Source organism: Dorea sp. 210702-DFI.3.17 (assembly GCF_020560825.1).
Taxonomy (GTDB): Bacteria; Bacillota; Clostridia; order Lachnospirales; family Lachnospiraceae; genus Dorea; species Dorea formicigenerans.
In genome coordinates this window covers 1-57,671 of sequence record NZ_JAJCNB010000004.1, presented here as the reverse complement: position 1 = coordinate 57,671, position 57,671 = coordinate 1, and the positions used below count along the sequence as shown (strand labels likewise).

General features: G+C 39.0%; 59 protein-coding genes, 1 tRNA gene and 3 pseudogenes (1 of these 63 running past the window's edge). 7 read left to right on the top strand and 56 right to left on the bottom strand.

What is annotated here, in order from left to right:
* The 3 genes from LI149_RS15545 to LI149_RS15445 form a co-directional block, all read right to left on the bottom strand.
* On the bottom strand, positions 1-1,066 hold the 5' portion of the coding sequence (locus LI149_RS15545) for a hypothetical protein (protein ID WP_331464031.1). It extends 314 nt beyond the left edge of the window; the window shows 1,066 of its 1,380 coding nt (coding positions 1-1,066); it begins with the start codon at positions 1,064-1,066; its stop codon lies beyond the left edge, outside the window.
* Between the two features lie 192 nt (positions 1,067-1,258).
* Entirely contained in the window at positions 1,259-2,071 is an 813-nt protein-coding gene (locus tag LI149_RS04810) for an Abi family protein (protein ID WP_243099749.1), read from the bottom strand.
* Positions 2,072-2,361: 290 nt separating this feature from the next.
* Entirely contained in the window at positions 2,362-2,487 is a 126-nt protein-coding gene (locus LI149_RS15445; protein WP_015540934.1) for a hypothetical protein, read from the bottom strand.
* A gap of 249 nt (positions 2,488-2,736) precedes the next feature.
* Here LI149_RS15445 and LI149_RS04805 point away from each other — a divergent pair.
* Positions 2,737-3,255, top strand: a pseudogene (locus LI149_RS04805) (Archaeal ATPase); the annotation flags it as partial.
* A 59-nt stretch (positions 3,256-3,314) separates the two neighbouring features.
* Positions 3,315-3,500 (top strand): annotated as a pseudogene (locus tag LI149_RS04800) (tyrosine-type recombinase/integrase); the annotation flags it as partial.
* A 134-nt stretch (positions 3,501-3,634) separates the two neighbouring features.
* On the opposite strand, the gene rlmD reads toward LI149_RS04800, so the two are convergent.
* The 8 genes from rlmD to LI149_RS04760 form a co-directional block, all read right to left on the bottom strand.
* Positions 3,635-5,014, bottom strand: coding sequence for a 23S rRNA (uracil(1939)-C(5))-methyltransferase RlmD (gene rlmD / locus LI149_RS04795; RefSeq protein ID WP_227143023.1), 1,380 nt, complete (start codon positions 5,012-5,014; stop codon positions 3,635-3,637).
* Positions 5,015-5,042: 28 nt separating this feature from the next.
* Positions 5,043-5,969 (bottom strand): NYN domain-containing protein, encoded by a 927-nt coding sequence (locus tag LI149_RS04790; RefSeq protein ID WP_117494601.1) that lies wholly within the window; start codon positions 5,967-5,969, stop codon positions 5,043-5,045.
* 71 nt (positions 5,970-6,040) lie between these two features.
* A complete protein-coding gene (locus LI149_RS04785) occupies positions 6,041-6,283 on the bottom strand; it encodes a hypothetical protein (RefSeq protein WP_005335510.1) in 243 nt (80 codons plus the stop codon).
* Positions 6,284-6,470: 187 nt separating this feature from the next.
* Positions 6,471-8,729, bottom strand: coding sequence for a DNA helicase PcrA (pcrA, locus tag LI149_RS04780; protein WP_227078527.1), 2,259 nt, complete (start codon positions 8,727-8,729; stop codon positions 6,471-6,473).
* Positions 8,730-8,751: 22 nt separating this feature from the next.
* Positions 8,752-9,147 (bottom strand): DUF3783 domain-containing protein, encoded by a 396-nt coding sequence (locus tag LI149_RS04775; protein WP_181975763.1) that lies wholly within the window; start codon positions 9,145-9,147, stop codon positions 8,752-8,754.
* A gap of 136 nt (positions 9,148-9,283) precedes the next feature.
* A complete protein-coding gene (locus tag LI149_RS04770) occupies positions 9,284-9,994 on the bottom strand; it encodes a response regulator (RefSeq protein WP_005335503.1) in 711 nt (236 codons plus the stop codon).
* Complete coding sequence (locus LI149_RS04765; RefSeq protein ID WP_227078504.1) at positions 9,984-11,039, bottom strand: DUF4118 domain-containing protein; 1,056 nt, start codon at positions 11,037-11,039, stop codon at positions 9,984-9,986. The genes LI149_RS04770 and LI149_RS04765 overlap by 11 nt, the downstream gene beginning before the upstream one ends.
* A gap of 152 nt (positions 11,040-11,191) precedes the next feature.
* Positions 11,192-11,359 (bottom strand): hypothetical protein, encoded by a 168-nt coding sequence (locus tag LI149_RS04760; RefSeq protein WP_005335500.1) that lies wholly within the window; start codon positions 11,357-11,359, stop codon positions 11,192-11,194.
* A gap of 159 nt (positions 11,360-11,518) precedes the next feature.
* Here LI149_RS04760 and LI149_RS04755 point away from each other — a divergent pair, with 159 nt between their 5' ends.
* On the top strand, positions 11,519-12,133 hold the full coding sequence (locus tag LI149_RS04755) for a DUF1836 domain-containing protein (RefSeq protein ID WP_227078502.1): 615 nt from the start codon (positions 11,519-11,521) through the stop codon (positions 12,131-12,133).
* A gap of 10 nt (positions 12,134-12,143) precedes the next feature.
* Here the strand turns inward: LI149_RS04755 and LI149_RS04750 are convergent, their stop codons facing one another.
* Positions 12,144-13,463, bottom strand: a complete 1,320-nt coding sequence (locus tag LI149_RS04750; RefSeq protein ID WP_227143022.1) for a hypothetical protein — start codon at positions 13,461-13,463, stop codon at positions 12,144-12,146.
* A gap of 249 nt (positions 13,464-13,712) precedes the next feature.
* Positions 13,713-14,021 (bottom strand): YerC/YecD family TrpR-related protein, encoded by a 309-nt coding sequence (locus LI149_RS04745; protein WP_005335489.1) that lies wholly within the window; start codon positions 14,019-14,021, stop codon positions 13,713-13,715.
* Between the two features lie 200 nt (positions 14,022-14,221).
* Here LI149_RS04745 and LI149_RS04740 point away from each other — a divergent pair, with 200 nt between their 5' ends.
* Complete coding sequence (locus LI149_RS04740; RefSeq protein ID WP_173785630.1) at positions 14,222-14,866, top strand: YkgJ family cysteine cluster protein; 645 nt, start codon at positions 14,222-14,224, stop codon at positions 14,864-14,866.
* Positions 14,867-14,957: 91 nt separating this feature from the next.
* On the opposite strand, the gene LI149_RS04735 is transcribed toward LI149_RS04740, so the two are convergent.
* The 20 genes and pseudogenes from LI149_RS04735 to LI149_RS04640 all read right to left on the bottom strand — a co-directional run bounded on the left by LI149_RS04735 (position 14,958) and on the right by LI149_RS04640 (position 37,892).
* The gene (locus LI149_RS04735; protein WP_227143021.1) at positions 14,958-15,572 is read right to left on the bottom strand and encodes an HD domain-containing protein; all 615 of its coding nucleotides are present in this window, start codon (positions 15,570-15,572) and stop codon (positions 14,958-14,960) included.
* 28 nt (positions 15,573-15,600) lie between these two features.
* The gene (locus tag LI149_RS04730) at positions 15,601-17,055 is read right to left on the bottom strand and encodes a citrate/2-methylcitrate synthase (RefSeq protein ID WP_117494592.1); all 1,455 of its coding nucleotides are present in this window, start codon (positions 17,053-17,055) and stop codon (positions 15,601-15,603) included.
* 159 nt (positions 17,056-17,214) lie between these two features.
* Positions 17,215-18,177 (bottom strand): C39 family peptidase, encoded by a 963-nt coding sequence (locus LI149_RS04725; RefSeq protein ID WP_227078497.1) that lies wholly within the window; start codon positions 18,175-18,177, stop codon positions 17,215-17,217.
* A gap of 156 nt (positions 18,178-18,333) precedes the next feature.
* A complete protein-coding gene (locus LI149_RS04720) occupies positions 18,334-20,151 on the bottom strand; it encodes an ABC transporter ATP-binding protein (RefSeq protein ID WP_005335481.1) in 1,818 nt (605 codons plus the stop codon).
* Position 20,152: 1 nt separating this feature from the next.
* Positions 20,153-22,384 (bottom strand): ABC transporter ATP-binding protein, encoded by a 2,232-nt coding sequence (locus tag LI149_RS04715; RefSeq protein WP_227143020.1) that lies wholly within the window; start codon positions 22,382-22,384, stop codon positions 20,153-20,155.
* A gap of 55 nt (positions 22,385-22,439) precedes the next feature.
* Positions 22,440-22,946, bottom strand: a complete 507-nt coding sequence (locus LI149_RS04710; protein WP_005340748.1) for a MarR family winged helix-turn-helix transcriptional regulator — start codon at positions 22,944-22,946, stop codon at positions 22,440-22,442.
* 459 nt (positions 22,947-23,405) lie between these two features.
* Entirely contained in the window at positions 23,406-23,852 is a 447-nt protein-coding gene (gene dtd / locus LI149_RS04705) for a D-aminoacyl-tRNA deacylase (RefSeq protein WP_005340750.1), read from the bottom strand.
* Positions 23,853-23,890: 38 nt separating this feature from the next.
* On the bottom strand, positions 23,891-24,784 hold the full coding sequence (locus tag LI149_RS04700) for a DMT family transporter (RefSeq protein WP_029732125.1): 894 nt from the start codon (positions 24,782-24,784) through the stop codon (positions 23,891-23,893).
* Between the two features lie 501 nt (positions 24,785-25,285).
* Positions 25,286-25,930: a lysoplasmalogenase gene (locus LI149_RS04695; RefSeq protein WP_173785635.1), complete on the bottom strand. Its 645-nt coding sequence runs from the start codon at positions 25,928-25,930 to the stop codon at positions 25,286-25,288.
* Complete coding sequence (locus LI149_RS04690; protein ID WP_005335465.1) at positions 25,927-26,463, bottom strand: hypothetical protein; 537 nt, start codon at positions 26,461-26,463, stop codon at positions 25,927-25,929. Before LI149_RS04690 ends, LI149_RS04695 begins: the two co-directional genes overlap by 4 nt.
* 196 nt (positions 26,464-26,659) lie before the next feature.
* Positions 26,660-28,552 (bottom strand): fructose-1,6-bisphosphatase, encoded by a 1,893-nt coding sequence (locus LI149_RS04685; protein ID WP_227078493.1) that lies wholly within the window; start codon positions 28,550-28,552, stop codon positions 26,660-26,662.
* Between the two features lie 295 nt (positions 28,553-28,847).
* A complete protein-coding gene (locus LI149_RS04680; protein WP_227078492.1) occupies positions 28,848-29,420 on the bottom strand; it encodes a CDP-alcohol phosphatidyltransferase family protein in 573 nt (190 codons plus the stop codon).
* A complete protein-coding gene (locus LI149_RS04675) occupies positions 29,410-30,474 on the bottom strand; it encodes an FUSC family protein (RefSeq protein ID WP_005335448.1) in 1,065 nt (354 codons plus the stop codon). The genes LI149_RS04680 and LI149_RS04675 overlap by 11 nt, the downstream gene beginning before the upstream one ends.
* A 33-nt stretch (positions 30,475-30,507) precedes the next feature.
* Positions 30,508-31,551: a HAMP domain-containing sensor histidine kinase gene (locus tag LI149_RS04670; protein ID WP_055195606.1), complete on the bottom strand. Its 1,044-nt coding sequence runs from the start codon at positions 31,549-31,551 to the stop codon at positions 30,508-30,510.
* Positions 31,551-32,261 (bottom strand): response regulator transcription factor, encoded by a 711-nt coding sequence (locus tag LI149_RS04665; protein WP_003693048.1) that lies wholly within the window; start codon positions 32,259-32,261, stop codon positions 31,551-31,553. Before LI149_RS04665 ends, LI149_RS04670 begins: the two co-directional genes overlap by 1 nt.
* Positions 32,240-33,673: a phospholipase D family protein gene (locus LI149_RS04660; protein WP_227143019.1), complete on the bottom strand. Its 1,434-nt coding sequence runs from the start codon at positions 33,671-33,673 to the stop codon at positions 32,240-32,242. The genes LI149_RS04665 and LI149_RS04660 overlap by 22 nt, the downstream gene beginning before the upstream one ends.
* 198 nt (positions 33,674-33,871) lie before the next feature.
* Complete coding sequence (gene cls, locus LI149_RS04655) at positions 33,872-35,431, bottom strand: cardiolipin synthase (protein WP_215683865.1); 1,560 nt, start codon at positions 35,429-35,431, stop codon at positions 33,872-33,874.
* Positions 35,432-35,466: 35 nt separating this feature from the next.
* A pseudogene (locus LI149_RS04650) lies at positions 35,467-35,903 on the bottom strand (GTP pyrophosphokinase family protein); the annotation flags it as partial.
* Between the two features lie 594 nt (positions 35,904-36,497).
* Positions 36,498-36,568: transfer RNA gene (locus LI149_RS04645), tRNA-Trp, on the bottom strand.
* A 205-nt stretch (positions 36,569-36,773) separates the two neighbouring features.
* Positions 36,774-37,892, bottom strand: coding sequence for a 5-methyltetrahydropteroyltriglutamate--homocysteine S-methyltransferase (locus tag LI149_RS04640; protein ID WP_227143018.1), 1,119 nt, complete (start codon positions 37,890-37,892; stop codon positions 36,774-36,776).
* A 199-nt stretch (positions 37,893-38,091) separates the two neighbouring features.
* Here LI149_RS04640 and LI149_RS04635 point away from each other — a divergent pair, with 199 nt between their 5' ends.
* Both LI149_RS04635 and LI149_RS04630 read left to right on the top strand, forming a co-directional pair.
* On the top strand, positions 38,092-38,292 hold the full coding sequence (locus LI149_RS04635) for a hypothetical protein (protein ID WP_227078489.1): 201 nt from the start codon (positions 38,092-38,094) through the stop codon (positions 38,290-38,292).
* A 67-nt stretch (positions 38,293-38,359) separates the two neighbouring features.
* Positions 38,360-38,683, top strand: coding sequence for a branched-chain amino acid transporter permease (locus LI149_RS04630; protein ID WP_173785643.1), 324 nt, complete (start codon positions 38,360-38,362; stop codon positions 38,681-38,683).
* A gap of 5 nt (positions 38,684-38,688) precedes the next feature.
* Here the strand turns inward: LI149_RS04630 and LI149_RS04625 are convergent, their stop codons facing one another.
* From LI149_RS04625 to LI149_RS04615, 3 genes are all read right to left on the bottom strand, one after another.
* Positions 38,689-38,946 (bottom strand): hypothetical protein, encoded by a 258-nt coding sequence (locus LI149_RS04625; protein WP_005340787.1) that lies wholly within the window; start codon positions 38,944-38,946, stop codon positions 38,689-38,691.
* 80 nt (positions 38,947-39,026) lie between these two features.
* Complete coding sequence (locus tag LI149_RS04620) at positions 39,027-39,647, bottom strand: DUF4317 family protein (protein WP_227143017.1); 621 nt, start codon at positions 39,645-39,647, stop codon at positions 39,027-39,029.
* A 155-nt stretch (positions 39,648-39,802) separates the two neighbouring features.
* Positions 39,803-40,690 (bottom strand): LysR substrate-binding domain-containing protein, encoded by an 888-nt coding sequence (locus LI149_RS04615; RefSeq protein WP_227143016.1) that lies wholly within the window; start codon positions 40,688-40,690, stop codon positions 39,803-39,805.
* 147 nt (positions 40,691-40,837) lie between these two features.
* Here LI149_RS04615 and LI149_RS04610 point away from each other — a divergent pair, with 147 nt between their 5' ends.
* Complete coding sequence (locus tag LI149_RS04610) at positions 40,838-41,875, top strand: YeiH family protein (RefSeq protein WP_227143015.1); 1,038 nt, start codon at positions 40,838-40,840, stop codon at positions 41,873-41,875.
* Positions 41,876-42,076: 201 nt separating this feature from the next.
* Here the strand turns inward: LI149_RS04610 and LI149_RS04605 are convergent, their stop codons facing one another.
* From LI149_RS04605 to LI149_RS04515, 20 genes are all read right to left on the bottom strand, one after another.
* On the bottom strand, positions 42,077-43,078 hold the full coding sequence (locus LI149_RS04605) for an aldo/keto reductase (protein WP_304515579.1): 1,002 nt from the start codon (positions 43,076-43,078) through the stop codon (positions 42,077-42,079).
* A gap of 135 nt (positions 43,079-43,213) precedes the next feature.
* On the bottom strand, positions 43,214-44,329 hold the full coding sequence (locus LI149_RS04600) for a 5-methyltetrahydropteroyltriglutamate--homocysteine S-methyltransferase (RefSeq protein WP_005335383.1): 1,116 nt from the start codon (positions 44,327-44,329) through the stop codon (positions 43,214-43,216).
* Between the two features lie 118 nt (positions 44,330-44,447).
* Positions 44,448-45,488 carry a helix-turn-helix domain-containing protein gene (locus tag LI149_RS04595; RefSeq protein WP_227143013.1) on the bottom strand — a complete coding sequence of 347 codons (1,041 nt, stop codon included), beginning with the start codon at positions 45,486-45,488 and terminating at the stop codon, positions 44,448-44,450.
* 437 nt (positions 45,489-45,925) lie between these two features.
* Entirely contained in the window at positions 45,926-46,069 is a 144-nt protein-coding gene (locus LI149_RS15690; RefSeq protein ID WP_227143012.1) for an AAA family ATPase, read from the bottom strand.
* A gap of 147 nt (positions 46,070-46,216) precedes the next feature.
* A complete protein-coding gene (locus LI149_RS15540) occupies positions 46,217-46,360 on the bottom strand; it encodes a hypothetical protein (protein WP_331464030.1) in 144 nt (47 codons plus the stop codon).
* Between the two features lie 6 nt (positions 46,361-46,366).
* Positions 46,367-46,726 carry a nitroreductase family protein gene (locus LI149_RS04585; RefSeq protein ID WP_331464029.1) on the bottom strand — a complete coding sequence of 120 codons (360 nt, stop codon included), beginning with the start codon at positions 46,724-46,726 and terminating at the stop codon, positions 46,367-46,369.
* Between the two features lie 41 nt (positions 46,727-46,767).
* On the bottom strand, positions 46,768-48,360 hold the full coding sequence (locus LI149_RS04580; protein ID WP_227143011.1) for a hypothetical protein: 1,593 nt from the start codon (positions 48,358-48,360) through the stop codon (positions 46,768-46,770).
* A 229-nt stretch (positions 48,361-48,589) separates the two neighbouring features.
* Positions 48,590-49,564 (bottom strand): calcium/sodium antiporter, encoded by a 975-nt coding sequence (locus LI149_RS04575; protein ID WP_173785651.1) that lies wholly within the window; start codon positions 49,562-49,564, stop codon positions 48,590-48,592.
* Between the two features lie 71 nt (positions 49,565-49,635).
* Entirely contained in the window at positions 49,636-51,129 is a 1,494-nt protein-coding gene (cobA, locus tag LI149_RS04570) for a uroporphyrinogen-III C-methyltransferase (protein WP_173785652.1), read from the bottom strand.
* Positions 51,119-52,051: a hydroxymethylbilane synthase gene (gene hemC / locus LI149_RS04565; RefSeq protein WP_173785653.1), complete on the bottom strand. Its 933-nt coding sequence runs from the start codon at positions 52,049-52,051 to the stop codon at positions 51,119-51,121. The genes cobA and hemC overlap by 11 nt, the downstream gene beginning before the upstream one ends.
* Before the next feature lie 2 nt (positions 52,052-52,053).
* Positions 52,054-52,677 carry a bifunctional precorrin-2 dehydrogenase/sirohydrochlorin ferrochelatase gene (locus tag LI149_RS04560; protein ID WP_227143010.1) on the bottom strand — a complete coding sequence of 208 codons (624 nt, stop codon included), beginning with the start codon at positions 52,675-52,677 and terminating at the stop codon, positions 52,054-52,056.
* Complete coding sequence (locus LI149_RS04555; protein WP_173822462.1) at positions 52,646-53,236, bottom strand: biotin transporter BioY; 591 nt, start codon at positions 53,234-53,236, stop codon at positions 52,646-52,648. The genes LI149_RS04560 and LI149_RS04555 overlap by 32 nt, the downstream gene beginning before the upstream one ends.
* Positions 53,237-53,258: 22 nt before the next feature.
* Positions 53,259-53,690: a M67 family metallopeptidase gene (locus LI149_RS04550; RefSeq protein WP_005335368.1), complete on the bottom strand. Its 432-nt coding sequence runs from the start codon at positions 53,688-53,690 to the stop codon at positions 53,259-53,261.
* A 26-nt stretch (positions 53,691-53,716) separates the two neighbouring features.
* Positions 53,717-54,556 carry a molybdopterin-synthase adenylyltransferase MoeB gene (locus LI149_RS04545; protein ID WP_227143009.1) on the bottom strand — a complete coding sequence of 280 codons (840 nt, stop codon included), beginning with the start codon at positions 54,554-54,556 and terminating at the stop codon, positions 53,717-53,719.
* Entirely contained in the window at positions 54,556-54,762 is a 207-nt protein-coding gene (gene thiS, locus LI149_RS04540) for a sulfur carrier protein ThiS (protein ID WP_117614230.1), read from the bottom strand. The genes LI149_RS04545 and thiS overlap by 1 nt, the downstream gene beginning before the upstream one ends.
* A 25-nt stretch (positions 54,763-54,787) precedes the next feature.
* On the bottom strand, positions 54,788-55,105 hold the full coding sequence (locus LI149_RS04535; protein WP_227078480.1) for a co-chaperone YbbN: 318 nt from the start codon (positions 55,103-55,105) through the stop codon (positions 54,788-54,790).
* Position 55,106: 1 nt separating this feature from the next.
* Entirely contained in the window at positions 55,107-55,352 is a 246-nt protein-coding gene (locus tag LI149_RS04530; protein ID WP_117614228.1) for a sulfurtransferase TusA family protein, read from the bottom strand.
* Positions 55,353-55,402: 50 nt separating this feature from the next.
* The gene (locus LI149_RS04525) at positions 55,403-56,272 is read right to left on the bottom strand and encodes a 4Fe-4S binding protein (RefSeq protein WP_227078479.1); all 870 of its coding nucleotides are present in this window, start codon (positions 56,270-56,272) and stop codon (positions 55,403-55,405) included.
* Positions 56,256-56,675 carry a PLP-dependent transferase gene (locus tag LI149_RS04520; RefSeq protein WP_173785656.1) on the bottom strand — a complete coding sequence of 140 codons (420 nt, stop codon included), beginning with the start codon at positions 56,673-56,675 and terminating at the stop codon, positions 56,256-56,258. Before LI149_RS04520 ends, LI149_RS04525 begins: the two co-directional genes overlap by 17 nt.
* Before the next feature lie 180 nt (positions 56,676-56,855).
* Positions 56,856-57,512 carry an ECF transporter S component gene (locus LI149_RS04515; protein WP_005335357.1) on the bottom strand — a complete coding sequence of 219 codons (657 nt, stop codon included), beginning with the start codon at positions 57,510-57,512 and terminating at the stop codon, positions 56,856-56,858.
* Between the last annotated feature and the right edge of the window lie 159 nt (positions 57,513-57,671).

Sequence of the window (57,671 nt, the reverse complement as noted above, 5' to 3'; positions counted from 1 at the left end):
TGCCCACAACATCTGACTTACAAAACTCACATTTCTTCTTCCATGGTTTCGGTCTGACATTCTTCTCAATATTAGTAAGCGTTCCTCTGACTTCTGCTAATTCACCCTGCCATTTTGCCATGCATTGTTCAACATCTTCTATTCCCAGCTTTCTTGTTTTATTGAAAAGAGCATCCCATTGATCAGGATATGCATTCCAATTTTCATCTACAAAAGCACTATTTCCATTTTTAAGTGCCTGCCCCTGTAATGGCAATGCAATCAAATTACCTATGCTGCTTGCCACATCCTGCGAAGGATACATTCTATCATAATAATGAAACGATTTCAGATTGATGGAAGTTGAACCCTTGTCTAACAGGAGAAATCCAAAATTCCTTGCTGTTGCCGCAGGTATTGCTTTTTTAAAGAAAATCCATACATGGGCACCTTTTCCAGATCGAGATCTCTCAACTAAAGGTCTGATACCATTAAGCTCACACATTTTTCTAAGCGCATCCACTTCTTTATGCCACTCATTATCCGTATTTGCAAAGTCCGTAACCTCTGCTCCTTTTTCGTGATTGTCAAAATCAAATACAATAAATCTGCATGTACCATTTGGCAGTAAAGGATATACACCTATTACATCTGATCCATCTTCTTTTGTGCCTAACAAATGATCAATTATTTTTTTAACATCCAAACTAATCCATTTGGTATTTTCACATTCATCACACAATACCTTCTCTTTACGTTGTTTAGGGCAAAGCCGGTCATTCCAACGATTCGCACATTGTGGAAAATAGCCCCCGTTCTTTCCTCTTCTGGCATATACATCTTCTCTTCCCCAAAACATCGAAAAGAAACGTATTGCCATTTTCTCTGTAATATACGGTGGATTTACAATACGATTCCCTTGATCTAGGTCATATTCTTCTGCACTTTCTATTTTTTCTTCAAAAGGATTCACCTCTTCATAGTAAATGCCTGCTTTCTTCAATTTATCTTTTAATATCTTGTTCTCATATTCAAGCAACCTAACCATCTTTCTCAATGAATCCGCATCATATGCTTCTATGTTCAAACCTTCCACCTACAATTCTTATCATTTCGTAATATAACCTTTATTTTGTGTCCCAACTTTATTTTAGTACTCGTTCCAACTATTTCCAATACTTATTTTTCCTATTGACGCATTTCTCTGTCAATCGTATAATTAATACACAAAAACCCTCTAAGACAATAGGTGTTTCACTATCTCTTAGAGGATATTTCTTTAATTTAAATGGTATCTGGTAATATTTTTCCAATTTTTCGGGAAACCCATTTTATTCAATAATTCAACTTCACTTATATGCTCTACTTCTCTGTTTACCCGGTCAATCTCTTTTATGAGCTTTCTTTTAAATTCCAGAAAATCTTTTCCAGGTAATAGATATCTAAAAGCAATCACCACAGCAAACAAATCTTGTTTTCCTTTTTCGTACTGATTACCGCTCTGTGGTAATGAAAGTTTTTTATGAAGCGGTGTATCCGCAATAGCATCTACTGTTCTGTATGTAAACAGTCGTTCCCCATGGGCACATACATTCCTATACTTAGTGAGAACAGATAGAAACTGTTCCATCTGATGCTGATTCAAAGGTTCAAAGTTTTTTGATACTTTTGATTTTAAGGACTGCGGAAACACTCGGAACATTTTTGATAAGTTTCCAAACGTAAGTACATTTGCCAAAACCCATAATGGAATTTCACCATATGTCTTGCGGTAATAATTGATATATGTATAATCTGTGGTCGTTGTTGCTCGTTTCAAGGTCGCTATCAACTTTACGATTGTTGCATGATTTCTTTTTGTATTATTATAATTATTAGCATCCAGGTACTGCTTCTGCTCTGCTCCATACATTTCAGTAAAATAGTATGACATCAAAGAACGCATCTGTCGCTCAATCTGCAGTAAATATTTAAAGAACAACTCTCTAAGCTCTGCATCAAACTTATACAAACTGACTATTTCTTCAAAACTTGTTCCTGCTTTATATTTTTTTGTGTTTGATATTCTAAAAAGATGTTTATATCCTCCCATAAGAGGAAAATATCCTATTTGGCGTAACATCTCTTCCGCATATTCTCTGTCTTTTATTTTTATTCCCTTTTCATCACTGATCCAGGAAACCTGGTCACTAAAAGAAGAGAATTTTTTCGGTGTCTGCATCTCATTTCTCCTTAAAACAAAAGAGGGAGAGACCCGCAGGCTCTCCCCCGCCTGTAGGCTTCTCAAGTTTCTACAGAACGATCACTGAGCTTAGTATACGTCATTTTAAATGTCCTGTCAATACGCCAAAACATTCTCTGTCATATCAGCTCAAAATTATTCTATGCTGTTTTTTCTTCCTTATTCTGTTTTTCTTCCTCCAACTCCCGGAGGACTTCTTCGCCGTACTTATCAATCATCCGTACCAGAAAATCAATGCACCGCTCAAATTCAATATTCTGTTGCATAAGCTCCTCCCGTTATTGTTTGATCTGAGCTTATTTTACAGAACCTGCCTGAAAACCACATTGAATAGAAATTGATTGTAAATTGACACAATCAATTTAAAAAAATCCGCATTTCCTTGAATCGAATATATGTTCGTGTTATGATGGATATACTTAATCTTAACTACGAAAGGGGAATTTCTATTGAATCGATGCGATTTTTCTTCTATTAGCACTTGCTTAAAAAATCATATCAGCGAAAGTAATCAAATGAGTCAGCCTGATTTTTTATACGAATTATTTGAAGATTTTATGGATGATCCGGCAAATCAGGATTTTTCAATGGATAATGGTCTGATTTGCCGCTGGATGACTGGTCAGGCTAAAATCAGTCCTAAAATATCCGCTTACTATTCCAAGCCATCCAATCAGGAAAAATTAGCCCATACCATCCACCAGAATCTTCTTCCACTGATGTCTGACTGTAATATGGCTATACAAGATATTTACACTTTATTCATTCAGGATGACAGCATCTCAGATGCGAAAAAGAAAAATCTGACTCCCTTATATAAACCAGCCAGTTCAAGACTGCTGTTTCTTGCAAAACTGATTTCTTTTGGCATGGAACGTCAATTCATCAAACGTAATACCAAAAATCAGAAGCTACTCGCCGGAGGAGCTTTATCCCCCATTGTGCTGGATTATATTATGGACAGTGAGGTTCCGAAACCATGCCGTCATTTTATCGGAAGAGATAAAGAACTGGAAGAATTATATACCATGCTGATTCATTTAAGTATTGCAGCCGGATTATTCACCATGAAATGCATCTTGCATTTGACTATCACAGCTTGAGACATACTCACGCGACACTGCTGATCGAATCTGGCGCAAACGTAAAAGATGTTCAATCCAGACTTGGACACACCAATATTGAAACCACATTGCAGACTTACGTACATGATACCAAAGCAATGGCTGAACAATCTGTTGATATTTTCGAAAGAATTACACATTCTAAAACTTCATAACATATTATAAGGGCGAACGTGCTGATTGTTCAACATGTTCACCCTTTCTTCTTTCATGACATCTTTTTTATTTTTGCGGGTGGCAAATGGGTGGCAAACAGACTGAACTTCACCAAACAATGCCGTAAAACCGCCTATTTCCGCGATAAAAGTGCCACTGTTTCTATATGCACTGTGTTCGGGAATAAATCCACACATGCAATCTTCTCTACCTTATATCCTCTTCCCTGGATCATCTCCAGGTCCCTTGCCAGGCTGGTCGGTTTACATGCGATATAGACAAGTCTGTCGACCCCGAAATTTAGTATCTTCATCAAGGCTTTTGGATTCACTCCGTCACGCGGCGGATCCAGCATGATAAGATCTGGTACTTCTCCAAGTTCATCGATGACTTTTAAGACATCTCCTGCCCAGAAAGTACAGTTGTCCAGTCCATTTAATTTTGCATTGACCTTAGCTGCCTCAACTGCTTCTTCAACAATTTCAACACCGACTACTTTCTTCGCTACCGGCGCCAGAATCTGTGCAATTGTTCCGGTTCCACTGTAAAGGTCAAAAACTACTTTTTCATTCGTATCCCCGATATATTCTCTCGCTTTTTCATAAAGCACTTCTGCTCCAAGTGAATTTGTCTGGAAGAAAGAAAATGGTGTGATTTTGAACTTCAGTCCAAGTAATTCCTCATAGAAATAATCCTGACCCAAAAGTACTTCTGTTCCTTCGTCTTTTACAATATCTGCGAGACTGTCATTCTTCGTATGAAGAATTCCGACAATCTTTCCGGTAAGCTCAAGTGCCTGAAGTGCTGCTGCCCATTTATCCAGAAATTCCTTTGGTTTACTGTCAAAGCCTTCTTCTGATGCTGTTACAATATCAATGAGGATTTCTTCCGTCTTCACTGCTTTTCTCACGAGTAAATGCCTGAAATACCCATCATGTCTCATGCGGTGATAATATGGCAGGCCTGATTTTCTCGCACATTCCAGTGTACAGGCCAATATCTTTCTGTAATCACCGTCTACAATCTGACAATCACATACATTGACTATATCGTGGAAACTGCCTCGTTTGTGCATACCAAGCGCCAGCGGTCCGTCTTTGTATTCGTCACCAAAAGAGAACTCCATTTTATTACGGTACTCACTTTTTACCGGACTTTCCAGTACACCTTCCCAGATATAGTCTCCGTCAACTGCCTCATCCATCATTGACTTGACTTGTGACTCCTTTAATTTTACCTGTTCTTCATACGGCAGATTCTGATAAGTGCAACCGCCGCACTGTCCGAAATGCGGACAGGCAGGTTCTATCTCCTGAGGCGCTTTCTCGATTACCTCCAGGAGCCTTCCTTCTGCTTTTCCTTTTTTCACTTTATTTACTGAAAAACGTACCTTCTGACCAGGCACACCATTTTTTACAATGACGCATCTGTCCTCCTGTGATACATTTACAATTCCTTTATTCGGGAACTCTACGGATTCGATGACTCCTTCGTATACCTGTCCTTTCTTCATAGCGTTCTCGTCCTCCTTTACAGACTATCTATTTTTTATAATGAGCTTTCCAGCGTTTACCATCCTGTTCCAGCTTCATATGAGAAATGCTCTTAACATATTTTTTGAACTGGGAATATCCATAATCATTTAGTTTGAAATCTTTGTATTTATCATACACACGATTTCCGATGGCACCAAGATCCATACCTGCTTCTCCGGCACCTTTCACCAAATTACGTACAAACTGGTCTACGTCTTCTTTTCTCGCACGGTTCTCTTTTAATGTAACCCAAGCTACATGACCATGTTTCACAAGCTGTATTCTGTCAAATTCCTCAAAAAACTTGGAAAGGCTGCTATATCCGTAACTTCGCACGTCAAAATCCGGATAAAGGCTGACCAGTCGGCTTCCTACTTCGCCAAGTCCGGTCTGCTTATTATTATCCTGATTCTCCATGATCATCTTAATAACTGCATCTTCGACCTTCTCACGCCCCAGCACTTCATGAGATTCTTCCCCTCCATCTTCCAAGCCTTTCTCTGACAGAAGATTTTCCAGAATTGTGAATTTGTCGCATGCTTTTCGAAATGGCTCCGGCGTCTTATTTTCGCCCATTCCAATAACCATCTTACCGCTCTCTCTTAATCGGCTCACCAGTCTTGTAAAATCACTGTCACTGGATACAATGCAGAATCCATCCACATCCTTTGCATAAAGAATATCCATCGCATCTATAATCATCGCAGAATCTGTGGAATTCTTTCCCTGCGTATAAGAGAACTGCTGGATCGGTGTGATCGAGTTCTTAAGCAGCTCATCCTTCCAGCTTGAATGCTGCGTATTCGTCCAGTCTCCATAAATTCTTTTGTACGTGATATTTCCATATTTTGAAAGCTCTGTTAAAATCGGCTTTATATACCTTGCAGATACATTATCTGCATCAATCAACAGAGCAAAGCACTGTCCATCCATCATCCACCTCGTCCTGTAAAAAAGCAGGCATCTCAGCCTGCTTTTTACTTACTTGTTTTGTTGTTCTGAACCTATATCTGATCCTCGTCATTGAAGAAGTCATCATCGAAATCATCGTCAAAATCATCCTCAAAGTCTTCCAGATAATCCGGGGTAAAGAAGCAATATACTGCATATGCGATTGCTGCAACTGCTGCCACAGCACCGATCACTGCCAGTATCCAAAGAACTGTCTTGGAAGCTTTCTCTTCTTCCTTTTTGTTAATCAGATCGTTCAGCTTTGTTGTTGCAATAAGCTCATCAATTTTACTCATATCCCTCGTCCTTTCCCTTGCCCTTTGCAAGTCACATTATTGTATATTATTATAACACTGGTCTTACAATATTACTACACATTTATTTTATAAAATTTGCAAGTATAATTTGAAGGTATAATTTGAAAGCTGCAAAGTTTGTCAGTGTAAAATTACCTTTACAAAATTCTCTGCTTCTGCATATTTCTTATATCTTCTGTAATTTTGCGAATGCCGCAAACATCTTCTTCGTTCCAGGCCCGTCAAAATTTACCGTCACTTCGTAGTCACGTCCGCCTTCGACTATCGACAAAACTGTACCTTCACCAAATTTTATATGGCGTACACGGTCACCGACTCCATACTCCAGCTTTCCCCCTGCAGGCTTTCCAAAGGATTTTCCCTGCTGTACTGCTGCAAATGCTTTCGTCTTAAATGCCTGTCTCGCCATCTGGTAGTCCGTTTTTCTTTCCGGTTCTTCATGATCCGCGTGGTCTGTGAGACTTTTTCCATTTCCGGAAAATTTATTTCCCGTAGATATCAGTTCCAGCGGAACTTCCTTTAAGAAACGTGACATTTTATTATACTGCGTCTCACCGCGGACCATACGTCTTCTTGCACAAGTCATAGTCAGTTCGCTCTGGGCTCTTGTAATACCTACATAACAAAGTCTTCGCTCTTCCTCCAGTTCGTCCGGATCATCAGCTGTCACTGTCATATAGCTTGGAAACAATCCGTCTTCCATTCCGGCAAGATAAACGCGTGGAAATTCCAGTCCTTTCGCACTGTGTAACGTCATGAGCACCACATAATCACTGTTCTCATCCAGATTGTCAATATCTGCCACCAGAGCGACTTCCTCAAGAAATCCACTCAGTGTTACCGGTTCATCATGCTCTTCGCATACTTCTTCATAAGCAACGACTTTATTTAAAAGCTCATCGATATTTTCAATTCTCGCCTGAGCCTCTATCTCACTCTCTGCCTGAATGCTCTCGATATATCCGGTTTCGTCAATAATTTCCTGCATCAGTTCATGAAGTGTCAACTCCTTTGCATCTACTTTAAAGTGCTCGATCAATGCTACAAATGACTCAAGCTTTGACACGCCTCTTCCGATATCCGGGATAAGGTCAGCTCCCTTAAGACATTCATAAAATCCTTTTTCATGCATCGCAGCATACTCCTGCACACGATTAATGCTGGTAAGACCGATTCCTCTTTTTGGTACATTGATAATTCTTCGCACCGCCAGGTCATCCTGACCATTATCTACGGTTTTTAAATATGCAAGAATATCTTTAATTTCCCGTCTTGCATAGAAATTAATGCCGCCAATAATCTTATATGGAATATTTGCTGTTACAAATTTTTCCTCGAACATACGGGACTGTGCATTCGTACGATATAAAATGGCGTTGTCCTGATAGTCGCACTCGCCTTTTTCCACGTGTTCTTTTATATCGGATACTATGTATTCCGCCTCATCGAATGCAGTATCAAACTGACGAAATGCAATCTTATCACCATCTTCATTGTCTGTCCACAGCGTCTTGTCCTTTCTTCCGTGATTGTGGCTGATCACAGCATTTGCTGCATTCAGGATATTTGCTGTGGAGCGATAATTCTGCTCCAATTTAATGACTGCTGCCTTTGTAAATACTTTCTCAAAATCCAGAATATTACGGATATCTGCCCCACGGAATTTATAAATAGACTGATCATCATCTCCGACTACACACAGATTCTGATACCTGGAAGCAAGCAGACGTACCAACTCAAACTGCACCCCGTTCGTATCCTGATACTCATCTACCATAATATAGCGGAATCTCTCCTGATAATATTCCAACACATCGCGCTGTGTCTGGAATAGCTGAACTGTCTTTAAAAGCAGATCATCAAAATCCAGTGCATTGTTAGCTCGAAGCTGCTTTTCATACTCTTCATACACATCTGCAATCTTTTTCTGATGAAAATCTCCGCCCGACTGAAGCCGAAATTCTTCCGGAGTCAACATCTCATTTTTTGCATGAGAAATGGTTCCGATCAGCATACGCTCTTTGTAGATTTTTGTGTCAATCTGTAACAACTTGCACACATCCCTCATCAGTGTCTTCTGATCATCTGTATCATAAATTGTAAAATTCGTGTCATATCCAAGCAATGCAATATGGCGTCTTAGTATCCGCACACACATAGAATGGAATGTACTCACCCAAATACTTTCTGAGCCGAACCCAACCAGATTATCCACACGTTCCCGCATCTCTGCTGCCGCTTTGTTCGTGAATGTAATTGCCAAAATATTCCATGGATTGACGCCTTTTTCTTCAATCAGGTACGCAATCCTGTGGGTCAGGACTCTTGTCTTACCTGATCCCGCTCCTGCTAAAATAAGAAGCGGTCCTTCCGTGTGAAAGACTGCTTCCTTCTGTTTATCATTTAACGTATCATATATACTCAAGTTCTTTTCGTTTCCTTTCTTATTATTTTCCACCTGTCATCTTCTCATGCTCTCGCATGATCTCATCATGAAGTGCCACCGATGTCCAGTTCTTATTCATCTCTGTCAAAACGGCTTTTAACGGAACCTGAACTTTTTCTTTTCTCATACGCTGCAATGCCTGATCCAGCATACGCTCATTTTCCGGACACATTAAGAGCATCTCATCTTGAAATACAGCTTCTATTTCTTTCGCTTTAACACCAGCTTCTTCATTTATTGATTCCGTTGTTCTGCCTTCTGCAACTTCACCAACCGGAAGCAAGTATTCTTTTTCCTCCACATGACGGACTCTGTAGCCTAAAAATCCAAAAATCAATCCAATTTTCCGACCTTTTGTCGTCCCTTTTAAATTATAACAAAGTACTGTTGCCCGCACCTTAATCCTCCTGTCTTCCAATAACCAAGAATATTCCAAAGCATATTTTTATATTATAACAAAGATAAAAAAGAAGCGCAATGACCTATGAAGCTGAAAAGCTATTGTTCCTGTGTTGAACAAGCGCTATCACTGATTAAGAATCTGTTTCTATAATACGGTATCCCACTCCGACTTCTGTAAATATAAACTGTGGCTGACCGGGATTTTTTTCGATTTTTCTACGGATATTTGCCATATTCACACGCAGGATACGGTTATCCCCCTTCATGTTTGGTCCCCAGATTTCTTTCATCATGTAATCATATGTCAGAACCTTGCCTGCATATTTTCCAAGGAGACTTAATAACCGGAACTCATTCTGGGTCAGTCCTGCGTCTTGTTCCTCCACATAGACCCGGTGTTTATCATAATCTATCACCAATTTTCCATTTAAAAATGTGACTTTCTGCCTCTCTCCCTGATTCTTGCTTGTTCCACGGAAATGTCGGATCGCAGCCCGAATCCTTGCAAGAAGTTCTGATGTTCCAAATGGTTTTGTTATGTAATCATCAGCTCCCATATCGAGCGCTTCTACCTTATCTTTTTCATGATCTCTGGCAGAAACTACAATAATCGGCATATTGGACCACGCACGGACTTCTTTTAAAATCTTCATGCCGTCCATATCCGGAAGTCCCAGATCCAAGATCACCACATCTGGACATCTGGAAGTGATCAGACTATATGCTTCCTTTCCTGTCTCAGTCGCGATCACATCATAATCATTGGCCTCCAGGATCGTCTGTATAAACTTTCGAATATTTTTATCATCTTCTACTATTAATACACGGTCTTTAATCTCCATTCTGTTCTTCCTCCTCAAGCGGTAATGTAAATAAAATCTTCGCTCCGCCATCTATCTTATTCTCTGCCCAGACTTTTCCCCTGTGCGCATCTATAATACTTTTACATACCGAAAGTCCGATTCCCATACTCCGTTTATTATCGTACATCTCACCTTCCCGGTGACTGATCTGACCTGTAAATAACATTGGCAGAATCTTTCCATCAATTCCTTTTCCATTATCTTCAATAGAAAATATAGCTTCTGTTTCATTCGCAGATATGGTTACCTTCACCTGCGTCGTCGATCCTCCATGTATCACAGCATTTTCCATAATATTCACAATGACTTGCCGGATCAGGATTGGATCCATCGGAACAATAACAACTTCTTCTGGAATATCCACCTCGACTTTTATGTCCGGGAAACGCTTTGAAAACTTTACAACTGCACTGCTGACAATCTCTTCTGCCAGTTCTTCGTGTGTCGTAAGTCTTGTTCCTTCATCATTCATCCGGGTAATGGATAACAGGTTCTCCACCATCCGTACCATCCACTGTGCCTCTTCTTTGATGTTCAAAAGCAGCTCTTCTTTCTGCTCCTCTGTCAAAACATCTTTATTATCTATAATTCCAGCCGCTGCTCCTTCTATAGAAGTAAGAGGCGTCCGGATATCGTGAGACACTGCTCTTAGAAGATTTGCTCTCATTCTCTCTTTTTCTGCCTTTAACCGCACATGCTCCTGCATCTTGATCTGAGTCATCAATGCACTTACTGAAATAGATACTGTCAGCATTACAATAAATGTAAGCGGATAGCCGGTCACAGTAAAATCCACTTGAAAATATGGATAGGTAAATATATAATTGACTCCCACAACTGCCACCATAGATGCCAGCACCCCATAAAAATATCCTTCTGTAAGTCTGGATACACAAAGTACTGCCAACACATAAATAAGCGGCACATGCGTGTCTGTCGGAACAAGCGGCCTCAAAATAAAACATATAGCTGTTGCTGCTGCCAGCATTGCAGCCGTAATAATTATATTTTTCAAAATTTTCATATAGATATTCTCCATTCCACCGCCAAATTGATAGCACAATACATCTCTTTAGGTGCTCCTATTATATCACATACATATGTTAAGATTTTGCTAAAATCAAAAGGGACAGCACCTTTTTCAGATGCTGTCCCTTTTGATTCTTCTATCTTCACTTACTGATATAAGCTATACCCATATCTGACTTTCCGGTAAATCTTCCATACCAACATCACCGGTACACTTAATGTCAAAAGTATCGATGGTACTCCTCCAATCAAAACTAACAAGACTACTAAAATTGCATTGATCATCTTCGTTGCCTCCTCGTAATTTTCTTGCATTCACCTTACCACACACACGTACTCTTCTCCACTAATCTAACCTATTTTTAACTGCTCATTAGCTCGTTATGTTATTTTCTTAACAATATGTGAACATTTTATTTTTTGCTTGTCATATAGTTTTTATTACTATATAATATCTATATTGAGGTGACAATTATGAAGATTAATATGGATGAACTACTGGACAGCATGTTAGAAGGTATTTCCAATATGGATTATGTACGCTCTGAGGATATACCGAATATTGAATTATATATGGACCAGGTGACCAGCTTTATGGACGAACAGTTAAGCTCCAGTAAGCGGTACGATGATGATAAGATTCTGACAAAGACAATGATCAATAATTATGCAAAGAACAACCTTCTCCCACCACCGGTTAAGAAGAAGTATTCCAAAGAACATGTGGTTGTCATGATTTTTATCTATTATTTTAAAACGATCCTGTCCATCAAGGATATTGAGACGATTCTTACTCCAATTACGGAAAAGTATTTTGATACAGACAGTGCTGTCGATATTGCATCTATCTACGAAGAAGTCTGCGACACAGCAAAGAGCCAGATTCAGAATTTAAAAGATGAAGTCCGCGAAGCATACGAGACTTCTCAGAATACTTTCAAAGATATGGAAGGTCTCTCTGACAGTGACCGGGAATATCTGCAGTTATTTTCTCTAATTTCTTCTCTTAGCTTTGATGTATATGCAAAGAAAGCTCTGATTGAAAGGATTATTGATGAATTACCAGAACCAGTACACAAAAAAAAGTAGCCATCATCGGCTACTTTTCTTTTCGCACAAATACACTCTCCGGTCTTCCTCTGGAAGTAGTTCTCTTTTTGTATGCAACTTTCAATATTTCTTCACGCTCTAATGTTGACAGAAAACGGTTCGCACTTCTTTTGGTAACTCCTAACCTGAACGCAAGTTCCTGTGCTGTAATCTCTTTTTCTGCAGATGACTCCAAGGCAGACATAACTTTGCTGACCGTGATCGGTGATAGTTTTGACTGAATATCCCGGTAAGACTGATTATCAACCATAAATGTCTCAGTTGCCTCCACTCCAAGAGGGCCGATCAGTTCTTCCTTTTCTGTTACTACATAGCTCGTATTCTTTTTTAGTTCTGCCTCATGGCATGCATTCAACGCATTCAATCTTGCCTGGGCGATTCCTGCTCCAAAACCATAGCCAATACAAAAGTTCCAGCCGGTCTTTCGTTTCTTAAGTTCTGCAAACAATCCATCTCTTGACAGATCCTCCGTTATTTTAAGAACATCTTTTTTGGTTGCAAGAATCTCCATTCCATAATGATATCTGTGAAGTGAAAATTCTGTGATACCATTTCCAAACATTTCCATCATCATGCTTTCCAACCGAATGTAATTAGAATCCAGCTCTCGCAAATAACTAACTGAATTCTCCTGTCCTAACAGACGAACTACAATGACACATGGCTGGCGTTCTTCCAGTTCCCGTTTTTCAATATCACTGAGCAGTCTCTCACAGACATTTTGTACATACTGTTGTCCCGGATAAGGAAAATATACATTGACTCCTTGCTCTTTTAATCTCTTTACAATGCTTGAAAAACGTGTAATTGAAAGATCTGTCTTTCCTTCTTTCCACAGATTCAGATGTTTCTCATACTGTTCTTCTTCCAGTTTCTGCATCCTTTCCAATGTAAATGTCTCATTAGAAAGAATGGTAAGATCCGGCATTGTCTCCCGTCCTTCTACAAATGCCGTCAGATTACCACCAAACAATTCCATGATATCTGCATATACTCTTCTAAAATCAAGCTTTCGATTCTGCTGCAAAAGCTTCAGTAGCAGACGATACATGGCTGTGTCATCGGTGTTAAAACATCCAATCGGACGCTTCTCTTCCGGATAGTAAAGATGAATCATATGTGCCGGAAAACTTCCGCTTGCTAAAATCCCATCATATTCCGGTCCGATTTTTTTATAAATATCCTTAATATCTTCGAATTTTTCATATGTAAAGACGTGATACTGAAACCCCATATCCAACTCAGTAATCATATCCTTTATGAATTGTTCCAAAAAATCGGTCGCGATAATTGCTATCTTTTTCCCCACATTCCGACCTCCTTCTGCTTTGTTCCATAATATGATACCACACTTTTTCTGATATGGCTAACTGCCCTTTTCACACTTCTTATATTCGTACATTTCTTATTAATTATTCCTAATTAAAATCACTGTTTTTTGTGCAATACATATATTTTATCCAGAATATATCCTTTATTCTTTTTAAACAAAGGGACTGTTTCTTTTCCGAAACAGTCCCTGATATCATTCTCATTATTCTATCTGAATTTTTTCTTCTTATTTATTTTCTTCTTCACTTCCCATGCCAATTCGTTCAAATACCATATCATATCCATCATTGCCATAGTTTAATGAACGATTCACACGGCTGATCGTTGCTGTGGAAGCTCCTGTCTTATCTGCGATCTCCAGATAAGTCTTGTGCTCTCTTAACATCTTTGCAACTTCAAATCTCTGAGACAACGATAACAGCTCATTGATCGTACAGATATCCTCAAAAAATGTATAACATTCTTCCTTATTCTCCAGACTTAAGATGGCGCTAAAAAGATAGTCAACCGCCTCCGTTCTGATCTTCTTACTCATATATATTTACACTCCTTTGTTTTCATATCTCATCATTGTTACATTTTAACACAGTAAATTTTTAAAGTCCATACATTTCCTTTCGAAAGGTACAAAAACACTGTTTTTCCTTTACATTATCTCAATATTTTTATTATAATAAATCCAGGCAGTTTTAATTTCATGAATGCCTATGATAATAAAATAACGAGGACTTAAATATGTTAAGAGATATTGATTTAAATGAAATTTCAGACGGTAGACTATATACTGCCAACGATATGGTAAAAGCTGATTGTATGGGCTGTCAGGGGTGTGCTTCCTGCTGTCAGGGCATGGGAGATTCTATTGTTCTGGACCCGTATGATATGTACCGGTTATGCACGGGTCTTAAGACCACGCCTGCGGCTCTTCTTGCTTCTTCCCTGGAACTTGGTGTCGTAGACGGACTGATCCTGCCTCACCTTAAAATGAATGTAAATACCGATTCCTGCACGTATTTGAATAAAAATGGCCGTTGCAGCATACACCCTTTCCGTCCGGGATTCTGCCGGCTTTTTCCACTGGGGCGTTACTATGAAAATGATTCTTTTTCATATTTTCTCCAGACTCACGAATGTCCAAAACCCGGCAAGGCAAAGATCAAAGTCCGTAAATGGATTGATGAGCCGGATTTTTCAAGGCACGAAAAATTTGTATCCGATTGGCACTACTATCTCAAACCGTTACAAAACTATGCTATGACATCCGAAGACAGTGAAAAGATAAAGGCACTCAGTATTCAGATACTTCAGACTTTTTATCTTCTCCCCTACATAGAAGATGTGGATTTTTATGAGCAGTTCTATCAGCGGCTTTCAAAATGATAAACAAGAATGCCCTACAGACTATAAATATCCTGATTCCAGATATCTGTCAGTCTGTATGGCATTTATGATTGTTTATATTCTAATCTATCTACTTTGTATCATCTTTAATCTTACCGGTTTTTACATTTGGCTCAATAAAGTTTGTATATGCATAATCCCACAGTTTTTGTGAACCTTCTGCTGTATGTGCATTGCGTTCCAGTATCTGGCTTAACCGCACACCCTTGGCAACCCAGTCTTTTCCTTCTGTATAATCATTCAGCATCGCCGGCTGAACATTATCCATCACGTGGGCGAACTTAGCTTCCGGCGTTTGAGCCTCCTCGAATTCTTCCCAAAGTTCACGAAGCTTTTCCCCCTGATCTTCCGGCAGGATTCCGTAGATCCGGTCTGCTGCCTTTACTTCCCGTACTCTCTGAGTTTGCTTTCCTTCCTCATCATATGCATAAGTATCTCCGGCATCAATCTCTACAAGATCATGGATAAGAAGCATACTGAGAACCCGAAGAACATCAATCTCCTCATTGGCATACTCACTTAAAAGCAACGTCATGATTGCCATATGCCATGCATGCTCCGCATCGTTTTCACGCCGCTTTGCATCTGATAAAAAAGTCTGTCTTGTAATAAACTTTTCCTTATCAATCTCCCGGATAAAATCAAATTGTCTGTCTATTCTGCTCTTTTCCTGCTTCTCTTCCATATTCCATGCTCCTGTATCTATATGTTTTTTATTTTTTCCCTTTTTCTTCTTTCTTACACTTTTCCGGCTCTTCTTTTACATCTTCATCTGTAATCTTCTCTGCGCTGCGCTCTTCCATTGTCTCAAATTCTGTATGATGTCCCACATATTTGTAAGCCGGACGGATAATTTTGTTCGCATTTGTCAACTCTTCCAGTCGGTGTGCGCTCCATCCCGGCATTCTGGCAATTGCAAAGATTGGCGTAAAGAGTTCTTGTGGAATACCAAGCATAGAATACACAAATCCACTGTAAAAGTCTACATTTGCGCAGACATTTTTCTGAAGATTTCTCTGCTCTTTGATCATCTTACCTGCAAGACTCTCTACCAGCTCATAGAGAGCAAACTCTTTCATTCGTCCTTTTTCTTCTGCAAGAGCTTTGGCAAATCTCTTCAAGATTACCTCTCTTGGATCAGACAATGTATAAACCGCATGTCCCATACCATAGATCAGTCCGGAATGGTCAAATGCTTCTTTATTCAAAATCTTGTGTAAATAAGCACCCACTTCTTCTTCATTTCCCCAGTTTTTCACATGAGCTTTAATATCATCAAACATATTCTGAACTTTCAGATTCGCACCACCATGTCTAGGTCCTTTCAGAGAACCGATAGAAGCTGCTACTGAAGAGTAAGTATCTGTTCCTGAAGATGTTACTACATGCGTTGTAAACGTGGAATTGTTACCACCGCCATGCTCTGCGTGAAGTACAAGCGCAATATCCAGTACCTTTGCCTCAAGTTCTGTATATTCTCCCTTTGGTCTGAGCATCAGAAGGATATTCTCTGCCAATGACAATCCCTTCTCCGGGTTACGGATAAAGAGCATCTCATCTTTACGGAAATGTCTATATGAATGATAAGAATATACGGCAATAAGTGGCAGTTTTGCAATCAGCTCAAGTGCCTGACGAAGTACATTTTCCGGAGAAATATCGTCCGGATTCTCATCATAAGAATACAGTGTCAATACACAACGCTGCATCGCATTCATAATATTCTCATTAGAAGCTTTCATAACAACATCACGGACAAATCGTCCGGACAGCTCCTGTAATTCAAACATTACATCCAGGAAATGTTCCAGTTCTGTCTTATTTGGTAAATGTCCGAACATCAACAGATATACAGTCTCCTCAAATCCAAATTTTCTGTCTTTCAGACTGTCTACAATATCATTAACATTAATTCCCTGATAATAAAGACGTCCCTCTGCCGGAATATTACGTCCGTTGATCAGATTATATCCTGTTACATCTGAAACTTCAGTCAGTCCTGTCAGGACTCCTTTTCCAGCTGAATCACGCAGTCCACGCTTTACATCATATTCTACATAAAGATTGGGATTAATTCTATGGTTATTACGAAGGGCTTTGCAAAGCTCCTTAAATTCTCCTTTTAAATCTTTATCTTCTTCTAATTTCATGACCTCATTATTACTCATTCCAGGGTCCCTCCTTGCGCCCTCCCGTATCTTTGGGATGTCTTTTTATATTGTGTTATTGTATACATTTAAACAATTGTAACCCATTTTCTAAAAAAATACAACCTCTACTTTTATTTAGAGGCTGTATTTTTATGAATTTTTATGAATTTTTATGAATTATTTTGAATATACCCAAACTGCTTTGATCTGGGAACTGATCTGGGAATAATTCCAGCTTTTCTTGGAATTTTCAAGGCTGAATGGATCACAGATCGTGACATTTCCATTATTATAAGATGTCAATATGATAAAATGTCCGATATCTGTAAAGTCTCCCGGACGCATACTGCAGATGACCGGGTGCCCTGCCTCCAGTTCTTTTGCGATCTCGCTCTCATTCCCATTACTCTCACGGCACGTCAGTCCCCAATGTTCCACGCCTGATGTCATAAATGCCCAGGTCGTATCATTATTCTCATCTACATAATGGTTCTGTGTTGCGTAATCAGCAACTACTGAAGGAGTCACTGTCTTATCTCCGGTAAGCCCTACGACCAGCATAGAAACACAAGTTGGACCGCAACCGCTTACTGCAATAATACTCGTTCCGTATGGAGAATATCCCCATCTTTCATCCCATTGGAGGATCTCCGGAAACATACCGGAATAACCATCTTCTGCTTCCACAGTTGCAGCCGGTGCCTGATCTTTCTTCTTTCCATAATCTTCCACAAACTGTACCGTCTCCGGATTCTTATCCAGAAGTTCAATGACCTTCTCCGGGTATCCTGCCGTAACTGCTTCCTGTCTTACCCTTGCAATTCGCTCCTCTGCCGTCTCTGTCTTCTTAGTCGTATCTGATGTATCCTTATCATCTGTCTTCTCTTTCACAGCTTCACTGTTTGCCTGTACCCCATTCTCAACCGATGTCTTTGCTGCATCCGTTTTTCTGCCGGTCTGAGATGTCTTTGCCTGTATATCAGTCTTTCTTGCCATATTATCAGACTTTAATGCCCATGTTGCACAACCGATGATAACAACAACGACTGCCACTCCTATAAAGAATAACTGTCTGATAACTTGCTGACGTCTTTTCGTATATTTTTTTCGTTTTTTATATTCTGGTTTTTCTTCTAACATTTCTCTTTAGCTCCTTACGAATTTACATTATACTATAAAATCCGTCCTTCGCACAACCATAGAAATCTTATAAAATACTTAATTTAAATGAAGCCAGGAAACTGCCCTTAATCTGACAGCCTTCCCGGCTCCACATTCATGTTTCAAAATTCCTTTTTAAGCAGTCTGTTCAAACTGTGAATTATACAGATCCGCATAGAATCCATTTTTCGCAAGTAGTTCTTCATGTCTGCCCATCTCCACGATATCTCCCTCTTTCATGACCAGGATCAGATCTGCGTCACGAATCGTAGACAGACGGTGCGCGATAATAAAGCTTGTGCGCCCTTTCATCAGGTTATCCATTGCTTTCTGAATACGCACCTCAGTACGTGTATCGACCGAACTTGTAGCCTCATCTAAGATCAAAATCTTCGGATCTGCAAGAATCGCTCTTGCAATCGTCAGAAGCTGTTTCTGTCCCTGGGATACATTACTTGCCTCTTCATTCAGCTCCATACCATATCCACCCGGCAGAGTCTGGATAAACCGGTGTGCATAAGCTGCATCCGCTGCTTTCACCACATCTTCATGTGTAGCATCCAATTTGCCATAACGGATATTGTCTTCAATACTTCCTTTGAACAGCCATGTATCCTGAAGTACCATACCAAACATACGACGCAGTTCTCCTCTGTCAAACTCGCGGATATCATGTCCATCTACCTTGATGGAACCACCTGACACATCATAAAAACGCATCAGTAATTTTACCATCGTTGTCTTGCCGGCTCCGGTCGGTCCTACAATTGCAATTTTCTGTCCAGGTTCTACTTTTACACTGAAATCATGAATAATTGTATGCTCCGGATTGTAGCCAAAATGAACATGCTCAAATTCTACAGCTCCTTCTGGATTCTTTAATACAACCGGATTTTCTGGTGCTGCCTCTTCTTCCGGCTCTTCTAAGAACTCAAACACTCTCTCAGAAGCGGCCGCTGTAGACTGGAGCATATTTGCCACCTGTGCCACCTGCTGGATCGGCTGTGTAAAATTTCTCACATACTGGATAAATGACTGGATATCTCCGACTTCAATAGTCTTCTTAATTGCCAGATAACCACCAAGAATTACAACTGCAACATATCCCAGGTTTCCAACGAACTGCATGATCGGCATCATCATTCCGGATAAGAACTGTGATTTCCATGCAGAACGATACAGTCTGTCATTATCTCTGTCAAATTCATCTATGACATCGTCTTCTTTATTAAATGCCTTTACAATATTATGTCCGCCATAGACCTCTTCTACCTGTCCATTAACATATCCAAGATACTCCTGCTGTTCCTTGAAATATCTCTGGGAACGCTTCACGATCATTCCGATCAGCCCCATGGAAAGTGGAAGGATTAAAATTGCAATCACTGTCATAAGCGGACTGATGCTGAGCATCATGACCAGTACTCCAATGATTGTCGCAACAGAAGTAATAACCTGTGTCGCACTTTGGTTCAGACTCTGGCTTAAAGTATCCACATCATTTGTAATTCGTGAAAGAATCTCACCATGTGTCATCTTGTCAAAATATCCCATCGGAAGTCTGTCAATCTTTTCCGAAATCTCTTTTCTCATTCTGTAAGTCAGTTTCTGGGAAACTCCTGTCATAATGTATCCCTGGATAAATGAGAACAATGCACTGCACACATACAGGCACATCAGTCCGATGAGAATCTTTGCGATCTTATCAAAATCAATTCCACTTCCACCGGAAACTTTACTTATCAGTCCATGAAATAGTTCTGTTGTTGCTTTTCCAAGAATCTTCGGTCCTGCAATATTAAATATAGTACTTCCTATTGCAAATATCACTACAAGGAGAAGACCTATCTTATACTGTGTAAGATATCCCATAAGCTTCTTCATGGTACCTTTAAAATCTTTGGCTTTTTCGGTGCTCATACCGTGTCTGCCACCCATACGTCCTCTTGGCATATTAGTCTTCCTCCTTCATTGCTTCTTTTAATTCACTCTCCGACAACTGGGACGCTGCAATCTGATAGTAGGCATCACAAGTTTTCAGAAGCTCTTCATGCGTTCCTTTTCCAACGATCTTACCGTCATCCAAAACAATGATCTGCTCTGCATGAAGAATTGTACTGATTCTTTGGGCCACGATCAGAACGACACTGTCTGTTGTCTTTTCTTTTAATGCGCTTCTTAGAACTGTATCTGTCTTGTAATCCAGTGCAGAAAAGCTGTCATCAAAAATGTATACATCCGGGTGTTTTGCTATGGCTCTCGCGATGGAAAGTCTCTGCTTTTGTCCACCGGAAACATTGGCACCTCCCTGTGAGATCGGGCTCTTGTAGCGTTCCGGCTTCGTGTCGATAAATTCGACAGCCTGTGCAATCTGAGCCGCCTCTGTCATCTCCTGCTCACTTCCAGCCGGATTACCGAACATAATATTAGAAGCAATATTTCCTGAGAACAGCACTCCTTTCTGTGGAACATATCCCAGTTTATCACGAAGTTCATGCTGTGTCAGATCTCTTACATCCTGTCCGTCAATCGTAATCTTTCCTTCTGTCACATCATAGAATCGCGGAATCAGGTTGACCAGTGTAGATTTACCACATCCGGTACTTCCGATAAATGCTGTCGTTTCTCCCGGTTTTGCGGTAAATGTAATGTCATGCAGTACATCTTCTTCTGCTCCCGGATAGTGGAAGGATACATGTTCAAATGCAACTTCGCCTTTGCCGTTTTTAGGAAGTGTCTTTGGCTCCTTTGGATCATGGATTTTTGTCTCGCTCTTCAAGACTTTATCCACACGCTCTGCAGAAACTGCTGCTCTTGGAAGCATAACCGAAATCATACAGATCATAAGGAATGACATAATAATTTGCATTGCATACTGGATAAATGCCATCATATCTCCGACCTGCATTGCTCCGTCATTAATACTGTGTCCACCGACCCACACAATCAGAACGGTAATCCCATTCATCACAAGCATCATAGTCGGCATCATAAATGTCATGGCACGGTTGACAAATAAGTTCAGTTTTGTCAGATCTTTATTTGCCTTGTCAAAACGTTCTTCCTCATGTTTCTCTGTATGGAACGCACGGATAACCGGAAGTCCGGTCAGAATCTCTCGGCTGACCAGATTCAGTTTATCTACCATGTTCTGTACGATTTTGAATTTCGGCATAACTACAATGAAAAGCACTGCCACAACCATAACAATAAGCAGCACTGCCAGGCCTATGATCCAGAACATATCCACATTTGTCTTAGATACTTTCAAAATTCCTCCGATTGCCATGATCGGCGCATACAGCACCATACGAAGAATCATGACTGTCAGAAGCTGAATCTGCTGAATATCATTGGTACTTCTTGTAATTAATGATGCGGTCGAGAATTTGTCAAACTCTGCGTTAGAAAATCCAATGACTTTGCGGAAGGTATCACGTCTGAGTCCACGTCCGACCTTAGCTCCAACTCTTGATGCCATAAGACAGGCAAGAATACTTGCTGCCATGCCAAGTGCTGCAAGTCCCAGCATCTTTGCACCTGTTTTTAAAATATACACCGTACTCATATGTCCGGTATCCAGACCAATCTGTTCGTACGTGGATTTCACATAAGAAATTGCTGCCTGATCCAGAATCGAATCCGGCATCTTATCCATCTGCTCCGTAATCTTATCAACAATTGCTGCTCTCTGCGTATCATCCATCATGCCAAATATGTCAAACACAGACATCTTCTCGATTCCCGGCACCTGGCTCATCTGCTCTTTTAACTGCCCTTCCATCTGCTTTGTTGTATCACTGCCATTCTCAAATCCGGCAGTCAGCATCATCGGAAGTTTCATCTCTTCTGTAAGTGCATCAAGCTTTTCATTATCTGATTTCACTGAATCTTTCAATGTCAGCACTTCTCCATCGTAATCAAAGCTTTCACTACTTTTTTCATATGCATCCTGAATATCCTGCCTGTCGTCCTCCGACACAAACAATAGCAGCCGGTTCATTTCTTCTTCAGAAATATTCTCCGGAATTTCCTCATCGATACCGCTCTGCTGAATTCCTACATTTACAATATTCGAAGTATAGGTCGGCAGAGACAGATCACAGTAAGCCTGCACGACAAGGACACATAATATCAGAAGTACCCGTGGTGCATATGGCTTTAAAAACTGAAATAATTTTCTCATAAGCTGTCTTATCCTTTCTCGTTATTACTATAATAAATGAAATTTTTCTTTTCTATTAAATCGATTTTTCCGGCATTTTCGGCGGTCTGGTCTTCTCCATGATCTCACACATATCCATTCCTTGAAACTCTTTGTACCTGAGCACATTTTCTCTCATTTTTAAAAGCGTCTCCTTCATTTCCTGCCGTTCTTCTGCAGAAATACCTTCATACAGCCTTTTCTCCAGATTTCGCATCATATGCTGAAGTCCATTCAGACACTCAATTCCCTGATCAGATATTCGAATCCTCGTAATCCGCTGGTCTTTCTCATCCTGCTCCCGCAGAACATATCCTTGTTTTTCCATTTTTTTCAGCGCCGCTGTCATAGACGGTGGCGTCACTCCCATGCGCTTAGCAAGCTCTTTTTGGGATAATCCGCCTTCACTTCGCAACACAACCAATATTCCTGCCTGATTTGGTTTTAATCCGCAGGATTCCATCTCTTTCAAAGTCTGGTATTTAGCAAGATGCGCCACCTGCTGAATCAACATAAATCCAGATTCCATCCATTTATCATTCACAGTTTTCTCACCTCCCAATTCAAAGTTCTTTTTATCTCAGTCGAGAATACTCCCACCTCTTCAAGGTGAGTAATAGCAAATTTGTCTCAGTGGGAGTTAGGTCTCCGACTGAGATAAACGCTCCGCGAGGATGCGCAGTGATTCTGATAGGAATATGTCAGCTTCTCTGACCAGAATCACGCGCCAAGTCTCACGGACGTTCGACTTGAATTGTTTTGAACTTATTTTGTAAAATCAATTCATTTTTTAATAATTAGACGACTAATTATTAAATGCCTAACGGTTAGAATAATCACTTTGAATGTAAATGTCAATAGGATTTATTATTTTTTTATAATTATCCATGATGGGATCATATCCAGGATTCATCTCCCAGCTGATATATTAACAGGACCGGAACACAATACATAATTACAAATGTACTGCATCCCGGCCCTGTTGCCATTCAAGGATTAAATCTTATAAAGTTTCAGAATCTAACACGATTGTAAATGGTCCGTCATTAATAAGACTGACTTTCATATCCGCTCCGAATCTTCCTCTTTCTACAACCTCTACCTGTTCCTTGCATTTTTCAATAATGTATTCATACATTTCCGAGGCCATATCCGGTGCTCCGGCTTCGATGAAGCTTGGCCGGTTTCCTCTCTTGCAGTTTGCATATAATGTAAACTGAGAGATGAGAAGAAGTTCTCCTCCTACCGCATCCAGTGACAGATTGGTTTTTCCCTGTTCATCTTCAAAAATACGAAGTCCTAACATTTTCTTTACCATCTTGTCAGCCACTTCTTTTGTATCATCATTGCTGACTCCGATCAAAACCATAAATCCTTTCCCAATTTTCCCAAGGCTCTCTCCGTCTACCTTTACTTCACTTTCTAACACTCTCTGAATTACGAATCTCATTTTCTCTCTCTCCTGTCTTTTGTATTTACATAATCCTTTTATGCCTGCCCATTTTTTAATTTTTCTCTCTTGTCCGGAAGCTGTGCAAGTATAATTGCCACAAACATCAACACACAGCCTATTCCTTCTCTCGCTGACAGTGTTTCTCCTAATATTATCCAGCCAGAAAGTACAGAAAAACAAGATTCCATACTTAAAAGCAGTGATGCAATCGCCGGATTCGCATGCTTCTGTCCGAGGATTTGTAATGTATATGCCACCCCACAGGACATGACTCCCGCATATAAAATCGGCATCCGGGCATCTAATATATTTCCAATTTGCGGCGTTTCTGTCAGGAACATAAACGGCAGTGATGCAATTCCACACACAAAGAACTGGATACATGACATTTTCACACCATCTACTTTTGGTGAATAATAATCAATCACCAGAATATGTACTGCAAAAACCAATGCACAGGCAAAAATCATAATGTCGCCCTTGCCAATTGAAAATCCTTCTTTAATACATAAGAAATACAGCCCTATCAGTGCCAGAAATACTGACATCCACACTTTCCAACCTGCTGCTTTCTTTAGAAATATCCCAAGAACCGGAACAAACACAATATAAAATGCGGTAATAAATCCTGCCTTTCCTGCTGTTGTGTACTGAATCCCCATCTGTTGGAGGCTGCTTGCTGCAAATAAAAGCAGACCACAGGCAATTCCTCCCTGAATCAGATCTTTTCTTGTTCCGTCCACTTCCGGCTTCCCATTCATCTTTTCCAACAACCAGATACACGGCAAAAGCGTCACTCCTCCAATAAAGCTTCGCACTCCGTTAAATGTAAATGGTTCAAGAAAGTCCATTCCTACGCTTTGTGCAACAAATGCGGTTCCCCAAATCAGAGAAGTCAGTAACAACATAACTGCATTCTTTGGTTTCATCTCTCTTCCTCCTTGCGCAATTCAAATTATTATAGCATATTTTCTATAAATATTGCATAAATTCTTCTATTGACCTTTTCGTATTTTATTTATCTCTTCAATAATAACCTCGACATTCTTGTTTCAATGTCTTATTCCCATTAATGAAATCTATTTTTTCAATCTGAATTTCGCTATTATCTGACATTGCGATTTTATTTTTATTATTTTCAATTTTTATATTGACATTTTCATTATTAAGTGATATATTATAGTCAAACAAAAGAAGAAATTAAAAATAAAAAAACTAGAAATCCGAAAGGAGGATAAACCACCAGGAACATAAAAGAAACACCCCATAATAAAAGAAAGGACAGGTTATCAACCGAAAGGTATAGTCCAATGTACTCAGAAGAGATAAATTAAGAGCGCTTCATCAAAACAAAAAAATTGATGAAGCGCTCTTAATAATTTATATCATTCTAATTATTCAAAAATTCTCCAACATTGTTACTGCAAGGATTAGCACATATAAACTGACATCCCCATCATATAAACTGCACCATAATACAATATGAGTAACACAGCACCCATCAGAAGACTCTGCTTTTTCTCAATAGTTCTTACTGCAATCAGGCTATCTGATATAAGAAATGCACAGGCGCCTGCTGCCAGAAAATATCTACTTCTTCCTGGTACAATAACCGCTGCACTAACTGCCATAGATACCATAGAACTTAAGACCGCTGCATAGAGAAGTACAGGAATCTTTAATTTCCCAAGTTTCGGCAATCCTTTATGAAAAATCATAAGAAACACGCCGTAGATTCCAAGTATTCCCAGAATACTGCCAATTTGAATCCCTTCTATCCTGTAAATTCCTGCAATAAAACAAAAATGTGCAATACCAAATGTAACGACTCCCCATAAAAATTCCAATTCTAAAAGCACATCTGCAAATACGCAGAACAAAAGACCGACAAATATCATCCAGTCTGAAAATCCCTGTTTTCCCGCTGCCAGACCGCTTCCACAATTCCAGACCGTCATACAGGTTGCTGACGCTTTAAATACTAAAGAACCCTTCGGGTAGCGATCCCGAAGGGCACCATATAAAGTTCCAAATACTATCATAAGTAGCAGCGTTGCTGCTATCTGGTGTATCATGCGTTTGCCTGCCCGTCGTTTAGTCCGAGCATCTTTTCAAATTCCTTCTTCAGAAAATCACAGGTCGGTTTGTTCCACTGTGTCCCTTCCAGTCCATTTTCTGATTTTATGATCTGCAAAGCCAGAAGCAATGCATCTACTGCTTCTTCATGCTCCAGATTATGCAGATTTGACACAACATATTCTTTTGCCTGACGCGGTGATATCCCTGCTTTTTTTGCAAGTGCCCGACAAAAAGTCTCGAACCCAATTTCAGTCTCTCCACTCATCCAGATCATATCATCGAACTGTTCATATTTTTTTACATATTCATTTATAATCTCTTTGGCTTCCTCATCCAGATCATATCCGTATCTCTCAGCTATCTCTTCCAATTCTTTCCAATAAGAAACATCTACAGCCGAATAATTCATGCTGATTCTAAGACAGCCTCCGGTCTTATGGATCTCAGTCTGAAAATCCTCTTCCCAAGTCGGACATACCAGCATCTTAACGCCGTTCACAATACCGCCCTGTATAATCTTTTCCTTCATTACTCCACTCCGCCTCCATTCTCAAATCTTCATGGGACTCTGCTGTTATATTTCACCGTTCTGGCGAATTCAAGAATGCCTCTACATTCTGTTTCTTATTCTATCTCACGCCAACTACTTTTGTCAAATCATGACTTACAATAAGATACTGTCCTCTATATTTTGAATCTATATTTCCAATCTGTGTTTCAACTCTCTATACATCAAAATCTCCACTTCGGTAAGCACGCAGTAACATCTTTAATCCTTCAATATCCTCTTTGATTTTCGCACCAATATCCGTATTGCGCACCATCAGTCGTTCACTCTCTGTCTCCACCAGTTCTGATTTGGATTCGATATCCTTATTCTCTGTCAAAGCCGCATAGACACTCTGAAATGGCTGATGGGATTTGATTCGGATTCCATGCGAGTTAAATATTAACGTATATCCTGCTATTCCAGTCGTCTTATGATAACTCTTACAGAAGCCTCCATCAATGACAAGCAGTTTCCCATTGGCCCGTACCGGATGTTCTCCCTTTGATGTTCTGACTGGCGTATGTCCATTGATAATATGAGAGCTCTCGGAATACAATCCAAATTCATGAAGAATCATATTACAGACTTTCTCCTCATGATAGAATTTATAATATGGATTTGATTGTTCAACCCACGTATTTTCATCCAGTACATAAGTCCGCTCAAATGTCTTAATATTTCTTCCGGAAAGAGGGGATTTTCTTCCACACCAGAGATACCACATAAAATCACGGTCTTTTTGTCTGGCATCTTTTGACCACGCCCGTCTGGCAATTCTCTCCGCGTAATCCAGATACTCTCTTCCATGATATCTCTTCTTGCCAAATGCAACGCCTTCCAGATTACCACTTTCATCTAATGGCACACAGCCATGATAGAGCAGATTCCCATTAAAAATGCGATACATACTTCCCTTCTGATACAGAAATTCAATATGCTGTCTGAGACGTATGCTGTTCACAAATGCCATACGAAGCCCTTCCATCACCTGTTCTTCTTCCTCAGACAACTGATAAATATCTTCTATATCGCCCGAATCAAAATTCACTGTCGGAAATGCCTCTTTTTTAATTGCATGTTCAGTTCCATCAATTTCTACTGTCTGCTTTTCCACATTTACTTTGTGAAGAAGCAGCTTGTCTGTCATATTGTAATCCGGATTTCTTAAGATTACCTGTCCTTCCAACTTAAAAAGCATGACAGAAATCGCTTTTAATGCAGCTTTCATTGGTTCCTCGCTCGGATATATCTTTTCTGCAAAAAGAGCCAGATTCCGCAGACTGATTCCATAACTATTCTCAAGAATCTTCGTATTATTATATTTCAGGTTATTTCGGACAACCGTTGCAATGCATGCCTTGCTTCCCGCTGCCGCTCCCATCCAGAGAATATCATGGTTCCCCCACTCAATATCCAGAGAGTGATATTGCATCAGAAGATCCATGATCCGGTCTGCACATGCACCACGATCAAATATATCTCCCACAATATGTAAATGATCCACTGCAAGACGTTTGATCAGTCCTGCCAGCACTTCAATAAATTCATCTGCATTGTCAAGTTCCAGAAGCGTATCTAGAATATTTCTGTGATAAACTACCTGATTATCATCTTCATCTTTCTGTACATGAATCAGCTCATCTAAAATATATGCATACTCTTTCGGCATTGCCTTACGAACTTTAGAACGTGTGTATTTTGAAGAAAGAAGCCGCGCAATATCAATCAGTTTTCCAAGTGTTGCACGATACCACTCCTCATTATTCTTTCCTTCTTTCCGCACAAGTTCCAGCTTCTCCACCGGATAATAGATCAATGTACAGATTTCCTCGCGGTCAAAATCAGAAAGTGTCTCACCGAACAGCAGGTCTACTTTTTCCCGGATAACACCGGAACAGTTATTTAAAATATGGCAGAACGCTTCATATTCGCCATGAAGATCGCTCATAAAATGTTCTGTTCCTTTTGGCAGACTTAATATTGCCGTCAGGTTGATAATTTCCCTGCTGACAGCCTGTTCTGTCGGATATTTCTCCGCTAATAATTCCAGATATCTCTCGTCATTCATAAAATTGTTGTCCTTCCATATTATCTCAATTATTGCTTTCCCGCTTCTGTTACAAGTATACATTTTTTTCCACACCAGTGCAACTATACTCCCAAAAAGAGAGTCGGTTTCCCGGCTCTCCTAAATCCACAATCAAGTAACTTGCTCCCACCTGTAGAGGAAGAGGCATTCTTGCTATATTTTCTATCTAAAATTTTATTAATCCGACTAAAGACTCCATAGTTTGTGTGTTTGACTTACTGTTTATATCTATCTTCTCCTAAATATTTTTCTAGTCATTGCAATATAAAATTGCTTATACAGTCTCTCCCTTAAGAGTCCTGGTATTCTGGATAATATACAGAGCGACCGATATGACCATCATTATAGCGCACAAACCAATCAACAGATCTGATACCATCGGTGTAATGTGGAACCATATAATATGCACCGCTGCAGTTCCATATAATAAAAAGGTTACTATCTTTCCATGCCAGTCTGCACCATGTACTTTTCCTGTCTTTCGTATCACAATACATCCACTGACTACCATATACAGCTCCTTACCTGCCATTATTACGATTAAAAGAAGCACATGCGGAAAACGAGTAAACAGACAGATTAACATCGCTGCCTGTGTCAGCTTATCAGCCACCGGATCAAGTATTTTTCCTAAATTACTAATCCTATGGAATCTTCTTGCGATATATCCATCAGCAAGATCCGTAAGACCAGACAGCAATAAGATTTCACCAGCTAACAGAGGATTTTTCTTTACACAATAACTCCATATAATTACCGGAATCAGACAAAGCCGAAAAAAAGAAAGAAGATTAGGAACCGTAATAATTCTATTCAAATTTTCTTCCTGATTCACTTCACTCTGCATGTACGGTCACCTCACTTTCCTTTTTTTTAGACATAAACCAATAAAATATAACACAAAATGCTAAAGCAAACACAACACCAAAAACATTTTGAATCACTCTAAGACTAACCGCTCCTTGTAGTCCATAAGTCTCTGCAGCAATGGCTAAAGCACCAAATGTGTTAAATACTGCCTGCCAGCCATATTGTGCTGAAAATCCTACACCGATTCCACCAAGAATTCCTATATATGCATAGATTGACGAAGGAAGCAGAAAATATAATACTGTAAAACATATAACACCTGCAATATTTCCGACAATCCTTTTACGGACTCTGTAGTGCATATCTTCCATAAACGGCAAAATCGTGGACATGGCCGCAATACCAGCCCACATTGCACGTGGCATATTACAAAGTTCTGCAATGCAAAGGACAATCGGTACGCATAAAATCTGACATATCTGCCATTTTGTTCTGGAAGAAGTGATATCAAATTCTTGTATCAGATCTTTCAGATTTCTTTTATAAGTTCTGTTTTTATGATTTCGATAAAATACGAAGCAGGTAAGTGCTGCACCTAAAGCCATTCCGACTAATCGCATCTGATAGCTTTTTCCCGTAACATCATAACCATATAGCAGCAGATACCCAAGAACCAATGTAGATTGATTAAACATGAATGGATTATGGCATCCGAACAGAATCAACACAGCCAGTGCCGCAATATTTAACAGCATTCCCAATACCGGTGAAAACTGATTTGCTAAATGCGGACATACAGTCATAATTACAAAGAACAAAGCCAAAAGTATCGTAGATTGTCCGGTGTGGATCCCCAGATCCGCATTTCGAAACACCATGAGACATAATAAGACTACTACACCTACAATGCTGTTCTCATTTCCAAATAGGATGCTGAAAATACTAACAAAGAAAAAACAAAATGCCATTGTAACAGCTATCTTCACCAGATATACCCACATATGATATAATTTTTCTTTTAGTGTTTCACTCTTTTTCAACAGGTTTTTAGAACCTGTCTGATTTAACTGCAACTCCTGATAAAATGTCATATAAATTCTCCCATCTTCTAATTTATCTTAAAACTATATAATCTCATCTTTCTGCTTTGGCAGCTCTATAACAAATCTGCATCCACCATATTCACGGTTTTCTGCTTTGATTGTTCCTCCGGCACTATCTACAATCCGTTTTACAAGTGCAAGACCTAGGCCATTTCCTTCTGCTTTATGAGATCCGTCTACCTGATAGAACTTGTCAAATATTCTGGATTTTACATCATCCTCTATTCCTGGTCCTTCATCTTCCAGAATGAACTTAACAGAATCCTGTTCTTGTTTCAGAAACATCGTAATTGTCCCCTTTGAAGGGCTGAACTTAATCGCATTATCCAAAAGATTTATCCAGATATGCATAAAAAGTCCTTCATTCCCAGTATATTTAACTTCCTCCAATTCTACCTGAAAACCAATTTCTTTTTCTGTCCATTTTGTTTCCAATGAAAGAAATGCTTGGCGGATCTGTTCATCCAGACGATATTCTGTTTTTTTCATTGGTATATTCTGATTCTCTAACTTGGATAACAGCAAAATATTACCAACCAATCCGGAAAGTCTTTGGGTGTTAAATAAGATTTTTTCTACATATTCCTCTTGATCCGGAGACAGTTCTTCTCCCTGAAGCAGCATTGTATATCCTTCAATGGCATTAATCGGGGTCTTAAACTCATGAGAAACATTAGATACAAAATCCATCTGCAGCACCTCTGTTGCACGAAGTTCTTTTGTCATAACGTTAAAACTTTGATAAGATTCTCCAACTTCTGCTATACGGCTGTTCGTTTCCAAATGCTGTTCAAAATCTCCCCGAGAAACTTCCTTCATTGCTTTACTAAGTCTGGTAATTGGTTCCAGTAACTTTGCATTAATAAAGGAAGTGATCAGCCCTGCAATCAATGTATTGAAAATCAAAAGCCAGCCAAGCACAGGTATGCTGCCCGGCAGATTAAAAAAATGATTCAAAAAAGCAAATAATAAAGCAGATATGACTGTTGAAAATACAAGTGCCAGCCAGATTGCACCAGTCAGACAGGATCGGATCCGCAATCCTTTTTCTTTCTTTTGTTCCATTATTTTTTCACCACCTTGTATCCAATTCCACGCATTGTTACGATTTCAAAATCAGGGTTATCTTTAAAACGCTCTCTGATTCTTCCTATATGTACCTCTATCGTATGTGGGTCTGCCTCCGTCTCGTATCCCCATACTTCATCCATCAACTGTTGTTTTGTAAATGTTCTGCCTGGCGAAGCTGCAAGCTTATATAAAAGCAGGAATTCTTTTTTAGGCAAAACAAGACTTTCCTTATCAGTTGTAACCGTCATTGCATCATAATCAAACTCTGTTGAACCGATCACAATTTTGTGTTCATTCAGTATCTGTGCACGGCGAAGCAGTGCTCCGACTCTTAAAACCATTTCATTCACATTTACCGGTTTTACCATATAATCGTCACTTCCCGAAAGAAATCCCTGGCGCATATCATCAAAGGAACCTTTCGCAGTGATCATAAGTACCGGTATCTGATATCCTGCTGAACGGAGTTCCGACACCAGTTCATAACCATCCATAACCGGCATCATAATATCGGAAATGATCAGATCAATATATTCCTTATCCAATACTTCTAATGCCTGTGCTCCATCCGATGCACTTTTGACTTGATATCCATTCTTCTCAAGCACTTTTTGGAATAGCTGGCTTAATTCTTTATCATCTTCTACAATCAATATTTGAAACACGTTTTCCTTCCTCCTTATTAAAACAGATACCTTGCCCATCCAAGCAGATGCTGTACCAAAAATATTTTTCTCTGACGTTTCTTTGTTAATTCGATTGGCTCTACATGATATGGATCATTATAAGTTCCGCCTTCTAATATCTGGCGGGACACTTTTTCATATTCCATCATGCCCTCTTCCAACTGTTTATTAATATCTTTACTGCGTATTACAAGCATCAGTTCCGTATCCAGATATGCACTTCTCATGTCCATATTAAAGGAACCGATTACAGACAGATCATCGTCAATCAGAATACTTTTTCCGTGGTAAGAATAGCCGCCTTCATACTCCCAGATATCAATTCCTGTATTTAAAATTCTGTTTCTGTTTCTCGCATAATCAGCAGAACCAAACGGATTTCCATTGTTGGCAACCGAATTGGTCATGATAGAAAAATCCGGAACTCTCTCCGCAATCTCTTTCCATGTATTATACATCATATCATTGCAGATAATATATGGTGTATGAATTTTCACGCGCTCTTTTGCATTTTTCATTAGTTCTCCCAGATAATACCAGACTACTGGTTCCTTGGGACCTGTGTGGATAGGATTTGACACTAATGCAATCTTTTCTGTCTCAAAAGTTTCGTCCGTGTAATCGGTCTCGCAGATTCTTTCCTTATTCTCTTCAAAATATTTCTGATAGCTGTTCTGCAGCTCTAAAACTGCGTTCTTTACAGATTTTCTATTTGCCAGTCTTTTATTGTTATGAAAATAACCACTGTCTTCCTGATTCCATATGGTTTCAAAATACTCTGACAACTGGTTAACTGAATTTTCTTTCTCAGGTTCATCGCAAACCACTAACACGTCTCTGTCATAGTTCTTATGTCCCGGAAAATCACCCAGGAAATAATTGTATGTATTTCTTCCCCCAAGAATATATCTCTTTCCATCTGCAATCAAATATTTATCATGCATTCTACCCATCATTTTCCACGGTTTCAACGGATTGGCCTTATTATACAGTTTAATTTCACCATTCTCATGGGAAGATAATCCATAGAAATACGGATTTCCTTCCATATCAATCCAGCTCTCCATTCCATCTACTAACAGACGAATATGTACACCTCTGTCTGCCGCATCATGCAGTGCTCCTAAAATCAATTTTCCACTTTCATCGGATTGAAATGCAAAAGTAGAAAGAATAATTTCCTTTTTTGCATTCTTGATCAAACGCACTCTTTGTAAAAGCGCTTCTGGATTCTTTTCTATAATTACTGCCCGTTCTGTATTTTCACTGCATTCGTTCCATGACCCATTTTTTGTTTCTTTTTTGGTTGTATTGGACACTTCCGGCTGCTTTTTATATGCAACGCAGATTCCGAGCAATTCATAAAAAGCCACACATAAAAAAATTGCCAGTATAACAAGAAGGATTTTACATATTTTATGCTTTTTCATTGTACATCACCTGATTCCTTTTTATTTCATACTTATACAATACAAAGTCAATCTCAATTTAACCTCAACAAAATTTATTTTTTTCATCCATGCAAAATCTTCTTTGTACAACAGACTGTTAGATATAGCAAAAACGGCCTTTCAAAAACAGTTAACTTCTAAATCAACTGTTTTTTGAAAGGTCGTTTCATCAGATTCTTATAGCAATCCAGCAAATAATCTCATAAATAATTGTCCCAGTCGCAAATATGCACTTCGTCCGGTTTGATATTGGTCTGTCACATCACGACATTCTCCCATCGTTCTTATCAGATCATTTTTTATTTCCACAACTGCCTGACAATCTGCCATAAAACAGCCGTTTTCAAAATGGTGATATAAACTTCGATAATCCAGATTAATTGTTCCACAAGTTGCCATACAGTCATCTGCCACACTCATTTTTGCATGACAGAAACCAGGAGTCCACTCATAAACACGAACACCATGTTTAACTAATCCATGATAAAAAGAACGAGTTATATTATAAATGAATTTTTTATCAGGGATACCAGGTGTGATAATTCTTACGTCTACCCCTCGCTTAGCAGCCAGACATAACGCATGCGTCATTTCATCTGTTATGATTAGATATGGAGTCATAAACCAACAATATTTTTCAGCTTTATTTATCATACTGATATAAACTTCTTCTCCTACTTGCTCATTATCCATAGGGCTGTCTGCATAAGGTTGAACAAACCCAGTTTGCTGTGCCGCATAATCATAGTAGAAAAGGTATTTACTAAAATCAGAATCATTAGCATCCTTATCACTTACTGCATTCCACATTTCCAAAAATGTCACCGTAAGCGACTGAACAGCATCTCCTTCTAAACGAATACCTGTATCTTTCCACTGTCCATACGGGTGTGTGTAATTAAAATATTCGTTTGCTAGATTATATCCACCTGTAAATCCGACTTTTCCATCAATAACTGTTATTTTTCTATGATCACGATTGTTCAAAAACAGATTTAAACCTGGCACAAACGGATTGAATACACGGCAATGAATTCCTATTGCCTCCATCTTTTTCACAAAATCTGTGTTAATAAAGCCAATAGAACCCATATCATCGTAGAATACTCTAACTTCCACACCTGCTTTTACTCGCTCTTCCAGAACATCTTGAATCTTATGCCATGCTTCAGCGTCTTCTATCGCATGATATTCCATAAAGATAAACTTCTGTGCTTTCTCCAAATCCTTAAGCTGTGCCTCTAATCCTTTCACTGCTTCATCAAAATACACAATATCCGTATTCTGATAGATTGGATACTGCGAATTTCTTTGTATGTAACTTGCTATATTTCCTGCTTTCGGAATTGTTTCTTTTATTTTGCTCAAACACTCCTGACTGTCTGGAAGCATTGGTAACAATTTGCTATCAATTTCTGCATATCTCTCACGCATTTTATGTGTGCCACCATTCAAACCAATCAACAAATACAGGCCTACACCCATAATTGGGAAAATTAGAATTAAGATGACCCAAGGCATTTTCATAGAGGATGTCTTATTTGATGCGTACAATCCCAAAACCAAGATCCCACTCAAAATCCTTGTAAATAAATTTATGATTTCTGCATATTCATTCAAGCGTGTTACGATAGTAATAATAAAAATCACTTCCAGAAGAATGCAGATTATGGAAAAACACAGCCGTTTTACCCCATTTTTTGTTTTTGCTTTGCCCTCGAAAGTATCTTGTTTCATATATATTCCACCTTCCTACTTGCTCAGTTTTCTCCCTAAATTTCGTGGAACATACCAATTTTGTCTTTTATTCTCTGCATTTCATTATCTGCTTCAATGATAGCTCTTGCAGAATGAAGTAATTCTTCACTTATCTCATCATAGCCAGGCATTTCTTCAATTCCTTTTTTATAGCGAAGTTGATGTTCCAATGTTGCCCAGAAATCCATACCATTGGTTCGAATCTGTAATTCTACACGCATAGGTGTTTTACCCTTAGCAAAAAATACTGGTATTTCAACAATCATATGATAGCTTCGATAACCATTCGATTTTGGATTTTTATATAATCTTTTATTTCAATAACTTTAATATCATCCTGTTGGGTAATCAAATCTGATATCATATAAATATCGTCAATAAACGCACAAACTATTCAAACGCCTGCTACATCGTTGAGATATGTCTGTATATTTTCTGTTGTAAATTCATATCTCATTCCCAAGTGTGATTCAAATGATAACATATCTAAAATTTTCACAGATAAACCATTCATTTTTAGCAACTGCTCATTCATAAGCACACCTTCTCTCATCTGGACTTTTCATTTATGTTACTACAGATATATTGAATTATCAAGACTGCAAATGTGGCGCAAATTCCATGTAAAAACTGTATTGCAGGGAATGATTCGATATGCAAGGTTCGAGAAAAAATATACCTCTATTAATATCTCAAACTTTTTCGGTGATTTTCGAGTTGGAAAAAATATTTTGAAAAAGAGTGAGAAAACTGATGCGCAAAAATGTTTTACTGATGAAGAACGAATTCGCATATGGAACACTTCATATTCAGCGTATTGAGACTAGGGCATTCACTCAAGATACAAGTACTGCCAAAAAGAAAAGTTATATAAACAACCAAAGGTTATTATCAATTTGACATTCAACAAAAAGCTGAGCGAAAAAAACAGATTGAACAGGCAATTAATTATTAGGTGATTACTATGGTGATTACTCTCAAGAATTAAGAAAACAAAAAAGCCTTACAAAGCCCGTATTTATAGGCTTTGTAAGACCTTAGTCAACAGGGGATGAGAGAATCGAACTCCCGCCAAAGGTTTTGGAGACCCCTATCATACCACTTGACCAATCCCCTATTTAAGTAAATTGTGTGTCTGTCTCCGTGACACTAGATATTTATACCATATTTATTGGTGGGTTGTCAATAGGTGATTTTAAAAAAAGCTCAAAATTACTTTTAAGGAAATTGCTTTTAATTTCATATTATATAAAAATAACTTCCGGACTGTACGATTTACAACCGGAAGTTACCTGATTTTATTTTACCTTATATCTAACTTTTATCTATCTCCCCAGACTTCTTCTGCAATTTCTTTTACAAGTTTTAATTTTTCCCACTGCTCTTCTTCTGTCAGCTTGTTACCGATCTCGCAAGATGCGAATCCACATTGTGGACTTAAGTACAGGCGATCCAGTGGAACGTATTTCTCTGCTTCATGGATTCTGGCAATGACTTTTTCTTTATCCTCTAACTGTGGTATCTTTGTCGTAATGAGTCCAAGTACGACCTTCTTATCTCCAGATACTTTTGCAAGTGGTGCGAAACCTCCTGATCTCTTGTCATCATACTCCAGATAGTAGGCATTTACATTTTCCTCTCCAAACAGAAGGTCTGCAACGGAATCATATGCACCGGAGCTGAAGAACGTAGAATGATAGTTCCCTCTGCACACATGTGTATTGATTACAAGGTCTTCCGGTGCCTGTGCAACAACCTGGTTATTCAGTTTCAGCAGACGCTTCTTATAATCTTCCAAAGCCTGTCCGTTTCTTCCGGTCAGAGCTGTCGCCATTTTTGCATCTACCATACCGCCCCATACACAATCATCGAACTGAAGATTTCTGCATCCTGCCGCATAAATCTCCTGAACGAATTCTCCATAAGCTTTGATGACATCATCTGCAAATGCTTCTTCTGAGCCATAGATTTTTAAAGTCGTAGCAAGAAGCTGCGCTCCGGTGAAGTAAGCATAGAACTGTCCCGGTGAAGGGATGGTCTGTTTTGCAACTGTATTTTCATCTTCCAATGCTTTTACATATTTAAAATGTTCTACAAACGGGTGATTCTTTACAGAAATCTTTCCTGTCATATAGGTATCATCAATCATGGCTGCTTCTGCGTCAAATGTTGTATTTCCCTCTACTGTCTTCTGATGCTCGATACCTTCAAATCCCCACATAAAGTCAAGATGCCAAGTGGATCTTCTGAACTCTCCGTCTGTGATAACATGGTAGCCAAGTCCCTTGATTTTATTTACTAAATCAACGATACACTCGTCTTCTACTTTTGTCAGATCAGCCTGTGTAATTTTTCCCTCTTCAAAATCTTTTCTTGCATCTTTTAATCTCTGTGGTCTTAAAAAACTTCCTACAAAATCATATCGAAATGGTGTCTTCATAATTATTATCTCCCAAATTTTAATAAACCTATCGTAATTTTAAACTTGTGTTGCGATAGATTTATTGTAATTTATTTCAAATGTTTTGTATAATAGCTAAAAATATCTGTTTGTTATAACTTTAAATTATGGCAGGATTTATGTTTTTAGGAATGGCTTACGGAATATATATGAAGGCATCAGCTTTGTCATGACTGCTATGTTCGTCGTTATCTTCATGGATCAGTGGCTGAAAGAAAAGAATCATACATCTTCATTACTTGGACTTGGAATTTCTTTTCTCTGTCTCCTTGTATTCGGACCGGACTCTTTTATGATTCCGACCATGTTTTTGATTATCGTCTCATTGACATTATTACGCAAAAAGCTTGATATCCCGAATCAAAAAAACTACTCGTGACATCATTTCGACAAATGTGCTTCTGAAAAAATGAAGTAGCAATAAAAAACACAGGAGGTTTGCTAACATGACATTAGCTCAACAAATCATCACTATCGGACTTTGTGTACTTGGTACAATGACTACACGTTTCCTGCCTTTTCTTGTATTTCGTGAAAACCGGGAAACTCCTAAGTTCATTCAATATGTTGGAAAATTTCTTCCATCCGCAGTTTTCGGCATGCTGGTCGTTTACTGTCTGAGAAATGTAAATGTATTGCAAGGTACACATGGAATCCCAGAGTTCATTTCCATTCTCATTACTGCAGGACTTCATATCTGGAAACGTCAGATGCTGGTATCGATTGCAGGAGGAACCATCTGCTATATATTATTGCTACATTTTTGTTAAAAGACCTATGCATCAAAATCAGCCACAAATTCACCTTCCGGTGTTTTCATTTTCAGGATTCCAAGATTAAAATCCTCTTCTTGAATTGTAATGTGATATTCAAAAACTACGTCATCTTCAAATTTAGACAACAGAATATACTCTCCATTATCCTTTCCGTCAATCTGATCACAGATATCATCATACACATCTGCTCCGGAAATATTTCTTGGATATCCTGCATCCTTAATTTTTTTCTCAATTGCTTCGTATAATTCGTTCATACATTTTCCTCTCTTTCTTCTATGTGAGGCTATCCCCCACATTCTTGTCTTTCTTAATTATAGCTTTTTTCTTTTGTTCATCATATTCCAAGCATTTCCAGCAATTCTATATGAGGATGGTTCATGTCAGCCTGATATATATCTATATAATTTAATGCCGCGCTTTCATCCATAAATGCCGGAAACAAAAATCCACACTCGGGTTCTCCCGGTTCATAATCACCACTCACCGGGCAAATCGCGCAGATTAGATATTCATACATTTTCTCGGATTCTCCCTGACGCTCATGATCCGTTCCCTTCACCGGAATATCGTAACGGTCGTGAAACACGTAAACAGCATAATCACCTTTCGATTTATAATTTGCTCCTACAATCTCATAAAATGTCTCCATTAATACATCATTTTTCAGTCCGCATGCCCGCATTCCCATCAAAAGTTTCCACAAGCTGTCATTTTGCATATTTTCCTGCAAAAATTTGTATTCTTGCAAGTTTTGATTCGTTTCTGCAAACGGAACTTTCTTTGCAATCTGCAAGTTTTTCTCTCGATCCGCCGGACTTAATTTCAAAAATGCAATATTAAATGTCCCGTCAATGCAACCGTCTGAATCCATGTATCCCCCGGCTATCCTTGTCATTGATGTTCGCTTAACTGTCATGCGCCTTGTAAGCGCCAGCATATCTTCTCTGTCTATCATTCTCTTCTTAACAAGCTCCTTACTACTTTTACAATCAGCTTTTCAATCATTAATAATATTATAATGGGCGATGAATATTATGGCAAATACTGTTGCTGATTTATTACTATTTATTTAGCATTAACTTAGATTTACCTTATTTATGTATTTGAATTTTATTTAGAAATGGACAGCTCCTTACATATTTTTATATATTTATCCGTATAAATACTGTCTTTTTCCCAGATAAAATCAAAATCATGCTGCATCTTAAAATCCGAAAGCTTTATTTCTTTCAACACTCCCGACTCTAATTCATCCGCGACTGCAATCTTATACATAAATGAAATTCCACAATCCCGTTTTAACAGACCTATAATCGTGTGCATATTTTCCACTTCTATACAACGCTCAAAGTCAGAAATTTCCATTCCTCGTGCCAAAAGCAACTCTTCCAGTATATTCCTTGTCCCCGAGCCACTCTCCCGTACAATCAAACGTTCGTTTTTCAGATCATTCATAGTCTTTGTATTCTTCTTCAGAAATGTATGGGAAACCTTGCAGACCCCAATGTAATCTTCTGTACTATAATTCATGTGTCCGTAACTATCTTTTGGATAATTTCCTTCCACTAAAGCAAGATTAATCTTCCCTTCATCTAATAACGAAAGCAACTGTGACGTATTCCCAAAATGAATATGTAAATTCATATCTGGATGATGATTCATAAAATCCGCAATCCTGTCAACAACTGCATATTCTCCAATCGTCATTGTAACTCCGATAGATAATAATTCGATATCTCCACTGACACTTTTCATTTCTTCTAAAATCGAGAGCTGATCATTTCTCATAGTCATCAGACGCTTTTTAAGTATCTTTCCGGTCTGGGTAATATACAATTGTTTATTGTGATACAAGAATAACTGGGTATTATATTCGTTTTCAAGGAAACGAATATGTTGCGAAACAGCCGGTTGTGTAATATTTAATCTCTTTGCTGCCTCTGTAAAATTCATGGTTTCACACACTGTGAGAAAGGTATTTGCCCTAAAATCTAACATATTATTTTTCCCTTCTGGTTTGCTATTTTATCAATAATAATTTCTTATATTTCAATAATATTATATAATTTTTTATTATTGTTTTCCAGTGTTATAATCAATTAGAAAAATGAAAATCATTAAATTTAAACGAGAGGTAAAAAAATTATGGATTTTATCAAAAAGAACTTATCTGGTATTTTGGTTTGTTTTATAATTGCTGTACCTGCCTGGCTTCTTGGAAAAGCTTTTCCGGTCATCGGCGGTCCGGTCATTGCAATTCTCGCCGGAATGCTCATCACATTGATTTGGACAGATAAAGGGAAAGCAGAATCTGGCATTAAATGGACTTCCAAAATTATTCTCCAGACTGCTGTCGTACTATTAGGATTCGGAATGAACCTCGGTGTAATCCTGCAGACCGGGAAACAATCACTGCCAATTATTATCTGTACGATCAGTACTTCCCTGATCATTGCATGGTTACTTCGCAGAATTATCAATGTTCCGTCCAACACTGCGATTCTGGTTGGTGTTGGTTCTTCCATCTGTGGAGGTTCTGCTATCGCAGCTACTGCTCCGGTTATTGACGCCGACGATACGGAAGTTGCCCAGGCCATTTCCGTTATCTTTTTCTTCAACGTCATTGCTGCTGTACTATTCCCTGTACTTGGGCACGTCCTCGGCTTTGACACAACGAGCGGTTCTTCCTTCGGACTGTTCGCCGGAACAGCAATTAATGACACTTCTTCTGTAACCGCAGCTGCATCCACCTGGGACAGCATGTGGAATCTTGGAAATGAAACATTGAATAATGCTGTTACCGTTAAGCTGACTCGTACACTTGCAATCATTCCAATTACACTTGTATTGTCTCTGATCCACGCAAAATCCGCATCTGTAAATGGCGAAAAAGCAGGGAATTTTAGCATAAAGAGAGCATTTCCGATGTTTATTTTATACTTCATCATTGCAGCAATTATCACTACTGCATGTATGAGTATGGGAATTAGTGCTGATGTATTCGCACCGCTGAAAGAACTGTCCAAATTCTTCATCATTATGGCCATGGCTGCCATTGGTCTGAACAGTAATGTTATAAAATTAATAAAATCTGGCGGAAAGCCACTTCTTCTCGGTGCTTCCTGCTGGATTGGAATTACCATTGTCAGTCTGACTATGCAACATATTATGCACCTTTGGTAATTTTCTTTAGATATTTTTTTGTTTCTTTGTAAATAATATTTTTAACATTATTGAAACTATAGATACTAGAAGTCTACAAAAAGCTACTAAAACAAACTCGATTGAGATTTCTTCACAGAAAAAAAATAGACAAAGCTTCGGCTTTGTCTATCACTTTCTTCACTTATGAATTATCGTTTCTGTCCACATCTGACTTGCTAATTATTTTGCGTGCACAAGACTCAATGCATCAATTTTTTTCAGCTCTTCATCTGTAAAAGGTGCACTTTCAAGAACCTTCAGATTATCGAGAATCTGCTCTGGTTTTGATGCTCCCACCAGAACACTTGTCACTATGCCATCTTTTAATACCCAGTTCAATGCCATCTGCGCCAGGCTTTCACCTCTCTCTTTGGCAATTTCATTTAAACCACGGATACTTGTGATTTTTTCTTCTGTCAACTGACTTGCCTTAAGGAATCGTCCATCTGTTGCAATACGGCTGTCTGACGGAATTCCGTTCAGATAGCGGTTTGTTAATGTTCCCTGTGCCAGTGGGCTGAATGCAATGATTCCTTTTCCAGACTCTACTGCCGCTTCCTTCAATCCATTTTTTTCGATTGTGCGGTCGAAAATAGAATAGCGGTTCTGATTAATTATAAATGGACAATGCAGCTCTTTCAGAATTGTAGCTGCCTTCTCCATATGTACTCCATCATAATTAGAAATCCCAACATACAGTGCTTTTCCGCTTCGGACAATCTGCGCCAGTGTTTCCATTGTTTCCTCTAATGGAGTTTCCGGATCCATACGGTGATGATAGAAGATATCGACATACTCCAGTCCCATTCTTTTCAGACTCTGATCCAGACTTGCTGTTAGATATTTTTTACTTCCCCAGTTTCCATAAGGACCATCCCACATATCAAAACCAGCTTTTGTACTTATCAACATCTCATCACGATAAACTCCGAGATCCTCTTTTAGGATTCTCCCAAAATTAATCTCTGCACTTCCCGGCTCCGGACCATAGTTATTGGCAAGGTCAAAGTGTGTGATCCCGTAATCAAATGCTGTAAAGCACATTGCTTTCATATTATCATAATCACCATTTGATCCAAAGTTATGCCAAAGTCCCAACGAAACTTTTGGTAATAATAACCCACTTTTTCCACATCGATTATACTGCATAGTTTCATATCGTTTTTCGTCTGCCTGGTACATCATTTATCTCTCCTTCATATATGTATTTAAACTCCTTTGTTATTATATTATCATTTCTGCTAAATAAAAACTATATTTTAGAACAAATAATAAGCCTGAGCGAACCACTATTAAATGGCCGATCAGGCTTATTATTTATCTCCAGACTTCTTCTGCTATTTCTTTTACAAGAGCTAATTTTTTCCACTGCTCTTCTTCTGTCAGCTTATTTCCAATCTCGCAGGAGGCAAATCCGCACTGTGGGCTTAAACACAGACGGTCTAATGGAATGTATTTTGCTGCCTGATGAATTCTAGCAATGACTTTTTCCTTATCTTCTAACTCTGGTTTCTTTGTTGTAATCAGACCAAGAACGACTTTCTTATCCGGAGATACTTTTGCAAGTGGTGCAAATCCACCGGATCTTTCATCGTCATACTCAAGAAGGAGCGCGTCTACATTTTCCTGCGCAAATACATAATCCGCAACGGAATCATATGGGCCACTTGTGAAGAATGTGGAATGATAATTACCTCTGCAAATATGTGAAGTAATGATCATATCTTCTGGTTTTCCTTCCAATGCAAGATTGTTGACTTTCAGAAGTTGTGCCTTTACTTCTTCAATGTCCACTCCCAGTGCTCTGTATCTGAGTTTTGCCGCATCTCCGACAATGGCTCCCCATGTGCAGTCATCAAGCTGAAGATTTCGGCAGCCAGCCTCGTAAAACTGTGTGATAACTTCTTGATAAGCCTTTCCGATGTCCTGAATCAATTTCTCATCATTCTTATAGAATTTTCTTGTCCGGTCAATATTCTGTGGCACAATCATCTGCTGATATGTCTGTGCCGGTGCCGGAATTGTATATTTTGCAACTGTATTTTTATCTTCAAACTGTTTGAGAAATTTGAAATATTCTACAAACGGGTGTGCTTTCGCTTTAATTTTTCCTACAAGATAAGTTGCTTCAAGGTCAGCAACTTCTCCGTTAAACTGAACTCCGCCACCTTCTGCCTCATGTTCAACGCCTTCAAATCCCCACATAAAATCCAGGTGCCAGAATTTTCTGCGGAACTCTCCATCTGTGATTGCATGAAAACCTGCCGCTTTCTGCTTCGTTACAATATCACGGACACATTCATCTGTAATATCGTTTAATTCTTTTTCTGTAATTTTACCTTCACTGAAATCCTTCTTAGCCTGTTTTAGTTTTTCCGGTCTCAGGAAACTTCCTACAAAATCATATCGAAATGGTGTCTTTAATATACTCATATCTTATCCTCCGTCTTCTTTCATCTGATGAGGATAGTCTACCAGTTATTATTCATTGTGTAAAATTTCCTTTTTTATTGGTTTGATATAACTTTTAGTTATGGTTTGCAAGTTTATATTACTTCTCCGGAACACCTTCGGATTTGATAAGATACCCTTCTGCTTCATCAAAACGAATGATGTACTGATATTCACTCTCTCTGCCTTCTTTTTCAGCATCATCATCAGAATAATATGTTAGCCAGATATGATAAGTATTCTTTCCTTCTCGCCATGATTCATCACCGATCAGCCAGTCGTTTTCAAGATTTTTATCCTTTTTCAGTAATGTCTCAGCATATTGCTGTGCCCCGCTCCAGATTCCCATATTCCGGCGCTGTCCCTGCATGGCATTCTGATACTGCCAGAGTGTAGCAAACATAATAACTGCCATAATTCCTGTAAAAAGAACCGTTTTATACTTCTTTTCTTTTTTCTGTCTTTGCCGACGGACACACCGGATTGTTCCAACCATCATCATCGCAATCATGAACAGATACCACAATGTCCAGAAAATCTGTTCTGTTCGTTCTATTCCACCCGGAATCCATTCTGCAATACGGTCACCCCAGATATAATTAACCAGTGATACCAATATTCCAATAGACAAAATCGATGCCACACCATAAATTCTCCGGCTTTCTTCATCATCAATATTCTGAAAAAAATACCACAGAGAAACAAACACGGCTGCTGAGAGTCCGCCGAGCACAAGACCGCCTCCAAGACTGGCAATTTTTGTTGCCCATGCTAATGTACCCACGCCAATCACCAGAATTCCGGCAATGATATTAGCGTTCTTATCCTGCTTTTTCAGTTGCTTTGAAATGTCATCTGCATTTTGAAGCATCTCAGCCACCTCCTTCTGGGTATACTGAGTTTCTGTCGTATCCATATCACCTGTCGGTTTCTTTTTTTCAGAACGCATCAATTCCAGTACCGAAATTCCAAGTACCTGTGCCAGTGGTTCTAATGTCTGGATATCTGGAAATCCAAGTCCACGCTCCCACCGGCTGATTGCTTTATCCGTCACATGAATCTTTTCTGCAAGCTCCGCCTGCGTCATTTTTTTCTCTTTTCTTATCCCGGCAATGAACTGCCCGAACTGTTTCGCCTCCACGTCTTGTCACTTCCTCCTGCTGTTCCCGCTCCGCTATTTTAAGGTGTGCAAAGCGTTTTTACAGTCTCAGCATAGGGGAAAACAGGCTGTTTTGTCAATCTACGAATCCTTTACGTCCCATTTTGCAACTATTATATCCACACAAATGAACATATCAGGAAATAAATATCCTTACGAGCAAACCCAATCTTCTAAATGTTCCAATGCTTGTAAAAATCATTCTATTCACCTTAAATCCTATTCTCTGATGATTTTTAATTCTCTGGGCATCTCACTGAAATCATTCAAGAATGCCTCTGCATTCTTGCTGCGAGGTGCGCGTCATGCAATTGCATGACATACTTCTACTGCGCACATCGTGCTTTCCTACCTGTTCTTTATATCCGGCATACTCTGCTATATGGAGATGCTCAAATAAAGATGGCTCACCTGTATTTTCAAAAAGCAGCTATCATATTGGCCATAACTGTCTTTCCGAAACGTCTGGGACGGGTGATGCCAAAAAAGCGCTGTTCCTGCTGGAGTGCCGGGATTAATTCTTCAAGTATTTCTGATTTATCAACAAAATAAGTCCCATTCATAACCGTTTAAAATTTATCATATGGTTCTTTATTATTTAAAAATTGTCCCATTCTCTACACCCCTCCTTTATACTGCTAATGCAAGTATATCCTTTTTTCGTAATGGTGCAAGAAATGTTTCTAACTGAGGATTGTTCATATTTCACCTTATTCCTCCGGTGTCATAAAATGTATTCTCTCCGGATCGAATCTGTCCTGCTGTGGTCTTTCCTCTGCCGGATATCCCATCGCAAATAAGGAAAATACTTTTACATTTTCCGGAAGATCCAGCATCTTGTGTACAAGTTCCATTCTCTCTTAAATCGGAGCTATTCCGATCCAGACTCCGCCAAGTCCGATTTCATCTGTCTCCAGCCAGATATTCTGCTGTGCAATGGAAAGGTCTATCTCTGCATAAGACGGTGCAACTAATCCTTCTGTCCGATATACTGGTACAATTACGACCGGTGCCCCTGCTGCACATTTGGAATATGGGGTTGCAGTAGACAATTCCTGTATCTTCTCTTTATCTGTCACTACATAGAACTCCCATGGCTGCTGGTTGCACGCACTCGGCGCCTGCATCCCGGCTTTTAAAACCTGCACGATTTTTCCTTTCTCTATCGGTCTGTCCTCGAATTTTCTAACACTGATTCTGTGAAAAATACTACTCATCATTCTAATCTCCTTCTTTTCTATTATCTTTTATCCTCTCACACTTACCAAGTTGTCTTATGTTCATCTGTCACTTCCAGTGTATCAGGATTTACCAGATAAAAATCAACTAACTGTGTATCGTATGTTCCACCCGGATACTTTTTCTCCAGAACATACTCATCACAGTATGTTCCGTTGTCATCTGTCTTTTCTCTATTGTAATACAGACCGTATTCGACACTTACCTGATTTCCATCCTTCGTCTCCTGCCCTGTACTGACAATAACATACGTCTCTCCTTTTGCATTACTGCTGTAAGTAAATTCCGGATTTTCTAATGCATTTGTCTCAATCAGATAATTATAGACTGCCTGCATTCCATTTCTCATTCTTAACCATTCATCACTTTCATATGGTTCTGTATTATCCTGTGAATCACTATTTTCTGTATCAGAATCTGCACTTTCTGAATCGTTATCTGTCTGGTCATTATTTTCTGTATTGTCCGGATTGGAAGCGTCTGGCTGTTCATTTGTAAATGTATCATCTTTTGTCGGTACATATATTTTTTTCATAATAAATGGATTATTCGTTACATACTCTTCTGTATAAGCATTATACCCCATATTACTCCAGCTGACTTCCAGATAGGTGTATCCATTTTCTTTTCTCGTGACGGTTTCCTTATCATCCAGTCCCAGAAATACAGCCAGAAAATTAATAAATAGCAATATCAGCCCTGCAATTGCAATTACTGCACATATGATAAATTTCACAACTTTTTGGATCCATACAGACGATGTAATATTCAGGTGTCTGTGCAGCCAGATAATTCCCAAAATTAACATTACAAACAGTCCCATATTTACAACTATAAGCGAAATTGCAGAAAATACATATCGGATTTCATATCCTGCCCCCCGGTTAATTCCATATGCAGTTCCTAAGAACCAAAATGTGTATGCCAGGAAGATCGTAACTACGAAAGCAAGACCTGGGTATTCTTTTTTGACAGGTTTAATTTGTTCCAGACACGCTGTCATCTGCTCCAGATCATTCATCTGAATCCAGTTTTCCACTAATTCGGAAGCCGGGTAATTTCCTGCATCATCTTTGATGCCTGTATACCGTATCTTTGCTTTTTCTATTTCCTCTTCATTGTCTTCAAAAGAAGCTATAATGATTCTTAAGAAATAAATTAGTTTCATTGCTTTCGCTTTACATTTTTCAATATGCATTGCATCTAATGCCTGTGCTGCTTGTTCATACTGCTTCATCTTGACAAGAATAATTGCATTATTCAGAAGCGCCTGATTTGCCAGAATCGGATTTTTCCAGTATTTGTGATGGTACAGATACAGGTTAAAGTCATGTCGTTCTTCCAGAGACATTTTACATGCGTGCTTTCTGACATAAGACGCATAGCATATGGTAAAACCCCAGGCTAAAACTATAATTGCCAATAACCAGCATAGAAATCCATTCATTTCCAAAAGATTATACCGACAATCCAAATACGCAACGATACAGATAAGAACAATATTCACAATTGCAATCGTCCATCGAATGTATCTGCCCTGTTTCGCCTTTTTCCTCCCCACTTCATTCCAACTGTACTCATCTTCTTTAAAATCATGTACATGATAAATATTCATACATTTTCACTCCTCTTTACGATCATAAATTCTGCCTGCTCTACAACACGATTTTTCAATCACAGCCCTATCTGTAAAAAATATTATTATTTCTGTACTTTCTGTATGCTTTCTAGTTTATAGAGAAAATGTCCCAGACATTCACACATCTGAGACATCTGCCATTCATTTATTCTGTTAATCTTTTAATTCTACTTGATTCTTCTCTTTGCAACTTTACCTGCAAGTTTTATCGCATACATATATATACCATATATACTGCATACATGCATAACATAGCAATGCCTTCTTTTCGGTTAATGACTTTTGAAGTCCACGCAAATACAAGAACTGCACTACTCATTATGATCAATATAAGAGTGTCCACAATATTGTCCATCAGAAATCCTACCGGACTGATTGCTGCTGCAATTCCAAGCACAAGTAAAATATTAAAAATGTTAGAACCTATTACATTTCCAAGCGCCATATCAACTTCGTTCTTTCTCGCTGCAACAATGGAGGTCACAAGCTCTGGAAGACTTGTTCCAAGTGCAACGATTGTAAGTCCGATCAGTGTCTGGCTAAGTCCGAATGACAATGCAATATCTGATGCACTGTCAACAACAAAATCACCTCCGAATTTAATTGCGATCATCCCTCCAACAATAAAGAGTATGCTTTTCCACATTGGAATAATTCTGATTTCATCTTCTACATACTCTCCGGATTCTTTCATCAGCTCGTCCTCTTTGTGCACTGCTCTTGCTTTCTTTACGGAATTGATCATCCAGATAAGGTAACCTGCGAAAAGAATTAAAAAGACAATTCCATCGATGTGTCCCAACTTCATTCCCACATATCCTAGTGCGATCAGCAAAACTGAACAGATAATCGATAATGGAAATTCTTTTACAAGCGTATCTTTTTTTATTGTAAGTGGAGCAAATAAAGCACATGCTCCACATACGACCATAAGATTAAAAATATTCGATCCGACAACATTGCTGACCGCAAGTGTATTATTCCCGGCAAGTGATGCTGTTACACTGACCGCACATTCCGGAAGGCTCGTTCCCATTGCTACAATTGTCATACCGATAATCATGGAAGGAATATAGAGTCGTTTTGCTACCGATGAACTTCCTTCTACGAAATAATCTGCTCCTTTCATCAAAAGTGCAAATCCTATAACAAGAATGATGATTGATTTTACAAGTTCCATTCATCTGTCTCCTTCATTTCAATTTATTTTGGCTACCATTATACCTCAATTGTATAAAAGAAACAACCGACTTATTTTTTTGTTATCAAAGAAACAACTGACTCATAAGTACTTTCTTCCGACTCGCAAATATTCATTACATTCTTTTTCTTAAGTGCTTCTGTCGTCTTTTTTCCAATAGAATAAGCTCGTTCTACCATTATCTCCTCTGTCAGCATCTGAAAAAAACGTTCCACATTGGACGCACTTGTAAATACAGCTTCTGAAATAACTGTATCTGCAGGCTTTAATATATAATCTTGCTCTGATACATTTACATTTTCATATGCATCTGTTTTTATGACATGGCAAAATTTCTGAAGTTCTCTCTCCAAGTCTTCGGAGGCCTCTTTTGCAGAAAATATACAGACTTTCGTCTGGTCACTGATCTGTTTTTTTAAAGCTTTGGCAAGTCCGGCTCCTGTCTGCTCATCTGGAACTAAATCTGCTTTTATCTGATAGTTCTTTAACTCCTGCTCTGTTGCTTTCCCTACAACGCCAAAACGAATTTTTGCAAGGCATCGGATATCTGTGTCATTGAATTTCATATTATAGAAAAAAGCCCTGACACCATTTCTGCTTGTAAAGAGAATCCAGTCGGAGCTGCTAATTTCTTTTTCAAAATCTGAAATTGGGATTGGTAGAATCTTTCCAACCATGATTGTATCAACATCTGCTCCGAGCTGTTGCAAATCTGTAATCAGCTTATTGAAATGTGTTCGTTCTCCCATAGCTTCAATATATGGTACGGTTATTTTTCTCCCGAATAATGGACGTTTTTCAAAAAAATCCAATTGGTCATTCAGTGAAACAACATTCCCCACAACAATGATTGCCGGAGATTCCAGTTTTGCACATTTTACTTTATATCCGATACTCTCCAATGTTCCGATACATTTTTTCTGCGTAGCCAGTGTTCCGTTGGATATCACTGCTGCCGGAGTATCCGGTCTTCTTCCAGCTCTTATCAGTTCTTCTGCAATATGTTCTACATGTGCAAGTCCCATCAGAAATACACAAGTCATGGATTCATCGGTAAGCAGCGTATAATCAATCTGCGCTTCTTCGTCTTTTTTGCTGTGAGCTGTAATGACCTGAAACCCTTTTGCAATCCCTCTGTGCGTAATTGGAATTCCTGCGTCTGCCAATGCTGCAACGACAGAACTAACTCCTGGTACGACTTCTATATCAATCTTTCTTTTCCGAAGATATAATGCTTCTTCACCGCCTCTTCCAAAGACATAAGGATCACCACCCTTTAGCCGTACGACCAGACTGTATTCTCTGGATTTTTTATATAATAACTCATTGATCGCATCTTGCTTCATGATATGCTTGTGATTTTCTTTTCCTACATAAATGCACTCACAGTCATGCTTTGCCATTCCAAGCAGTTCCGGCGATGCAAGTCTGTCATAGATGATACAGTCTGCCTCTTCTATATATTTTTTCCCTTTTATCGTGAGCAGACCGGTATCTCCTGCCCCTGCTCCAACTAATATAACTTTACCCATTTTATTCTTCATGACTTAATTGTATTTGAATTTTTTCTACTGCTTCTCTGGCAATCTGTCTGCAGATTTCATCTATCTGTGATGAATCTTCTATTTTATTTAAAACTGCAGATTCCACCTTTGTATATGCCAGTTTTTTCCCATCCTCCGTTCCAAACATTGCTCTTAATATTAGTTTTTCATCCTGTATCTTGCAATATGCTCCTACCGGAAGATGACAGCTTCCTCCAATTTGTTTCAAAAATTGTCTTTCTGCTTTTACACATATATCTGTTTCCTGATCAGACAATCTATTTAGTTTTCTGATTAATTGTATATTATCTGCTTTTACTTCCAGCGCAAGTGTCCCCTGGGCCGGGGCCGGAATCATCTGATCCGGCTCAAGATAGCAGGTAATCTCTTGCTCTCTTCCTAGTCTGTTAATACCTGCTGCGGCAAGTACAATTCCATCCATCTCTTCTTCCTGCATTTTTCGAATCCTTGTATCTACATTTCCACGGATCCCAACTATGTTAAGATCAGGGCGGATTTTCAGAAGCTGATACTTTCTACGCTTGCTTCCCGTTCCAATCACAGCTCCTTTCGGAAGGTCGTCCACAGACACTGCCTCTCTCAAGATCAGAACATCTCTTGGATCTTCCCGCTTCCATGCCTTTGCAAATATTAATCCATCTGCCGTTGTATCTGGCATGTCTTTCATAGAGTGTACTGCAAGATGAATCTTCTCTTCCAAAAGTTCTTCCTCAATTTCTTTTACAAATATGCCCTTTGATCCAATCTGGTCAAGCCGGCTTTTCGGATCCATATCTCCGGTCGTTTTTATGATTACTACATCAAATTCATCTTCCGGAAATGCACTTTTTAATTTTTTAATAACCTGCTTTGTCTGGGCAAGCGCCAGATTTGATCCTCTTGTTCCTACCCGGTATCTCATATCTACTCCTGTGGCAATTCTCCATTTTCAATGGCTGTATTTACTATTTCTTTAAATATTTCTTTTCGTTTTTCTTCTGTGTCATACTTTTCTATCACACGCTTTCTGATCTTCCCCATATATTCATTCAATTCTCCAAGAAATGGTGTCAGAATCTCCTTTTCCTGACTTTTTAAATATTGTGCCAGCACAGGGCTGTTTCCACTACTCGAAAATGCTGCAATAAGATTTTTTTCTTTTATATATGAAGAAAAGATAAAGCTGCAGTCCTCTTTCTGGTCCACAGCATTTACCATAATTCCTTTTGAATTACAGATTTCTGCAATATGGTGATTCAACAAGTTATCATCTGTTGCAGCGATTACCATAAACATATTATCACAATCTGCATCTTCAAAACACTTTTTTTGTAATTCTAACTGATTACTTTTTTTTACAATTTCATTGATTTTATCGCAGATATTCTCTCCGACTACAACCACTCTGGCTTCAAAATCCAGAAGTACTTTTACTTTCCGGTATGCCACCATCCCTCCGCCGACCACCAGGCACGGCTGATCCTTCAAGTTCACAAACATAGGAAAATACGCCATATTACACCACTTTCCGATCCATACTATACTCATGCATCATCCCAAGAAATACTGGACGGAGCTTTAAAGAAAATGCTGTCGCCAATACACATAATATAAAATCCGGTGCAATCGTAATCAGACAATATTCCACAACTACAACGCTCCAGCTCACAGGAGTTGCTGCATAAAAATTATTTATACAATAAAAGTAAATTGCTCCAATCGTATAATAAGTCACCAGTCCCGCAACTGATGCCATTAAGAACATTCCCTTATGATTTTTTCCTACTTTTTCTGTAATAGTACCAATGATAAATGCTGCCAGTACAAAACCAAGTAAGAATCCAAATCCTGGTCTGAAAATGTATGCAGGTCCACCTCCGGCAGCAAATACCGGAACTCCGACAAGTCCAATGCTAAGATACACGATCACACTTACCGTTGCAAGTTTTGCACCAAGCAGAAAACCTGCCATCAACACAAAAAACCATTGAAATGTAAAGTGCATGGTGTACATTGGCAATGGTATATCAACTTTTATAAATGCACCGATTGCGATCAAAGCTGCAAACAGTGCACAGGTTGTCAATTCTTTCGTTTTTAATTTCATTTTTTATTCCTTTTTACTATACTTAGAAATAATATTCATCTGAATAAATTCGCAAATCCTCTTTTTCCACCTGACCATTTTCTATATGGAAAGAATTCAACACTGGATTTTCTGCCATAAATGATATGATCATATAGCTGGCATTGGAATCAAATGCAAGTTTGATATCCTCCTGCGACGGTCTGGACGGACTGGATGGATGTGAATGCCAGTTACCAAGTGGTTTTAATCCATTCGCCCTCATATCTTTGATTGCTGACAGTTGTTCTTTCGGATCCAGTGTAAAATGATCCTCTGCATGATCAACATTTGTCAGGTAATAAACTTTTTCAATTAAACGACCATTTTCATCTTCGCTTCCTGCGATCAGTCCGCAGGCTTCTTCTGGAAGATGCCCGGTTGCATACCGGGCAATCTCATCAAGAAGTGTATATTTCATTCTTATAATTGCCATACTTATACCTCTTCACTGATTACAAATTACTCTTCTTTTCTTGGTGCCTCAAATCTGCCTGATGTCTCCTCACATACTTCCTGTTCGTAATCAATCGGCTCAAGAATTGTCGGGTGATCTCCGCACACTGCACAGTTATGTGTATCTTTTGGAAGCTTGATTTTATGAAATTCCATCGTCAGAGCGTCAAAAGTAAGCAGCGCACCTGTCAATAAATCTCCAACTCCCAGCAAATATTTGATTGCTTCCATAGCTTGAAGGGAACCAATGACTCCACCCATAGCTCCAATGACACCTGCCTGCTTGCAGGTTGGAACTGCATCCTTCGGTGGTGGATTTTTAAATACACATCTGTAACATGGTCCTTCTCCCGGAACATATGTCATAAGCTGACCTTTAAAACGGATAATTCCTGCATGTGAAAATGGTTTTTTCTCCAGTACACATGCATCGTTGATCAGGAATTTTGCCGGAAAATTATCTGTTCCGTCAATAATAAAATCATAATCCCGGATCAGTTCTCTGATATTCGTAGAATCCACGAACATGCGGTATGTATTGACTGTAACATCCGGATTCATGGCGTTCATTGTCTCTTTTGCCGATCTGACCTTTGCTTTTCCTACATCTGCTGTTGTATGGATAATCTGTCTCTGAAGATTGGACAGATCAACTTCGTCTGCATCTACAATTCCGATTGTTCCAACTCCTGCTGCTGCAAGGTACATAGCTGCCGGAGCTCCAAGACCACCGGCTCCAATAATCAGAACTTTCCCTTTCAGCAACTTCTTCTGACCTTTTGCGCCTACTTCTTTTAGAATAATATGGCGGGAATAACGTTCAATCTGTTCATCTGTCATTGCCATTAACATCCACCTCCCATGAAATAAAGAAATTCTACAACATCTCCTTCTTTTAATACGGTTGTCTCTTTCTCATCTGAAGGAACAAACTCTTCATTAATAGATACCGTTACATACTCTGGCATCTCTACATTTTCCTGCTCAATTAACTCCGGTAATATCAGATTATCCTTTACTTCTTTCTTTTCTCCTGAAACTACAATTATCATAGTGTCTTCCTCCTGACCCATATTATTACAGTAAAGCTTCCACCCAGGTCTTAAGCTCTACCAGAGTGTATGCTCCTATTTTTCGATCTAATACTTCTGCATTTTTTACAAAGAGAAGGGTTGGATTCGCTGCTATCTGATATTCTTTTGCCAGCTCCTTATCAAAATTGGTATTCACCTTATATACATATAACTTTCCTTCATAATCATCTTCTATATCTCCCAATGCCGGTGCAAGCTTTTTACATGCTATGCAGGAATCAGAATAAAAATCTACGATGACCGGAAGATCACTCTTTAAAACTTTCTCTTCAAAATCATCCTTGTTGATCCGTACTGCCATATTATTCTTCTACCTTTCTGACATACAGTGTATAAGTTCCGTCCGCATTATCCTCAAGCTTTAAGATCTTATGTCCTTCTTCTTTCATACTTCTTGGAACATTCTGAACAGGCTCTCCGTCATTCATTCGAATTGCAAGGATTTCACCATCATCCAGCTCTTCAATTGCTACTTTAGCTTTTACAAATGTGAGTGGGCAAACCTTATCTGTAATATCTACCTGGTCGTCAAATTGTATTTCTGCCATGCTCTTTCTCTCCTTTTCGATTCTTATCGACATTTTGTTTGTCAGTACACCTATCTGCCTTCGTAAGCAGCCTGAACCTCTTTTTTGAATTCTTCCTTTCCGATTCTCTCAAGTGTCAGTCGGAAACGCTCACCTGCATTTGCATACTTTTCAAAAAATGAAATAGCCGCATCTGTGACTCTGAAAAGAGTTTCTTTATCACGGATGATCGGAACAATCTGTTCACCTTTATAAATCTTATTTCCAAATAATCCACCAAAGGAAACGATATACCCCGGCTCTCCGACCCACGCATCTGTTGGACAGCTCTTTACACATCGTGCACAGTTATTACATTTTTCTCTATCGATGACGATTTTTCCATCTTCCATGCGAAGTGCTCCTTCGCGACAGGCTTTTAGACACACGCCACACTGGATACAGTCATCATGATTGCACTCAACTGTCATGCCTCCTTTGATTCCAACATCGTTCTCCTCTGCTTTCAGGCAGTTGTTCTGGCAGCCTGTAACACCAAATTTGAATTTATGAGGAAGTTCTCTTCCAAAATATCTTGCATCTAATTCCTTTGCCAGTGTATAAGTATCAATGCAGCCACTTGGACAGATAGCTGCGCCCTGACAGGCCGTGATCGTACGGACTCTCGGTCCACAGACACCTGTTCCGACTCCACCTTTTGCAAGCTCTTCTTTTACTTCATTGATATCTTCTACTTTTATAAATGGAATCTCAATTCCCTGTCTGGAAGTCATATGCACATATCCATGTCCATACTTTTCAGCCACCTCTGCAACTGTCTTTATATTTTCAGCAGTCAGATTTCCTCCCACAACTGCAAGTCTTAAGGAAAAACAGCCTTTCTGCTTTTGTCTCATAAATCCACCTTTTTTTAATGCAGCATAATCAACCTTTTCTGCCATTTTCATTCTCCTCCTGTACCTTGTTCCTGATTAGTCTCTGATTTTTGAGCGCCTTTGTATCTCCTATGTTGGAAATGATATACGGGATTGTAAGACTGTCAATAAATTTAAATGCCTTTTCTTTACTTCCTACGCGAAGTGTAAGAATTGCGCCATATCCATGTTCAAACTGTTCTTTTGTAACATGATGCCAGGAACTACTTTCCAGTCCCGGATAATTTACTATTATATCAGAATAATTCTCTGCAATCCAGTGTGCAAGTTCCAGTGCATTTTGGCACTCACGTTCCATTCTAAGTCCAAGTGTTTCAATACCGATCAGATTCAGATATGCATTGACCGGAGAAAGGCATGCCCCTGTATTTCTAAAAATCCCATTCCGAAGTTTTGCTACAAATGCCATCGGTCCATTTTTGTTGTAATTCCAAAATTGTCCTGTCCTCTTTTTTGTGCAATATTTTGAATATCCCTTCCTGTAATACCATCACAGACCATTACCAGATCCGTAATTCTAACAATATTGAAAATTATACAAACGCCCCACGGTAATTTCCGTGGGGCGTATTAGTGCTTATTTATGTGTTTATTTTGCTGTCTGTGCGTCAATAAATGAAAAATTCATTCTTTTTAATACCTGGATCAGCACTTTTCCGATTGCAAGCACCAGTACCGCTGCTGCAATTGCTTCCGGAATACCAGATGCTGTAACAGTTCCCATAACAAGTCCCCATACAGCGCTTATTGCTACATCCTTTGCCTGTGCATACTGCTGTGCAAATAACAGATAAATACTTCCCATAACTGTGATCGTATTCACCATAGATCCGACGAATCCAACGATTGGAAGTGCAATGATCTGATTCACTTTCAGTTTGTTAAAGAGAATCCATAACCATCCGGCTGCGATTCCAATCAACATACGGCATCCTACAGAAATCCAGATTGCCTTGATTGCTCCCGGAATTCCAGTAGTGCTCATGAACGGAGAAAATGCAAAAGACAAAAGGGTTGGTGCCATTGTGTTGCTCACCAGTGAACATACACCAAACACAAATCCAAGAATTGCCCCTGCTGACGGTCCCAACAGAATTGCTCCGATGATTACCGGGATGTGTACGGTTGTCGCCTTAATAATTGGAAGCTGGATCATTCCAAGCGGTGTATTCGCCAGAAGAATGACAATTGCTGCCATAAGTGCAACACTGACCATCCACTGAGTGTCGTGTTTTTTTGTTTTCATTATTCAATTACCTCCTTGTTATCATTCCTGCCATGCAGGATACAATACAATTACCGAGTAATTATAACATCTGTTCTACTATAGATACAAGTATTAAATTAAGTATAAAGACTTCCCATACCCAAAATGGGACTTGTACCTTGAAAACTCTATATTTCA

Coding starts and splice junctions, on each gene's coding strand:
- LI149_RS04810 (WP_243099749.1), bottom strand. CDS start 2,071: ATGGGAGGATATAAACATCTTTTTAGAATATCAAACACAAAAAAATAT.
- LI149_RS15445 (WP_015540934.1), bottom strand. CDS start 2,487: ATGCAACAGAATATTGAATTTGAGCGGTGCATTGATTTTCTGGTACGG.
- rlmD (WP_227143023.1), bottom strand. CDS start 5,014: ATGAAGAAAGGACAGGTATACGAAGGAGTCATCGAATCCGTAGAGTTC.
- LI149_RS04790 (WP_117494601.1), bottom strand. CDS start 5,969: ATGGATGGACAGTGCTTTGCTCTGTTGATTGATGCAGATAATGTATCT.
- LI149_RS04785 (WP_005335510.1), bottom strand. CDS start 6,283: ATGAGTAAAATTGATGAGCTTATTGCAACAACAAAGCTGAACGATCTG.
- LI149_RS04770 (WP_005335503.1), bottom strand. CDS start 9,994: ATGGAGATTAAAGACCGTGTATTAATAGTAGAAGATGATAAAAATATT.
- LI149_RS04765 (WP_227078504.1), bottom strand. CDS start 11,039: ATGAAAATTTTGAAAAATATAATTATTACGGCTGCAATGCTGGCAGCA.
- LI149_RS04760 (WP_005335500.1), bottom strand. CDS start 11,359: ATGCAAGAAAATTACGAGGAGGCAACGAAGATGATCAATGCAATTTTA.
- LI149_RS04755 (WP_227078502.1), top strand. CDS start 11,519: ATGAAGATTAATATGGATGAACTACTGGACAGCATGTTAGAAGGTATT.
- LI149_RS04745 (WP_005335489.1), bottom strand. CDS start 14,021: ATGAGTAAGAAGATCAGAACGGAGGCGGTTGACTATCTTTTTAGCGCC.
- LI149_RS04740 (WP_173785630.1), top strand. CDS start 14,222: ATGTTAAGAGATATTGATTTAAATGAAATTTCAGACGGTAGACTATAT.
- LI149_RS04735 (WP_227143021.1), bottom strand. CDS start 15,572: ATGGAAGAGAAGCAGGAAAAGAGCAGAATAGACAGACAATTTGATTTT.
- LI149_RS04730 (WP_117494592.1), bottom strand. CDS start 17,055: ATGAGTAATAATGAGGTCATGAAATTAGAAGAAGATAAAGATTTAAAA.
- LI149_RS04725 (WP_227078497.1), bottom strand. CDS start 18,177: ATGTTAGAAGAAAAACCAGAATATAAAAAACGAAAAAAATATACGAAA.
- LI149_RS04720 (WP_005335481.1), bottom strand. CDS start 20,151: ATGCCAAGAGGACGTATGGGTGGCAGACACGGTATGAGCACCGAAAAA.
- LI149_RS04715 (WP_227143020.1), bottom strand. CDS start 22,384: ATGAGAAAATTATTTCAGTTTTTAAAGCCATATGCACCACGGGTACTT.
- dtd (WP_005340750.1), bottom strand. CDS start 23,852: ATGAGATTCGTAATTCAGAGAGTGTTAGAAAGTGAAGTAAAGGTAGAC.
- LI149_RS04700 (WP_029732125.1), bottom strand. CDS start 24,784: ATGAAACCAAAGAATGCAGTTATGTTGTTACTGACTTCTCTGATTTGG.
- LI149_RS04695 (WP_173785635.1), bottom strand. CDS start 25,930: ATGATACACCAGATAGCAGCAACGCTGCTACTTATGATAGTATTTGGA.
- LI149_RS04690 (WP_005335465.1), bottom strand. CDS start 26,463: ATGAAGGAAAAGATTATACAGGGCGGTATTGTGAACGGCGTTAAGATG.
- LI149_RS04685 (WP_227078493.1), bottom strand. CDS start 28,552: ATGAATGACGAGAGATATCTGGAATTATTAGCGGAGAAATATCCGACA.
- LI149_RS04680 (WP_227078492.1), bottom strand. CDS start 29,420: ATGCAGAGTGAAGTGAATCAGGAAGAAAATTTGAATAGAATTATTACG.
- LI149_RS04675 (WP_005335448.1), bottom strand. CDS start 30,474: ATGACATTTTATCAGGAGTTGCAGTTAAATCAGACAGGTTCTAAAAAC.
- LI149_RS04670 (WP_055195606.1), bottom strand. CDS start 31,551: ATGGAACAAAAGAAAGAAAAAGGATTGCGGATCCGATCCTGTCTGACT.
- LI149_RS04665 (WP_003693048.1), bottom strand. CDS start 32,261: ATGGGCAAGGTATCTGTTTTAATAAGGAGGAAGGAAAACGTGTTTCAA.
- LI149_RS04660 (WP_227143019.1), bottom strand. CDS start 33,673: ATGAAAAAGCATAAAATATGTAAAATCCTTCTTGTTATACTGGCAATT.
- cls (WP_215683865.1), bottom strand. CDS start 35,431: ATGAAACAAGATACTTTCGAGGGCAAAGCAAAAACAAAAAATGGGGTA.
- LI149_RS04640 (WP_227143018.1), bottom strand. CDS start 37,892: ATGAAGACACCATTTCGATATGATTTTGTAGGAAGTTTTTTAAGACCA.
- LI149_RS04635 (WP_227078489.1), top strand. CDS start 38,092: ATGTTCGTCGTTATCTTCATGGATCAGTGGCTGAAAGAAAAGAATCAT.
- LI149_RS04630 (WP_173785643.1), top strand. CDS start 38,360: ATGACATTAGCTCAACAAATCATCACTATCGGACTTTGTGTACTTGGT.
- LI149_RS04625 (WP_005340787.1), bottom strand. CDS start 38,946: ATGAACGAATTATACGAAGCAATTGAGAAAAAAATTAAGGATGCAGGA.
- LI149_RS04620 (WP_227143017.1), bottom strand. CDS start 39,647: ATGATAGACAGAGAAGATATGCTGGCGCTTACAAGGCGCATGACAGTT.
- LI149_RS04615 (WP_227143016.1), bottom strand. CDS start 40,690: ATGTTAGATTTTAGGGCAAATACCTTTCTCACAGTGTGTGAAACCATG.
- LI149_RS04610 (WP_227143015.1), top strand. CDS start 40,838: ATGGATTTTATCAAAAAGAACTTATCTGGTATTTTGGTTTGTTTTATA.
- LI149_RS04605 (WP_304515579.1), bottom strand. CDS start 43,078: ATGTACCAGGCAGACGAAAAACGATATGAAACTATGCAGTATAATCGA.
- LI149_RS04600 (WP_005335383.1), bottom strand. CDS start 44,329: ATGAGTATATTAAAGACACCATTTCGATATGATTTTGTAGGAAGTTTC.
- LI149_RS15690 (WP_227143012.1), bottom strand. CDS start 46,069: ATGAATGGGACTTATTTTGTTGATAAATCAGAAATACTTGAAGAATTA.
- LI149_RS15540 (WP_331464030.1), bottom strand. CDS start 46,360: ATGGAACTTGTACACAAGATGCTGGATCTTCCGGAAAATGTAAAAGTA.
- LI149_RS04585 (WP_331464029.1), bottom strand. CDS start 46,726: ATGATGAGTAGTATTTTTCACAGAATCAGTGTTAGAAAATTCGAGGAC.
- LI149_RS04580 (WP_227143011.1), bottom strand. CDS start 48,360: ATGAATATTTATCATGTACATGATTTTAAAGAAGATGAGTACAGTTGG.
- LI149_RS04575 (WP_173785651.1), bottom strand. CDS start 49,564: ATGGAACTTGTAAAATCAATCATCATTCTTGTTATAGGATTTGCACTT.
- cobA (WP_173785652.1), bottom strand. CDS start 51,129: ATGAAGAATAAAATGGGTAAAGTTATATTAGTTGGAGCAGGGGCAGGA.
- hemC (WP_173785653.1), bottom strand. CDS start 52,051: ATGAGATACCGGGTAGGAACAAGAGGATCAAATCTGGCGCTTGCCCAG.
- LI149_RS04560 (WP_227143010.1), bottom strand. CDS start 52,677: ATGAGTATAGTATGGATCGGAAAGTGGTGTAATATGGCGTATTTTCCT.
- LI149_RS04555 (WP_173822462.1), bottom strand. CDS start 53,236: ATGAAATTAAAAACGAAAGAATTGACAACCTGTGCACTGTTTGCAGCT.
- LI149_RS04550 (WP_005335368.1), bottom strand. CDS start 53,690: ATGGCAATTATAAGAATGAAATATACACTTCTTGATGAGATTGCCCGG.
- LI149_RS04545 (WP_227143009.1), bottom strand. CDS start 54,556: ATGGCAATGACAGATGAACAGATTGAACGTTATTCCCGCCATATTATT.
- thiS (WP_117614230.1), bottom strand. CDS start 54,762: ATGATAATTGTAGTTTCAGGAGAAAAGAAAGAAGTAAAGGATAATCTG.
- LI149_RS04535 (WP_227078480.1), bottom strand. CDS start 55,105: ATGGCAGTACGGATCAACAAGGATGATTTTGAAGAGAAAGTTTTAAAG.
- LI149_RS04530 (WP_117614228.1), bottom strand. CDS start 55,352: ATGGCAGAAATACAATTTGACGACCAGGTAGATATTACAGATAAGGTT.
- LI149_RS04525 (WP_227078479.1), bottom strand. CDS start 56,272: ATGGCAGAAAAGGTTGATTATGCTGCATTAAAAAAAGGTGGATTTATG.
- LI149_RS04520 (WP_173785656.1), bottom strand. CDS start 56,675: ATGGCATTTGTAGCAAAACTTCGGAATGGGATTTTTAGAAATACAGGG.
- LI149_RS04515 (WP_005335357.1), bottom strand. CDS start 57,512: ATGAAAACAAAAAAACACGACACTCAGTGGATGGTCAGTGTTGCACTT.